At 61.4% G+C, this 57671-nt stretch carries 31 protein-coding genes and 1 pseudogene (1 of these 32 running past the window's edge); 15 read left to right on the top strand and 17 right to left on the bottom strand.

From position 1 onward, the window contains the following. The 3 genes from WLY71_RS05025 to WLY71_RS05035 all read right to left on the bottom strand — a co-directional run. The coding region (locus WLY71_RS05025) for a cation-transporting P-type ATPase (protein ID WP_347802723.1) at positions 1-509 on the bottom strand (509 nt) is incomplete at its 3' end. Between the two features lie 522 nt (positions 510-1031). Beyond that, entirely contained in the window at positions 1032-2369 is a 1338-nt protein-coding gene (locus tag WLY71_RS05030) for a lysine N(6)-hydroxylase/L-ornithine N(5)-oxygenase family protein (protein ID WP_347802724.1), read from the bottom strand. Between the two features lie 146 nt (positions 2370-2515). After that, complete coding sequence (locus WLY71_RS05035; protein ID WP_046048427.1) at positions 2516-2998, bottom strand: sigma-70 family RNA polymerase sigma factor; 483 nt, start codon at positions 2996-2998, stop codon at positions 2516-2518. Positions 2999-3439: 441 nt separating this feature from the next. Between WLY71_RS05035 and WLY71_RS05040 the strand changes: the two genes are divergently transcribed. From WLY71_RS05040 to WLY71_RS05050, 3 genes are read left to right on the top strand one after another with little or no spacing between them, the layout of a single operon-like run. Beyond that, positions 3440-4612, top strand: a complete 1173-nt coding sequence (locus tag WLY71_RS05040; RefSeq protein ID WP_347802725.1) for an efflux RND transporter periplasmic adaptor subunit — start codon at positions 3440-3442, stop codon at positions 4610-4612. After that, a complete protein-coding gene (locus WLY71_RS05045) occupies positions 4613-6586 on the top strand; it encodes a MacB family efflux pump subunit (protein ID WP_347802726.1) in 1974 nt (657 codons plus the stop codon). Between the two features lie 7 nt (positions 6587-6593). After that, positions 6594-7988 carry an efflux transporter outer membrane subunit gene (locus WLY71_RS05050; protein ID WP_347802727.1) on the top strand — a complete coding sequence of 465 codons (1395 nt, stop codon included), beginning with the start codon at positions 6594-6596 and terminating at the stop codon, positions 7986-7988. Between the two features lie 139 nt (positions 7989-8127). Here the strand turns inward: WLY71_RS05050 and pvdP are convergent, their stop codons facing one another. Next, complete coding sequence (gene pvdP, locus WLY71_RS05055) at positions 8128-9747, bottom strand: pyoverdine maturation tyrosinase PvdP (protein WP_347802728.1); 1620 nt, start codon at positions 9745-9747, stop codon at positions 8128-8130. Positions 9748-10027: 280 nt separating this feature from the next. Between pvdP and pvdM the strand changes: the two genes are divergently transcribed. The 5 genes from pvdM to WLY71_RS05080 all read left to right on the top strand — a co-directional run bounded on the left by pvdM (position 10028) and on the right by WLY71_RS05080 (position 18348). Continuing rightward, positions 10028-11377, top strand: a complete 1350-nt coding sequence (gene pvdM, locus WLY71_RS05060; protein ID WP_347802729.1) for a pyoverdine-tailoring dipeptidase-like protein PvdM — start codon at positions 10028-10030, stop codon at positions 11375-11377. Between the two features lie 30 nt (positions 11378-11407). Next, positions 11408-12688 carry a pyoverdine-tailoring periplasmic protein PvdN gene (gene pvdN / locus WLY71_RS05065; RefSeq protein ID WP_347802730.1) on the top strand — a complete coding sequence of 427 codons (1281 nt, stop codon included), beginning with the start codon at positions 11408-11410 and terminating at the stop codon, positions 12686-12688. Positions 12689-12838: 150 nt separating this feature from the next. Then, on the top strand, positions 12839-13717 hold the full coding sequence (gene pvdO / locus WLY71_RS05070) for a dihydropyoverdine dehydrogenase (RefSeq protein WP_347802731.1): 879 nt from the start codon (positions 12839-12841) through the stop codon (positions 13715-13717). Between the two features lie 216 nt (positions 13718-13933). Then, the gene (locus WLY71_RS05075) at positions 13934-15583 is read left to right on the top strand and encodes a cyclic peptide export ABC transporter (protein WP_008152240.1); all 1650 of its coding nucleotides are present in this window, start codon (positions 13934-13936) and stop codon (positions 15581-15583) included. 299 nt (positions 15584-15882) lie between these two features. Further along, entirely contained in the window at positions 15883-18348 is a 2466-nt protein-coding gene (locus tag WLY71_RS05080) for a TonB-dependent siderophore receptor (protein WP_347802732.1), read from the top strand. A 236-nt stretch (positions 18349-18584) separates the two neighbouring features. Here WLY71_RS05080 and WLY71_RS05085 read toward each other — a convergent pair whose 3' ends face one another. From WLY71_RS05085 to WLY71_RS05110, 7 genes and pseudogenes are all read right to left on the bottom strand, one after another. Then, the gene (locus WLY71_RS05085) at positions 18585-18947 is read right to left on the bottom strand and encodes a DUF6124 family protein (protein ID WP_347802733.1); all 363 of its coding nucleotides are present in this window, start codon (positions 18945-18947) and stop codon (positions 18585-18587) included. 385 nt (positions 18948-19332) lie between these two features. Beyond that, on the bottom strand, positions 19333-20289 hold the full coding sequence (locus WLY71_RS05090; protein WP_347802734.1) for an alpha/beta hydrolase: 957 nt from the start codon (positions 20287-20289) through the stop codon (positions 19333-19335). Positions 20290-20468: 179 nt separating this feature from the next. Then, the gene (locus WLY71_RS05095) at positions 20469-32231 is read right to left on the bottom strand and encodes a non-ribosomal peptide synthase/polyketide synthase (RefSeq protein WP_347802735.1); all 11763 of its coding nucleotides are present in this window, start codon (positions 32229-32231) and stop codon (positions 20469-20471) included. Further along, the gene (locus tag WLY71_RS31265) at positions 32231-35572 is read right to left on the bottom strand and encodes an amino acid adenylation domain-containing protein (protein WP_425589912.1); all 3342 of its coding nucleotides are present in this window, start codon (positions 35570-35572) and stop codon (positions 32231-32233) included. Before WLY71_RS31265 ends, WLY71_RS05095 begins: the two co-directional genes overlap by 1 nt. Next, positions 35546-43219, bottom strand: a pseudogene (locus tag WLY71_RS05100) (amino acid adenylation domain-containing protein); the annotation flags it as partial. The pseudogene WLY71_RS05100 and the gene WLY71_RS31265, both read right to left, overlap by 27 nt. 266 nt (positions 43220-43485) lie before the next feature. Continuing rightward, positions 43486-44220, bottom strand: coding sequence for a thioesterase II family protein (locus tag WLY71_RS05105; RefSeq protein WP_347802737.1), 735 nt, complete (start codon positions 44218-44220; stop codon positions 43486-43488). 170 nt (positions 44221-44390) lie between these two features. Next, positions 44391-45563 carry an MFS transporter gene (locus WLY71_RS05110; RefSeq protein WP_347802738.1) on the bottom strand — a complete coding sequence of 391 codons (1173 nt, stop codon included), beginning with the start codon at positions 45561-45563 and terminating at the stop codon, positions 44391-44393. 264 nt (positions 45564-45827) lie between these two features. Between WLY71_RS05110 and WLY71_RS05115 the strand changes: the two genes are divergently transcribed. The 4 genes from WLY71_RS05115 to WLY71_RS05130 all read left to right on the top strand — a co-directional run bounded on the left by WLY71_RS05115 (position 45828) and on the right by WLY71_RS05130 (position 50037). After that, a complete protein-coding gene (locus tag WLY71_RS05115; protein WP_347802739.1) occupies positions 45828-46628 on the top strand; it encodes a glucose 1-dehydrogenase in 801 nt (266 codons plus the stop codon). Then, positions 46621-48447 carry a glycoside hydrolase family 15 protein gene (locus WLY71_RS05120; RefSeq protein ID WP_347802740.1) on the top strand — a complete coding sequence of 609 codons (1827 nt, stop codon included), beginning with the start codon at positions 46621-46623 and terminating at the stop codon, positions 48445-48447. Before WLY71_RS05115 ends, WLY71_RS05120 begins: the two co-directional genes overlap by 8 nt. A 261-nt stretch (positions 48448-48708) precedes the next feature. Further along, complete coding sequence (locus WLY71_RS05125; protein WP_347802741.1) at positions 48709-49098, top strand: hypothetical protein; 390 nt, start codon at positions 48709-48711, stop codon at positions 49096-49098. A 36-nt stretch (positions 49099-49134) separates the two neighbouring features. Next, positions 49135-50037 (top strand): alpha/beta fold hydrolase, encoded by a 903-nt coding sequence (locus WLY71_RS05130; protein WP_347802742.1) that lies wholly within the window; start codon positions 49135-49137, stop codon positions 50035-50037. Here the strand turns inward: WLY71_RS05130 and WLY71_RS05135 are convergent. Beyond that, on the bottom strand, positions 50006-50989 hold the full coding sequence (locus WLY71_RS05135; protein ID WP_347802743.1) for a GlxA family transcriptional regulator: 984 nt from the start codon (positions 50987-50989) through the stop codon (positions 50006-50008). The two genes, WLY71_RS05130 and WLY71_RS05135, sit on opposite strands and share 32 nt — an antisense overlap. 90 nt (positions 50990-51079) lie before the next feature. Between WLY71_RS05135 and inhA the strand changes: the two genes are divergently transcribed. After that, positions 51080-51775: an isonitrile hydratase gene (inhA, locus tag WLY71_RS05140; RefSeq protein WP_347802744.1), complete on the top strand. Its 696-nt coding sequence runs from the start codon at positions 51080-51082 to the stop codon at positions 51773-51775. Between the two features lie 671 nt (positions 51776-52446). Here the strand turns inward: inhA and WLY71_RS05145 are convergent. Continuing rightward, on the bottom strand, positions 52447-53247 hold the full coding sequence (locus WLY71_RS05145) for an aminoglycoside phosphotransferase family protein (protein WP_347802745.1): 801 nt from the start codon (positions 53245-53247) through the stop codon (positions 52447-52449). Positions 53248-53254: 7 nt separating this feature from the next. Then, the gene (locus WLY71_RS05150) at positions 53255-53743 is read right to left on the bottom strand and encodes an SRPBCC family protein (protein WP_282480961.1); all 489 of its coding nucleotides are present in this window, start codon (positions 53741-53743) and stop codon (positions 53255-53257) included. 278 nt (positions 53744-54021) lie between these two features. Between WLY71_RS05150 and WLY71_RS05155 the strand changes: the two genes are divergently transcribed. Beyond that, positions 54022-54420 carry a GFA family protein gene (locus WLY71_RS05155; protein WP_347802746.1) on the top strand — a complete coding sequence of 133 codons (399 nt, stop codon included), beginning with the start codon at positions 54022-54024 and terminating at the stop codon, positions 54418-54420. A 57-nt stretch (positions 54421-54477) separates the two neighbouring features. Further along, the gene (locus WLY71_RS05160) at positions 54478-54879 is read left to right on the top strand and encodes a lysozyme inhibitor LprI family protein (protein WP_347802747.1); all 402 of its coding nucleotides are present in this window, start codon (positions 54478-54480) and stop codon (positions 54877-54879) included. A 151-nt stretch (positions 54880-55030) separates the two neighbouring features. Here WLY71_RS05160 and peaD read toward each other — a convergent pair whose 3' ends face one another. The 3 genes in view from peaD to peaB are tightly spaced (at most 42 nt apart) and all read right to left on the bottom strand, a layout consistent with a single transcriptional unit that may run on beyond the window. Beyond that, on the bottom strand, positions 55031-56149 hold the full coding sequence (peaD, locus tag WLY71_RS05165) for a quinohemoprotein amine dehydrogenase subunit beta (protein ID WP_347802748.1): 1119 nt from the start codon (positions 56147-56149) through the stop codon (positions 55031-55033). Between the two features lie 42 nt (positions 56150-56191). Beyond that, a complete protein-coding gene (gene qhpC, locus WLY71_RS05170) occupies positions 56192-56515 on the bottom strand; it encodes a quinohemoprotein amine dehydrogenase subunit gamma (RefSeq protein WP_347802749.1) in 324 nt (107 codons plus the stop codon). Between the two features lies 1 nt (position 56516). Continuing rightward, on the bottom strand, positions 56517-57671 hold the 3' portion of the coding sequence (gene peaB, locus WLY71_RS05175; protein WP_076028106.1) for a quinohemoprotein amine dehydrogenase maturation protein. The gene runs 276 nt beyond the window's last position; 1155 of the gene's 1431 nt are visible here — the last part of the coding sequence; the start codon falls outside the window, past its right edge; it ends in the stop codon at positions 56517-56519.

Below are 57671 nucleotides of genomic sequence, written 5' to 3' on the forward strand. Positions count from 1 at the left end.
TCCCGACGCAACACCGTGGCGGTGTTGCTGACCATCGCCTTGAGCGCGTCGGCGGCCTGGTTGGATTTGGTTTCCTGCCAGAAGCGCAGCAAAGTCGAGAGCACCACCATGGAGAAAATCACGATGGCGGCTTTCATGTCTTCGGTCAGCCAGGAGATGACCGCGAGCAACGTCAGCAGCAGGTTGAACGGGTTTTTGTAGCAGTGCCACAGGTGGGTCCACCACGGCAGCGGCTGTTCGTGCTCGACTTCGTTGAGGCCGTATTGCGCGCGCCGTGCATCGGCTTCGAGTTCGCTCAGGCCATCGGTATGGCTGCCGAGGTTGTTCAGCAGTTGGCCGGTGTCGCTGTTGGCGGCACTCACCAGGGTTTGCGCCAGGGTGGGCGGCACCTCGCGGCTGACCGTGGTGTCAGTGAAGTTTTCCAGCAGCGCCAGTCGACGGAAGTGTCGGGCGATGTGACGGGTGCGCAGGAATCCGGCGAAGAATTCTTTGAGCAGGGTCAGGTTCATGGCAGTTCCCCCAGGGTCAGCCGGGAAACCTTCAAGCAGGCGTGTCGATGCGCCGCGATGACGACACAAAGTCGAACATCACGCACGGTTCAGCGTCGATGAGCGGGACGTCGGGACACGGACCAGGACTGGCCGCGATCGGGATGCCGCTGCTCGCTTTTCGGCGAGACAACGGCACAAAAGACTGTGCGTTATCTTGCCGGGAAGGTGCCGGTTATCGAAACCGGCCGACTACTGTCACTCGAACAAGTACCCACTGTGGGTCTCCGCTATTGATTGAAAACGCGCGAAGCTTACGCCCCGATTTCTGGAGAGTAAACCAAGCAAAGGCGGGTGGAGGGGGAATCGCGGGGTTCTTCAGGAAGGGTTCAGGATTCGGGATTTGTGGTGCTATTGAGGGCCCTATCGCGAGCAAGCTCGCTCCCACATTTGATCTCTGTCTTACACAAAAACTGTGTTCACCGAAGATCTATTGTGGGAGCGGGCTTGCTCGCGAAGACTGACTATCAGGCGCAAGGAATCTTAGCTGGCAGTTGCCAACAGTAAATCCATCACCGACCGCCCATGCCCACGTGCCTTGCCATGGTCATACATCGAACCGGCAATCTCATCCGCACGAATCGGCAGGATCGACAGCAAGGTGTCGCTCAAGCCGTGGCTGGCCTGGCAGAAGCCCTGCATATAGATACCGGCCTTGCAGCGCTCGTCGGTGATCAGTTTGTAATTACGGTCGACCTCGAAGTCACCCAGGTATTGCTCCAGCGGCGCCAGCAGTTTGCGGTGCATCTGACGCTCGTAACCGGTGGCAAGTACCACGGCGTCGTAATGACGGACGGTGACTTCGCCAGTGGCGTTGTTGCGTACTGCCAACTCGATGCCTCGCTCGGTGGCGGTGGCATTTTCAATGGTGGTCAGGGTGCGGAACGCATGGCGCGCGATACCCGACACTTTCTGACGATAGAAGATGCCGTAGATGCGTTCGATCAGGTCGATGTCCACCACCGAATAGTTGGTGTTGTGGTACTCGTTGACCAGTCGCTCGCGCTCGCTGCTCGCCTGCTGGAACACCAGGTCAGTGAACTCCGGCGAAAACACTTCGTTGACGAACGGGCTATCGTCCGCCGGTTTCAGGGCCGAGCCACGCAGGATCATGTCCACCTGCACCGACGGGAAGCTGTCGTTCAAATCGATGAACGCTTCCGCCGCGCTCTGCCCGCCGCCGATGATTGCGATGCTCATCGGCTGGTTGTTCACGCACGACTGCTTGGCCATCTGCGCCAGGTACTGGGAGTGATGGAACACCCGGCTGTCACCCTTGAGCGCCTTGAAGGCTTCGGGAATGCGCGGTGTACCGCCGGCACTGACCACCACCGAACGGGCGGTGCGAACGTGCTGCTGGCCTTGGGTATCGCGCGAGATCACCCGCAGCGCTTCGACCTGCTGGTTGTGCAACACCGGCTCGATGGTCAGCACTTCTTCGCCGTAGCGGCTCTGCTCGGCAAATTGCCCGGCGACCCAGCGCAAGTAATCGTTGTACTCCATGCGGCACGGATAAAAGGTGCCCAGGTTGATGAAGTCCACCAGACGGCCGTGGTGCTTGAGGTAGTTGACGAACGAGTACGGGCTGGTCGGGTTGCGCAGGGTCACCAGGTCCTTGAGGAAGGAGATCTGCAACTCACTCTGGGTCACCAGGGTGTTGCCGTGCCAGCGGTAGTCGGCCTGCTTGTCAAGAAACAGAACATCCAGCTCGCCCTGACTCGGCCCGCGTTCTTGCAGAGCGATGGCCAGCGCCAGGTTCGAAGGGCCGAAACCGACGCCGATCAGGTCGTGAACGATGGGCGATGCAATTGCCTGTGTCATTTCCAGTGTCCTCTGGATGAACCCCCGAAGCAGCGGGGAGTAAGCCTAAGTGACCTGACCGGCCTTGAGCAGGACAGCAGATCGTCTGTTGAAGGGAACGAGGACAATGAAAAAAAATTTAATGCAGCTTGATTGATCGGGTCGGATCAATGGGCATCCCATTGCAGCATCCGCACCCGGCAATGCTTCATCGCATTGACGATGTGTTTCTCCACCAGGGCCCGGGAAATGCCCAGGTGTTCGGCGATCTCCGGGTGCGACAGGCCATCGATCTTGCGCAGCAGGAAACTCTCGCGGCACAACCGTGGCAATTCCGCCAATGCACGCTGGAGCATCTCCAGGCGTTGGCCGTGATCGAGGCTGTGATGAGGGGACGGGGTGAAGTAGCGCTCTTCGTTGTCGAGCACTTCCAGCGATTCGACCTGACGCAGGGCATTGCGCCGATGGTCGTCGATCACCAGATTGAGCGCGGTGCGGTACAGGAATGCCCGAGGCTGCTCGATCGGCGTGTCGCTGGACCGCTCCAATACCCGCAGATAAGCGTCATGCACCACATCTTCGGCCACCTGACGGTTGCCCAGCTTGGCGTTCAAAAAACACACCAGCTCGCGATAGTAGTTTTCCAACATGACTCCCGGCCGCAGGGGTGCGGTTTCTGTCCTTGAGCCAGACCGGCGACCGCCGAAATAGGCAGTGGCACGATAGTGGCAGTTCGAGGTGCGTAATTTATAGTAATTCTCATATAGATTTAAAGTATTGCTTCACCTTGCCTGACAAATAGTCAAGATCGAGCGGCTGCACACTGCATCATCTGTAGGAGCTGTCGAGTGAAACGAGGCTGCGATCTTTTGATCTTGTTCTTAAAAAATCAAAGTCAAAAGATCGCAGCCTCGTTTCACTCGACAGCTCCTACAGGTGTTACTCCATATGTCGAGGGCTAAATCCCCCGGTACTTTCATCGTTTACAGGACAGCTTCCCGTCTCTGTCGGCCCTCCGACAGCGCTCTGCTGTTGCCCGATTTTGTGCGCAGGCTGAGCGACGGGCCGATATTCATTGGCCGGAACCCTGCATGAAACGTCCCCGACAGACCCGACGCGCCCTGCTTGTAGCACTTTGTCTGATCCCCGTTATCGCCGTCGCCGCCTGGCAGATCATCCCGCCCGGTCGAGACCAGTTCGCCACCGTCCAGGTCACCCGTGCCGACATTGAAAGCAGCGTCACGGCCTTGGGCACCCTGCAACCTCGACGCTATGTCGACGTGGGTGCCCAGGCGTCCGGGCAGATCCACAAGCTCCACGTGGAAGTCGGCGATGTGGTGCAGGAAGGTCAGTTGCTGGTGGAAATCGATCCGTCCACGCAACAGGCCAAACTCGACGCCGGGCGTTTCTCCATCGAAAACCTCAAGGCACAGCTGCAGGAACAACGGGCGCAGCACGACCTCGCCCGGCAGAAATTCCAGCGCCAGCAAAACCTCAAGGCCGGTGGCGCCACCCGCGAAGAAGACGTGCAGACCGCCGAGGCCGAACTGCGCGCCACCCAGGCCCGCATCGACATGTTCCAGGCGCAGATCCGCCAGGCCCAGGCCAGCCTGCGCAGCGATCAGGCGGAACTGGGTTACACCCGAATCTATGCGCCGATGAGCGGAACCGTCGTCGCACTCGACGCCCGTGAAGGCCAGACCCTCAACGCCCAGCAGCAGACGCCATTGATTCTGCGCATCGCCAAGTTGTCGCCGATGACCGTCTGGGCCGAGGTGTCGGAAGCCGACATCGGTCACGTCAAACCCGGGATGACGGCCTGGTTCACCACCCTCAGCGGTGGCAACCGTCGCTGGAACAGCACCGTACGGCAGATTCTGCCGGTGCCGCCCAAGCCGCTGGACCAGACCAGCCAGGGCGGTGGCAGCCCCGCCAGTTCGAGCAAAAGCGGCAGCGCTCGCGTGGTGCTGTACACCGTATTGCTGGACGTCGACAACGCCGACAACGCGCTGATGGCGGAAATGACCACGCAAGTATTCTTCGTCGCCGAGCAGGCGAAAAACGTCCTCACCGCGCCCATCGCGGCCCTGCAAGCCGGCACTGGAGCGGAAAACCAGACGGCACAAGTCGTCGCCAAAAACGGCCGCATCGAGCAGCGCGACGTGCGCACCGGCATTAGCGATCGCCTGCGGGTGCAGATCCTCGACGGCTTGCAGGAAGGTGATCACCTGCTGATCGGTCCGGTCGACGGGAGTGGCGGCTGAATGCTGACGCCCCTGATCGACCTGCACGACATCCGCAAAGCCTACGGTGGCGGCGATTCACCGGAAGTTCACGTACTGCGCGGCATCGACCTGTCGATCCATGCCGGGGAATTCGTGGCGATCGTCGGTGCCTCCGGCTCCGGCAAGTCGACGCTGATGAACATCCTCGGCTGCCTCGACCGCCCCACGTCGGGCGAATATCGCTTCGCCGGGGAAAACGTCGCCGCACTCGACAGTGACGAACTGGCCTGGCTGCGCCGCGAAGCCTTCGGCTTTGTGTTCCAGGGCTATCACCTGATCCCGTCCGGTTCGGCCCAGGAAAACGTCGAGATGCCGGCCATCTACGCCGGCACTCCGGCCGCCGAACGCCACGCCCGCGCAGCCGCCCTGCTCGACCGCCTCGGCCTGGCCTCACGCACCGGCAACCGTCCGCACCAGCTCTCCGGCGGCCAGCAACAACGGGTGTCCATCGCCCGCGCGTTGATGAACGGCGGCCACATCATCCTCGCCGACGAACCCACCGGTGCCCTCGACAGCCACAGCGGCGCCGAGGTCATGACCCTGCTCGACGAACTGGCGAGCCAGGGCCACGTGGTGATCCTCATTACCCACGACCGAGAAGTCGCGGCACGGGCCAAACGCATCATCGAAATTCGCGACGGGCTGATCATCAGCGACAGCGCCCGGGACAATCCCGAAGCGCAGACCTCGGCTAACCCTGGCGCGCTGCAAGCAGTGGATCTGCGCAAGCGCCTGACCGAAGGCGCCGAAGCCACCGGGGCCTGGAAAGGCGAACTGGTCGATGCGGTGCAAGCCGCGTGGCGGGTGATGTGGATCAACCGCTTTCGCACCGCGCTGACGCTGCTCGGAATCATCATCGGCGTCGCGTCGGTGGTAGTCATGCTGGCCGTCGGTGAAGGCAGCAAGCGTCAGGTGATGGCGCAAATGGGCGCGTTCGGCTCCAACATCATTTACCTCAGTGGCTCGTCACCGAACCCGCGAACGCCGCTGGGCATCGTCACCCTGGATGATGTCGCGGCGGTGGGAAGCCTGCCGCAAGTGACACGGATCATGCCGGTCAACGGCCAAGAGGCCGGGGTGCGCTTCGGCAACCTCGACCACTTGAGTTACGTCGGCGGCAACGACACCAATTTCCCGGCGATCTTCAACTGGCCGGTGGTGGAAGGCAGCTACTTCACCCAGGACGATGAACACAATGCGGCGGCGGTCGCGGTGATCGGCCACAAGGTGCGGACCAAGTTGCTCAAGGACGTCGCCAACCCGATCGGCCAGTACATCCTGATCGAGAACGTGCCGTTCCAGGTGGTCGGCGTGCTTGCCGAAAAAGGCGCCAGCTCCGGCGACTCCGACAGCGACGACCGCATCGCTATCCCCTATTCCGCTGCCAGCGTGCGGCTGTTCGGCACCCACAACCCCGAATACGTGGCCATCGCCGCCGCCGATGCGCGCAAGGTCAAAGAGACGGAAAAAGCCATCGAGCAATTGATGCTGCGCCTGCACAACGGCAAGAAGGATTTCGAGCTGACCAACAACGCCGCAATGATTCAGGCCGAGGCACGCACGCAAAATACGCTGTCGCTGATGCTCGGCTCGATTGCAGCGATTTCGTTGCTGGTGGGCGGGATCGGCGTGATGAACATCATGCTCATGACCGTGCGCGAACGCACCCGCGAAATCGGTATCCGCATGGCTACCGGTGCCCGACAACGCGACATCCTGCGCCAGTTCCTCACCGAAGCGGTGATGCTTTCGGTGGTCGGCGGGCTCGCCGGAATCGCCCTGGCACTGATCGTCGGCGGCGTGCTGATCCTCAGCGAAGTCGCCGTCGCGTTCTCCTTGATAGCGGTACTCGGCGCCTTCGGCTGCGCCCTGGTCACCGGTGTTGTCTTCGGCTTCATGCCGGCCCGCAAAGCTGCCCGACTCGACCCGGTCACGGCCCTTACCAGTGAATGATCGATCTATGAAGCCGCAACTCAGCCTGCTGACCCTATGCCTGTTGCTCGGCGCCTGCGGCAGTCCCGCCCAGCGTCCGGACAGCGGCCTCCAGCCGCCCGCCGCCTGGCAATCGCCACACACTCAAAGCGCTACTCGCAGCAACCTGCAATGGTGGACGCAGTTCGGCAGCCCGGAGCTTGATCGCCTGATCGAACAGGCCCGGGTCGGCAGTTACGACCTGGCCGCCGCCATCGCTCGGGTGCGCCAGGCTCAGGCCGATACGGTCGTCGCCGGCGGCACGCTACTGCCTGAGGTCACGGCCGCCCTGAATGCCAATCGCCAGAAGTTGCTGCGCGGCAACGGCTACAGCCAATTGGATGCCGACAGCAGCAACAAGGCCGTGGATTACTTCGACGCCAACCTCAGCGCCAGTTACGAAGTCGACTTCTGGGGCGGCCAACGCGCCTCCCGCGACCGTGCGCAATTCGGCTTGCAGGCCAGCGAATTCGATCAGGCGACAGTGGAGTTGACGCTGCTCAGCGGTGTGGCCAACAGCTACGCGCAAAGCTTGTCGTTGCGTGAGCAAAGTCGCATCGCCGAGCTGAATCTGGCGAACGCGCAAAATGTATTGAAACTGGTGCAGACGCGTTTTGACTCAGGCTCGGCAACCGCGCTGGAACTGGCGCAGCAGAAGAGCCTGGTCGCCGCGCAACAGCGGCAATTGCCGTTGGTGCAGCAACAGGCTCAGGACGCACAGATCAGCCTCGCCGCCCTGCTTGGCCGGCCGGTGCAGGAATTGTCTTTGGGTCAGGAACGCTTTGATCAACTGTCATGGCCGACCATCGCAGCGGGCGTGCCCAGTGAACTGATCAGCCGTCGCCCGGACATCGCCCGCGCCGAAGCGCAATTGGCCGCCGCACAAGCCGACGTCACCGTCGCCCGCGCCGCCATGTTGCCGGCCGTAACCCTGAGCGCAGATATCGGCTCCGGTGCCGACCGCGCCGCCGACATCCTGCGCAACCCTTTCTACAACCTCACCGCCGGACTGCTCGCACCGGTCTTCAACAATGGTCGCCTGAGCGCCGAGCGCGACAAGGCCACGGCCCGTCAGGAAGAACTACTGGAGACGTACCGCGGGGCGATCATCAATGGCTTCGCCGATGTGGAAAAAGCGTTGAACAGCATTCGCGGTCTGGACGAGCAGCGGCAGTGGCAAGGTGAAGAGCTGAACCAGGCGCAGACGGCATTCAACATTGCGCAAAGCCGTTATCAGGCCGGTGCCGAGGATTTGCTGACGGTGCTGGAGACACAGCGCACGCTGTATGCGGCGCAGGATTTGAATGTGCAGCTGCGGTTGTCGCGGTTGCAGGCGAGTATTGCGCTGTACAAGGCGCTCGGCGGCGGGTGGCAAGCGTTGTAATTTGCGGCGCCAGTGAATCCGCCATCGCGAGCAAGCTCGGCTCCCACAGGGTTTTATGTGTGCCGCATATTTTGGGCACGACGCATAACCTGTGGGAGCCGGGCTTGCCCGCGATTGAACGATAACGCGGTCTTATTGATTAACTGGTAATCGGTTTGGCCTTCAAATGCCGCGCATACCAAGGCCTCTGCGGCACTTTGCGGAACAGATCCGCCAGTTTCTTCTCGTCATCACCAAAGGTAATCCGCAACGCCAGCTTCATGGTTTCCGGGTCCATCTCCACCGACTTGCCGGCCTGTAACCCCGGCGTGGTGCTGCAACCATGGGTGCTCGGGCCGAGCCACGGGTCGTCGATCTCGACCCAACGCCCAGGCGCAAACCACGCCACGCCATTGACCTCGAGCCGACTGACCTCCCCCGGATGAAAGCGCTCGTGCGCCCGGAACCAGTCTTCCAGTCGATCATCGATCCAGCCGTGAAAATGCCAGAACACCGGGTTTACATGAGACGAAAACGGATCGCCGAGGAAGTCATTTTCCGGCGCATACCAACGCGCGGAAAAGTCCGCCGGATCCCGGGCAAAGGGCACGGGCTGGCCGTTTGACGGATCACGCGGCACCGAGGCCCAGCGCATGTGCAGCCAGTCGTGCAGCCCCAACTCCACCTCTGAGCCGAACTGACCCAAGGTCAATTTCGACAGATAACGCGGATCCCGGTACTGCGATTCCCAGACCTGGAAATTGCTGTGGTAGGTCTCGGCGGTCTTGATGTCGCTGACCCATTGCGAGTACTCGGCATCGTCGTCGGCCAGCCAGGTAGGTGGCAGCGCGGTGCCGTCATGGTTGTCGAAATAACGGGCGAACCCAACGCGATCACGCGCCAGTTCCGGCTGTGGCAATGGGAAGTGTTGCCAGGACGGCAAGTCCTGCAGGGAGCGCGCCTTGCCTAGCATGTGCCGGTGCATGAAGAAGAAATCCACGCCTGAGCCGTTACGATCCTTGCGCGCGCCACGCGCATCACGCTCCTTGTCGCGCGGGCCAGGCTGCCAACCAATGCCGCGCAGGGCTGCGTGTTTGTCTTCGGACAGCGTGTGCCATTTGTCCCGGGAGGCATGCCAGAGCTGGTGAAACAGCCGATGCTCGGGTGAAACCAGCCAGGCCAGCAGCGTCGGATTGAGACCGGTTCGCTCGCGGGCTTCGGGGAACACGCGTTTAACGGCAATGAAGCGATTGTCCTGGGCGGTCAGCATTAGCGGACGGTCCAGATTCACCACCCGACCACTGAGGGTGCCGCTGCCAGCATTGCCGAAACCGGCCCAGACTTCGTCCAGCAACAGGCTGAATTCGTAATCCGCTGTGCCGCTGGCGCTGAGCAATCGCCAGCTCAATTGCGTCGGTTTGGCGCCGGCCAGATCGCCGAGCACCCGGTAACGCGGCGTTTCGTTCGAGCGCAAACGCTCGGCGGTGTCGAGGAACCCGCTCAAACCGCGACCTTTGTGGCCGATGTCGAGGAACACCTCCAGCCCGTCCCGTGGCAGTCCTTCGATGCCGGCGTCAGGCCCCTCGAAACGGATCTGCCAGACACCGCGCAAGGTGTTCGCCAAGTGCTGGCTAGCGACATCCGCGACATCGAATGACGCTTCGCCGGGGGTGATCGTCGGATCCGCTATCGTCCATTCACGATGCCCATAAAAAGCCGCAGGCACGGCGGCGCCGGTCAGCGCCAGGCCTGCCATGAACCATCGTCGAGAAATCGTCATTGCCCTACCTGTGTCAGCCATGAAGCAGGCTTTATCCAAGCTAGAACGTTTGTTGCCCTCCGAAATTTATGGTGCCTCGAAAAGATCGTCCGAACGCGGCCCGAACCTTCGGCAGCTCCTACAGGTGTACGCAGCCCCAATGCAGGAGCTGCCGAAGGTTCGGGCCGCGTTCGGACGATCTTTTCGGGGGAGATCTAAATTTCCTGGTCGGTCACTCGTTCTTCCCAGATAGCTAAGGCCCCTGTGCCTGCACCCAACGGCGAACCTGACTGAGACGGCAATGACAAAACCACGTTCGAAAAAGGCTCTTTACATCGGCCTGCCGCTGGCCCTGGCGATCAGCGCCGGTGCAGGCTTTGCGGCCTGGGATTACTGGTTCAAGGATAATCCCGGGTACCCGGTCAAGGTGATGAAACAGGCCGATGAGCTGCACGAGCGGATCCTCTCCTTCGACAGCCACGTCACCGTCCCGCTGGACTTCGGCACCGCCGGCAATGAAGCGGACAAGGACGGCACCGGGCAGTTCGACCTGGTCAAAACCGGGCGTGGACGGTTGTCCGGCGCGGCGCTGACCATCTTTGGCTGGCCGGAAATCTGGAACGGTGCCAACGCCCCGCACCGCCCAACCGCCGGTTTCGTCGACGAAGCACGGTTCGAGCAGGAAACCCGCTACAAAATCATCAGCACACTGGTTCGCGACTTCCCCAATCAGGTTGCCATCGCCTACACCCCCGACGACTTCCGACGCCTGCATGGCGAAGGCAAGTTCGCGATCTTCATGAGCATGCTCAACGCCTATCCGCTGGGCAACGACCTGAACGCCCTGGACAAGTGGGCAGCCCGCGGCATGCGCATGTTCGGCTTCAGCTATGTGGGCAACAACGCCTGGGCTGACTCATCCCGGCCGTTGCCGTTTTTCAACGATTCCCGCGACGCCCTCGGCGGCCTCTCGGAGATTGGCCAGCAGGCCGTGCACCGCCTCAACGACCTTGGCGTGATCATCGACGTTTCGCAGATGTCGACCAAGGCGCTGGAGCAAGTTGCCCAGCTGAGCCGTGCGCCGATGGTCGCGTCCCACTCGGCACCGCGAGGGTTGGTGGACATCCCGCGCAACCTCAGCGACCAGGAAATGCAGCTGATCAAGAACAGCGGCGGCGTAGTGCAGATCGTCGGTTTCCCGACCTACATCCGCCCACTCAGCCAGGCCACCCAGGACAAACTCAACGCTCTGCGCGCACGCTTTGACCTGCAACCGCTGCAAGGCCTGGAGATGGCGCTGATGCCGGGGGACCCGGTGATCACCGTCTGGTCCGAGCAACGTTTCGGCGAGTACGCCAGTCAGCTCTATGCCATCGTCGACGAGGAGCCCAAGGCCACGCTCAAGGACTACGGCGACGCAATCGACTACGCGGTGAAGAAAATCGGCATCGACCACGTCGGCATCAGTTCCGACTTCAACGACGGCGGAGGTCTGGACGGCTGGAAAGACGTCAGCGAGGCACGCAACGTAACGGCCGAGCTGATCAGTCGCGGCTATGGCGAAGCCGATATCGCCAAGCTCTGGGGCGGCAACTTCCTGCGGGTCTGGGACCAGGTGCAGAAGTCCTCCAAACCTGTGGCGAAAAACTGACCCCCTCTTTTGCAAAAGCGAACCGAGCTCATGACCAACCGTCGTTCATTCCTCAAGCAGGCCGGTATTCTCGCGGCCGGCCTGCCCCTGGGTGCTGCCGTGAACCTGCCGGCGCTGGCCGCCCATCCGGCGCCGCTGCCCAAGGATAAATGGGCGCAACTACGCCAGATGTTCAATCAGGACCCGGACTACCTGCACTTCGCCAACTTTCTGGTGACTTCGCACCCAAGACCGGTGCGTGAAGCGATCGACATGCACCGCGCCAACCTCGACCGCAACCCCGGCCGGGCCATGGACTGGGACCTGGGGGAAACCGAAAAACGCGAGCAGGAAGTGCGCGTCTGGGCCGGTCGCTACCTCAAGGCCAAGCCCGAGCAGATCGCCCTCACCGGCAGCACCACCGAAGGCCTCTCACTGATCTACGGCGGTATTCATGTGCGCCCCGATCAGGAAATCCTCACCAGCGAACACGAACATTACGCGACGAACTATGCCCTGGCTTACCGCCAGCAAAAGGACGGCGTCAAGGTTCGCAAGCTCAAGCTGTTCGAGGACAGCCACAGCATTTCCGTGGATGAAGTGCTGGGCTCGATTGCCAAAGGCATTCGCCCCGAAACCCGAGTGCTCGGCATGACGTGGGTGCAATCGGGCAGCGGCGTGAAACTGCCCATCGGCGAGATCGGCAAACTGGTGGACGAGCAGAACCGCAACCGCGCAGAAAAGGACCGCATGCTGTATGTGGTCGACGGCGTCCATGGCTTCGGCGTCGAGGACCTCGACTTCCCCGACATGCACTGCGATTTCTTCATCGCCGGCACGCACAAATGGATGTTCGGCCCGCGCGGTACCGGGATCATCTGCGCCCGTTCGACCGAGCTCAAGGACGTGACGCCGACCATCCCGACGTTCTCCGAAGCCACCACTTTTTCAACCACCATGACCCCCGGCGGCTATCACAGCTTTGAGCATCGCTGGGCCCTGAATGAGGCTTTCAAGCTGCACCTGGACTTGGGCAAGGCCGAGGTGCAGGCGCGCATCCACGCGCTCAATACCTATGCGAAAAACCGCTTGCTGGAACACCCGCAGATCGAGCTGGTGACGCCAAAGAGCCCGGACCTGTCGGCCGGTTTTACCTTCTTCCGGATCAAGGATCGGGACTGTGAAAAAGTCGCCGCCCAACTGATGGAAAACCGCGTGGTCTGCGACTCGGTGGACCGCGACGTCGGCCCGGTGATCCGCATCGCCCCCGGCCTGCTCAATACCGAGAACGATATCGACCGTTTCATGGCGCTGCTGAGCAAGACCTCCTGACGCCATGACGCAGAACCCTGTGGGAGCGAGCCTGCTCGCGATAGCGGTGGATCAGTCACCATCAATGTTGAATTTGATGGCCCAATCGCGAGCAGGCTCACTCCCACATTGGGCCTGGCGTGACACCCGTTTTTTATATCGAGATGATTCATGAACCGTGATCTGCTGACCCTGCCGCTCAAGGCACTCACACTGACAGCCCTCATGGCCGGCCTGCTGCCTGTTACCGCGCAAGCCGCGGCACCCGCGCAACCGGGCAAAGTGTTCAAGGACTGCCGGGACTGCCCGGAAATGGTCGTGCTGCCCGCCGGCACCTTCACCATGGGCACCCCCGATGACGAAGTCGGGCGCGAGCCTGATGAAAGTCCGATGCACGAGGTGACCTTCGCCAAGCCGTTCGCCATGAGCCGCTTCCAGGTCACCGCCGGTGAATGGGACAGCTACGTGCGCGAGAGTGGCGTGACCATCGCCAATGGCGACACCCGGCCGGGTCGCGAGTGCGTCGCCAGCAAGCCGCGCTATCCGCAAAGTCCGCGTCAGCCGGCGGTGTGCATGAACTTCGATGACGTGAAGAACTACGTCGCCTGGCTGTCGAAAAAGACCGGGCAGACGTACCACATGGTCAGCGAAGCCCAACGCGAATATGCCGCGCGCGGCGGCAGCAAAGGGCCGTTCCCCTTCCCGTTCGATGAGGGCAAGGAATACAGCATCGCCAAGCACGCCAACACCTATGGCCCGGCGGACGGTTACAGCTACAGCTCGCCAGTGGGCAGCTACCCGCCGAATGCCTTCGGCATGTACGACATGCATGGCAACGTTTACGAATGGGTAGAAGACTGCGAACACCCTGATTACGTCGGTGCCCCCACCGATGGCAGCGCCTGGGTCGAGCCCACTTGCGAAGCCGTGCGGATTCGCGGCAACGACTGGGGTGAAGCACCGGTGTTCTCCCGCTCCGGCAACCGCAACAGCCAGTACCCACAAGAGCGCGGCGACTGGATGGGATTCCGTATCGTGCGTGACCTCTAAGACACACCCCCAATCCTGTGGGAGCGAGCTTGCTCGCGATGACTGCATCACAGTCGATAGATATGTCGACTGTCAGTCCGCTATCGCGAGCAAGCTCGCTCCCACAGGGTCATGTGTTTGAGTCGCGATCGCCGCCAGTCGGCGCCCTTCTAAATTAAGCCTTCCACCAGACGTTCTACTGGGTATCTGCCTTTACGACCCAAGGAACTGTCTTCCATGACCCAGCCTACCCGTGGCGCCATCGGCGAATTGTTCGCCCTGTTGAAACCCTTTCGGCTCATCGTCGCCGCATCCATTTTCCTGGGCATGGTCGGCGGCCTGAGCGTCACGGTATTGCTGGCGACCATCAACAACGCCCTGCATTCGGACACCGGCCTGACCCAGGGCGTGGTCGCCCTGTTCGCCGGTCTGTGCCTGCTGGCACTGGCCAGTTCGATCTGCTCGGACATTGGCACCAACTATGTGGGTCAACACATCATCGCCAAGCTGCGTAAACAGCTGGGTGAAAAGGTCCTGTCGGCACCGATCGAACAAATCGAGCGCTATCGCAGCCACCGTCTGATTCCGGTGCTGACCCACGACGTCGACACCATCAGCGACTTCGCTTTCGCTTTCGCGCCGCTGGCGATTTCCGTCACCGTGACCCTGGGTTGCATGGGCTACCTGGCCATTCTGTCGTGGCCGATGTTCCTGATCATGGTCGCTGCGATCCTGATCGGCACGGCGATTCAGGCCTACGCCCAGAGCAAAGGTGTTCAGGGTTTCATGGCCGCCCGGGAGGCCGAAGATGAGCTGCAAAAGCACTACAACGCGATTGCCGAAGGCGCCAAGGAATTGCGCATTCATCGTCCACGCCGCCAGCGTATGTTCGTCTCGGGCATCAAGGCTACGGCGGAATTCATCTGCAACACCCAGGTGCGTTCGATCAATACGTTCGTCATTGCCAAGACCTTCGGCTCGATGCTGTTCTTCGTGGTCATCGGCCTGGCCCTGGCCCTGCAAACCTTTTGGCCAAGTGCCGACAAAACCGTGATGAGCGGCTTCGTGCTGGTGTTGCTTTATATGAAAGGCCCGCTCGAGCATTTGATCAGCACCCTGCCCATCGTCAGCCGCGCGCAGATCGCCTTCCGCCGCATCGCCGAATTGTCGGAGCAGTTTTCCACCCCGGAACCTCATCTGCTGCTCAGCGATAAAGGCAACGTCAAGCAAGCAGTACACGAACTGAAACTGGCCGATGTACGTTTCAGCTTCCCGGCTGCCGAAGGTGCTGCACCGTTCCAGCTAGGGCCGGTCAACCTGACGATCAAGCAAGGCGACATCACCTTTATTGTCGGCGAGAACGGGTGCGGCAAGACCACGCTGATCAAACTGCTGCTGGGCCTGTACACGCCGCAGCAGGGTGCAATCCACGTCAACGGCGAAGTGATCGACGCCGCCAACCGCGATGACTATCGCCAGTTGTTCACCACCATTTTTGCCGACTATTACCTGTTCGACGACGTGGTCCAGGGCGATACGCACATCCCCGAAGACGCCAACAAATACCTGCAACGGCTGGAGATCGCGCACAAGGTCAGCGTCAAGGACGGCAACTTCACCACCACCGACCTCTCCACCGGCCAGCGCAAACGCCTGGCCTTGGTCAATGCCTGGCTGGAGGAGCGTCCGGTGCTGGTGTTCGATGAATGGGCGGCCGATCAGGACCCGACCTTCCGCCGGATTTTCTACACCGAGCTGCTGCCGGACCTCAAGCGTCTGGGCAAGACCATCATCGTGATCTCCCACGATGACCGTTATTTCGACGTGGCGGACCAACTGGTGCGCATGGAAAGCGGACGGGTCGTCACCGAACTGGCCCCCGCCTGAAACAGAAAACCGAGGTCTGTGTAGCAGCTGGCGAAGCCTGCGTTCGGTTCGGGCCGCGTTCGGACGCAGCAGTCGCCAATTCAGCTCACGAGGTCTTCCTGATGCACCGCGGATTCTGGTTTTACGACTGCTTCGCAGCCGAACGCAGGCTTCGCCAGCTGCTACATAGATCGCGTTGCGGCGGCCTTCATAAATTTATTTAACGGGTTTCTTTCCGGTTTTACGTTCGCGCTGCGTCTAATAATCATTCCTATTAACAAAAACTCTGCACAACACTTTTTCAGGAGCTCAGGTACGTAATGCGACCTCAAACACGCCGCACACCTCTCGCGCTGGCCGTACAGCGCCCGACTTTGCATCGCACCCTGTTCACCAGCGTACTGCTGACCGCCACCTTGCTGGGGAGCTCGATGGCCAATGCTGCACCGGTAAAAGTGAACATTGCAGGTCAATCGCTTTCCAACGCGCTGACCGAACTGGGCATGCAGACCAACCTGCAAATCCTCTACAGCCCGGATCAGGTTGCAGGGATCAAGTCCCGCGCGGTGTCCGGTTCACTGGAACCGTCCGACGCCCTCGCCGCCCTGCTGAAAGGCACCGGCATTTCGTTCCAGATCAGCGGTAATACCGTCACGCTGGTATCCGGCGGCGGCTCGAGCCTGCAACTGGGCGCAACCACCATTTCCGGCCAGGCCCTGGGCCTGACCACTGAAGACACCGGTTCCTACACCACCGGCGCGACCACCACCGCGACCAAGCTGCCGCTGACCCTGCGTGAAACGCCGCAATCGGTGACCGTGGTGACGCGTCAGCAAATGGACGATCGCGGTGTACAAAGTGTCGGCGACGCCTTGCGCAATACCCCCGGCATTTCGTCGCAGAAGTACGACAGCGACCGTACCGAGTTTTCCGCCCGTGGCCAGGCCATTACCAACTTTCAGTACGATGGCGTAAACACCATCTACGACGGTGTTTACGGTGAAAACCCAAATAACAGCGACGACACTGCCAGCCTGGACCATATCGAGGTCATCAAAGGCGCTACCGGCCTGATGACCGGCACCGGCGACCCTTCCGCCACGGTCAACCTGATCCGCAAGAAGCCGACCAAGGAATTCAAGGCCTCGGTCAGCGCCACCGCCGGCTCGTGGGATAAATACCGCGCAGAAGGCGATATTTCCGGCTCGCTGACCGATTCCGGCAACGTGCGTGGTCGCTTCGTGAGCACCTATCAGGACGCCAACTCTTACCTGGATCATTACAGCCAGAAAAAAGACCTGTTTTACGGCATCCTCGAAGCCGACCTCACGGACGACACCCTGCTGACCTTCGGCATCGACAAATCCAGCGCCACCCCGCGCGGTACATCCTGGACGGGTAACCCGACGTACTTCTCCGATGGCGGCCGTACCGACTTCTCTCGCAGTTTCAACCCAGGCGCCGACTGGAGCCGTCGTGATTTCGAGAGCACCACTTACTTCGCCTCGCTGGAACAAGCGCTGGCCAATGACTGGAAACTCAAAGTCAGCCTGGACCAGAAAACTACCGATCACGACACCCAACTGGCCTCGGCCAGCGGCGGCAATCCGGACCGCACCACCGGTGAAGGCATGTTCCTTTACTGGGGTCGCTGGGAAGGTCATCGCGTGCAGAACACCGCTGACGTAAACGTCTCCGGCCCGTTCACCCTCGGCGGTCGCGAACACGAAGTGGTTGCCGGAGTCATGGCATCGCACTCGCGCCAGACCGGCTCGACATACGACACCAGCGCCTTCGAAATGGTCCCGGGCAGCATCTATGACTGGGAAGGCAATCTGCCTAAACAGGAGTTCCCGAAAAACGGCAAATACGAACGCACCCAAAGCCAAAACGGTATTTACCTGGCCACGCGCCTGCGTCCGACCGACGATCTGTCGTTCATCCTCGGCAGCCGTTTGAGCACCTTCAAGTACAACGAGGATTACTCCTACTATCCGGGCGGCACCCTGAGCGACACTCACGCCAGCTACAAGGAACATGGCGTCGTCACACCGTATGCCGGCGTGGTCTATGACCTGAACGATACGTACTCGGCCTACGCCAGTTACACCAATATCTATCAGCCACAAATCTATAAGGACGCCAATGGCTCGACCCTGGAACCGGTGGAAGGCAACGCCTACGAAACCGGTCTGAAAGCGGCTTACTTTGAAGGCAAATTGAACGCCAGCCTGGCCTTCTTCCGCATCGAGCAGGACAACGTCGCCGAATCGATCGGCACTAACCCGGTCACCAACGAAGGCATTTACAAAGCCATCGACGGCGCTACCACCAAAGGCGTGGAACTGGAACTGGCGGGTGAACTGGCCGAAGGCTGGAACCTGTCCGCCGGCTACACCTACGCCCGTACCCGTGACCAGGATGAGCAACGCATCTTCGGATACCCGCTGTCCACTACCCGGCCGGAACACCTCGTGCGTACGTTCACGACCTACCGTCTGCCAGGCATCCTGAACAAGTTCACCGTCGGTGGCGGCGTCAGCTGGCAGAGCGCTTTCTACGGCAAGATCTACAGCCCTACCGTGGGCGACTACACCCAGATCAAGCAAGGCGGCTACACCCTCGTGGACCTGATGACCCGTTACCAGGTCGACGAACACCTGAGCTTCACCGTCAATGCCAAAAACGTATTCGACAAGACGTACCTGACGGGCCTGGGCAACTTCGATACCACGCTCTACGGCGAGCCACGTAACCTGCAACTCACCGCGAAGTATGATTTCTGAGTTGCTGAGCTGAAATGAAAAATGCCCGTGTCATGAGATACGGGCATTTTTTATGGCTGTGAGATTTGTGTCGACTGTGATGCCTATATCGCGAGCAAGCTCGCTCCCACAGTGGATCTTGGGTGGATACAACACCTACGTACGACCTAGATCAATTGTGGGAGCGAGCTTGCTCGCGATATAGGTAGTCGCCCCTCCAGAGATCCCACTGATCAAACACAAAAACCCGGCAGTAACTAGTCAGACGGATCAAGCCTATCCAGCGCCCGGTTCACCGCCAGCTCCCCCAGCATGATGACTTGCGCAATGCCCAGCAGGGAATTTCGACTTGGCCCATCCATATGGTCCGCCAGATCCATGGCCATGACATTGGCCGATGCCAGCGACTCGCACGCATGGGCCAGCAGGGTTTCGGTATCGAGCTGCGGGTTGACGATGAACATGGTGCTGAGTTTGCGTGGGGTGGCGTTGATGAAAGCGGCAGCGTTGAGGTGGTAATCGAGGGCGCGGTCGGCGGCTTCGTGGAGTTTTTTTGAATCGGGGCTTTCGTACGGGGATGCCGGATCGGTGTCCGGCGGATTCGGTATCGGTTTGAACATAGATGCTTCCCTTTGGTAGTTGGGCCGCAACCATCTCGCTACTACACGAAAGGGTGGCAGCTGTGCGCAAGTTAGTAGACCGGAAAGGTAAGCAAAAACCGGCGCGTCCGAGGACGCCATGCGCACAGCTACCATCAAGCGCAGGCGGAAACCTGACTGATGATGCTCATGCGACCGCAATTACCTTAGCCGGGCTACTAAACCCAATCACTGACAATCAGTGACGGGAACCAAGTTACCGAGCAGCCCCAAGGCGCACAAGCCGGCGGATTCTGGCGTAACTGTAGGCAACGACGCAAGGCGTTGTAGCTTTCATGAAGTAACGCTGCGGGGAATTAAACAAGCGCGATCAAACGACGTTTAACGATCTGAGCCAGACTTCAGATCAAAGCCGCGAACGCACCCAATCCGCCACTTCCGCATGAATCCCCTCAACCTCTCCCAACAACCCCGCCATACGCAAAAAGTCATGGGTCATTCCAGGCTGTTCCAGCAACGTCACCTCATTCCCGGCAGCACGCAGCCGCTCGGCATACGCCAACCCTTCGTCATGCAACGGATCATGCCCGGCCAAGTACACCAGTGCTGGCGCCACGCCTGACAGATCCTCCGCCAGCAACGGCGAGCAGCGCCAATCAGCCAGATCCTCTGGCGTACGCCAGTAATGCGCATAGAACCAATCCAGCGTCGGCGTCTCCAGCAAGTACCCTTCTGCAAAGTCCCGATGCGAGGCGCGCTTGGTCGTGGCATCCGTCACCGGGTACACCAGCAATTGCGCCTTCGGTTTCAACGCCAGTTCCTCAGGTTCACGCACCGCCATGATCGACAACACTGTCGCCAGCGTCGCACCCACGCTGTCACCGGCCACGGCCACTCGCGTTGCGTCCAGGCCATGTGCCGCGCCCTCGCGCACCAGCCAGTTCCCCGCATCGCAGGCATCTTGCACCGGCGTCGGGAACCGCCATTCCGGCGCCAGTCGATAATCCACCGTCAACAAGGCAAATCCGCCTTGGGAGGCCAGCCGCCGGCACAGCGCATCATGGGAATCGAGGCTGCCGACCACATAGCCGCCGCCATGAAAATACAACACCACCGGTTGCAGCCCATCGACCGTTTGCCCATCGCGATACACCCTTGCCGACAGGCTGTGGCCATCTCGCGCGGCGATGGTGAAGTCTTCGCAGGCAACGCTGTCCAGCGGCACATCGAGAAACCCCGACGACGCTTCGAAATCGATCCGCGCCTGTTGCGGCGACTGTTCATGCATCGCGCGACTCTTGCCGGTCATCCGGCCGAACTCGGCGAGTTCTAGAAATGCTTCAAGTTCTGGCAACACAGCCATGGGACGAATCCTTCTACACAAAGAGGTCAATACAAAATCCTGATACGAACGACGCTTGTGTAGGAGCTGTCGAGTGAAACGAGGCTGCGATCTTTTGATCTTGATCTTAAAAAACAAGATCGAAAGATCGCAGCCTCGTTTCACTCGACAGCTCCTACAGGGGACCGTGGTGCTCCCGTTTATGCGATTGCCAATCGGCGTTCCAACAGGTCTTCAAGCTCATCCAGCAACTCATCACCGCGCAGCAGTTCGTAGTGCCCGCCCGCCAACAAGCGATCTACACCATGGCTACCGACCTGGGCCTCAAACACCCGACGTTCATCGTCGCGTTCGGCCACCCACCAGCGATGCGCCTTAATCTGAATCGCCGGCAGTTGCCGATGCGCCAGCGCCAGTTGCTTGAGGCGTGAGCCGGTGGCGAAGATCTGCGTGAGTTCCCCCACGCCCAACGCAGCTTGTTCATTGGAACCGTGCATGGCCGCCTCGATCACCGCCGTGGAACCTTCGCGCTCATTCAAGTCAGCGGCTTTCAGCGCAGTCAGCGCTTGAGCCTCATCGGCCGGCAGACCGAGCACAAATTTCAGGAAGTCGCCCAGGTCCTCGCGCCAGTCCCCCGCTTCTGCGGTGCCCGCCACGTAGCTGTCGACCAGCCCGGCAAACGCGACCGTCTCACCCTGGGTTTCCAGTTCGTGAGCAACCAGTTGCGTCAACGCTCCGCCCAACGACCAGCCCAGCAAGTAATACGGCCCCTTGGCCTGCTGACTGCGAATCCGTTGCGCATAGGCTTGAGCCATGGCCAGCAGTGACTCGTCCTGCCATTGCGGGTCAAGCAGCATCCGGCATTGCAGGCCGTACACCGTGCGCCGGCCTTCCAGTCGACGGGCCAGCGGTTCGTAGTCGAACACCGTGCCGAAACCGGCGTGCAGGCAGAACAGCGCCGGCACGTTCGGGATTCGCGCATTGAGCGCCAGCAACGGGTCCGGCGCAGACGCCGGTTCGGCAGCCTGATAGCCACTGAGTTCGGCGATGCACGGCTTCTGCATCAGATCCCGCAGCTTCAATTCAAAGCCCAGTTGCGGCTGACTGCGTACCCGCGAAATGACTTTGAGCACCTGCAACGAGTCGCCGCCCAGTTCGAAGAAGTTATCGTCGATGCCCACTTGCGGCACGCCGAGCACCTCTTGCCAGATCGCGGTCAGCGCCGTTTCCAGTGCGTTGCGCGGCGCACGATAGCCGCCGAGCGCCCATTCCGGCGCAGGCAGTGCGCGACGGTCGAGCTTGCCGTTGGCCGACAGCGGGAAACGCTCCAACACCATGATTCGCGCCGGCACCATGTAATCCGGCAGTTGCGCTTGCAGTTCAGACTTCAAGCGACGATCCAGCCCGACTGCACCGGCTGCCACCACATAACCCACCAATTGCTTGCCGGTCGGCGTGTCGTGCACCACCACGGCGGCATCCTGCACCCCGGCGCAGTCGCGCAGACGGGCTTCGATTTCGCCCAGTTCGATGCGGAAACCACGGATCTTCACTTGCTGGTCAAGACGCCCCAGGTAGTCGATCAACCCGCACTCGCGCTGGCGCACCAGATCGCCAGTGCGATACATGCGGCCACCGGCCTCGAACGGATCGGGGATGAAACGCTCGGCGCTCATGCCGGGACGCTGGTGGTAACCGCGCGCCAGGCATTCGCCGCCCAGGTACAGCTCACCGCTAACACCGACCGGCAACGGATTGAGGTCGGCATCCAGCACGTACAACCCACGCCCGGCCACACCACGACCAATCGGCGCATACGCCGCGTCGCAGGTTTCGCTGACCTCGGCACGCCACAACAAAGGCGTGACCACGGTTTCGGTCGGGCCGTAACCATTGACCAGACGCTGCGGACGCAGAGCCCGTTTGACCTGCTCGAAACTGGCCTCCGGCACCGCATCACCGCCAAAGCAATACACCTCGACCGCGGGTGGATTGCCCAGACGTTCAGCCACCTCGGCCATCTGTTGCAGGTACGCCGGCGGGAAGCAGGCCACGGTGACGGCGCGACGCTGCAGCACTTCCAGGGTTTGCTCCGGCGTCCACAAACTGTCATCGCGGATCACCAGGCTGCCGCCGGCCAACAGCACGCTCAGCCAGCGCTCCTGAGCACCGTCGAAGGCGAACGACATAAAGTGCAATTCGCGGCTGCGCGGCGCCAGTTCGTAGAGCTCGATGATGCCGCGGCAATGCCGGGCAATCGGTCCACGCGCCACCGCCACACCTTTAGGCTGGCCGGTGGAACCGGAGGTGTAAATCAGGTACGACAGATGCCCCGGCAGCGGTTGGGAAACCGGGCATTCGGTGTTGCCAGCAACGGCCAACTGATCGAGCAGCAGACGCGGTGGACTGTCGGCCAGGGTCAGCCGTTCGCCCAGATCACTGTCGCAAAGCAACAGGCTGGCCGCCGAATCGCTCAACATATAAGCCAGCCGCTCAGCCGGGTACGCGAGGTCCAAAGGCAGATACGCCGCCCCTGCTTTAAGCACCGCGAGGAACGCAACGATGGTGCGTTCGGAACGCGGCAACGCCACCGCCACCAGACTTTCCGGCCCGATGCCGCGACCGATCAGTTGCTGCGCCAACCCATTGGCCTGTGCCTCAAGCTGTGCATAACTGACTTCCCGATCCTCGCAGATCAAGGCGATTTTCTCCGGTTGCGTGCGTACATGCTGATTGAACGCGTGCAGCAAATCGGCGTTGCCTTCAGAAACTTGCGGCAGGCTGATCAGTGCTTCAGGCAAGCCAATGTTGCCAAGCAGACGCGTGGCATCCTCCGGCAACGCACGCAACAAACCTTCGAGCTGCGCACGAATCCGCTCAACTTCCACTTCACTGAAGCGATCACGCAGGAACAGGTATTCGACTTCCAGGCCTTCTTCGTTGGCGCTGACCATCAAGTCCATCGGGAAGTTGGTCACCCCGCCACTGCCGACTTCGGCAAAGCGCAGCTCACCTTCCTCGCCCCCTTTCAAGGCGCGGTCCACCGGATGGTTTTCGAATACGATGATGCTGTCGAACAAGCCCTGACCACCCTGCCCGGCCCAGCGTTGAATGTCCGACAACGGCGTGTGCTCGTAGTCGCGCACCATCAGGTTGTAATCCTGCAAGTCGCGCAGCCACTCGCCCAACGGTTGTTGCGGATCAAGCGTCTGAATGACCGGCAAGGTATTGATGAACAGGCCGAGCATGTCCTGCGCGCCGGCCAACCCGGTCGGACGCCCCGCCACCGTGGCGCCGAACGCGACACTGCGTTGGCCGCTGTGGCGTTGCAGCAGCAACAGCCACGCGCCTTGCACCAGTGTGTTGAGGGTCACGCGCTGACGCTTGGCGAAGTTGTGCAGTTTGCGCGTCGCTTCGGCGTCGAGGTTGCTGTACATCACGCCGTGACCGGAACCCGCCGCACCGGAAGCCTTGGCCAGAATGGTTGGTTCTTCGAGTAGCGCCAGGCGCTCACGCCAGAACCCTTGCGCCTGCGCACCGTCCTGACGTTGCAGCCAGGCGATGTAGTCGGCGTAACGACCGGTCAGGGTCGGCAGGCTGTCGTTGTGGTACAGGCGCAACATGTCGCCCAACAGCCGCGAGGCGCTCCAGCCGTCCAACAACAGGTGATGGTAGATCCAGATCATCTGGTAACGGTCATCACCCAGGCGAACCAGAATGAAACGCATCAACGGCGGGCAGCTCAGGTCGAAGCCTTTGGCCTGTTCCGCAGCCGCCAGTTCGCTCAGCGCCTGCTCGGTGTCGCTGCGGTCGCGCCAGTCGAGTTCTTCGATCGGCAACTCGACATCAGCGAACACCGCTTGCAGCGGATCGGCCAAGCCATCGCGCCAGCGGAACGCCGCGCGCAGCACTTCATGCCGCTCGACCAGCGTCTGCCACGCCGCGCGGAAACGCGGCACCTGCAAGCCGTCCACCGCTACGCTCAACTGGTTGACGTAGGGGTTCAGCTCCGGTGAATCGAGGCAATGGAACAGCATGCCTTGCTGCATCGGCGACAGCGGATAGAGATCTTGCAGCCCTTCACGGGCGGCGATGTCGATGTGCGGCACCAACGCAAAAGCAGGGACTTTCGGCGCTTCAACCAACGCCGCTTCGCGGCTGGTCGCTACCGCAGCGAGTGCCCGAATGGTCTGCTGCTCGAACAGTTGCTTCGGACTGAACACCAGCCCGCGCTGCCCGGCACGACTCACCGCTTGCAGCGAGATGATCGAGTCACCGCCGAGCTCGAAGAAGTTCTCGGTGACGCCCACCGACTCCAGCCCCAGCAGTTGCTGCCAGATCTCCACCAGCAACGCTTCGGCCGGCGACGCGGCAGCCACTTGATCGTGGTTCTGCCGAGTGGCTTCAGGCGCTGGCAGGCCTTGGCGATCAAGCTTGCCGTTCGGCGTCAGCGGCAACGCGGCCAGGCACATCAAATGCGCCGGCAGCATGTGCGCCGGCAGACGGCTGCGCAGGTGCAGGGTCAGCGCTTCACGCAAATCGTGCTCGTCGGCGAGCGGGTCGCGGGGCACCACGTAGCCAACCAACTGGCGGCTCACCGGACCTTCGCGATCAATCACAAAGGCTTCACGCACGCCCTCATGTTCCAGCAGGCAGGCTTCGATTTCACCGAGTTCGATACGGAAACCGCGAATCTTCACTTGCTGGTCGATACGACCGAGGTATTCAACGACACCGTCGGCACGGAACCGCGCGAGGTCGCCACTGCGGTACAAACGTGCGCCCGGCACGAACGGATCCGGCACAAAGCGTTCAGCCGTCAGGTCCGGACGTTGATGGTAACCCCGCGCGACGCCCTCGCCGCCCAGGTACAACTCGCCCGCCACGCCAACCGGCAATGGCTGCAAACCGCCATCCAGAATATAGGCGCTGCGGTTACCGACCGGCCGGCCAATGGGCATGAACGCCGAGTCGAATTCGGTGTCCGGGTACGCCAGCCAGATCAGCGGCGTGATCACCGTTTCGGTCGGGCCGTAGCCGTTGATCAGGCGCTTCGGTTGCAGCACCTGCTGGACTTCATCGAACGCATGTTTAGCCATGCCTTCGCCGCACGGGGTGTAAGAGCGGATCGGCAGATCACGCCCCGCTTCGCCCATGAAATCGGCGATCTGCGCCAGGTAGCTCGGGGTGAAGCAGGCGATGGTGATGCCGTGCTTTTCGATCTCGGCGCAGGTGCGCTCCACGCTCCACAACTCGTCGTCGCGGGGCATCACTGCCGAACCGAACACCAGCGGCGTCAGCCAACGCTCGTGGGCGCCGTCGAAGCTGATCGAGGCAAATTGCAGCTCGCGATCGTCCGGGGTCATGCCGTACAACTCGCCGATCGACAGGCAATGCATGGCCAGCGGACCGTGGGCCACGCTGACGCCTTTCGGTCGTCCGGTGGAGCCCGAGGTGTAAATCAGGTACGCGAGGTTTTCGCCGCAGGTGAGGTTGACCGGGTTGGTGTCCGCCATGAATTCCAGCGGCTCGCGGTCGATTTCCAGCACCGATAAGCCTTCCGGCAGTGGCAGTTTTTCTCGCAGCCACGATTGGCTGATCAGCAGCGAAATGCCGCTGTCTTCCATCAAATAATGCAGGCGCTCGGCCGGATACGCCGGGTCCAGCGGCACGTAGGCGCCGCCGGCCTTAAGGATCGCCAGCAAGCCAATGATCATTTCCGGCGAACGCTGCATCGCGAGGCCGACCCGCACTTCCGGGCCGATGCCCAGTGCGCGCAAGCGGTGGGCCAATTGGTTGGCGCGGCGGTTGAGTTGGTCGAAGCTCAGTTCCAGGTCGTTGAAGATCAGCGCCGTGGCGTCCGGGCGGGCGACGGCCTGGGCCTCGATCAATTGATGCACGCAGAGCGGGTTTTCCGTCGCGGTGAATGCCGGGTTCCACTCCACTAACTGTTGCGCACGTTCCGGCGCGGTCAGCAGGTCCAGTTCACTCAATGCAGCGTGTGGCGCGGCGACCATCGCCGCCAGCAGCGCGGCCAAATGCTCGCTCATGCGGGCGATGGCGTCGGCGCTGAAGTGGGCGCACTGGTAGCTCCAGTTCAGGCTGAGCAGGCTTTCGGCAGTGGCCGCCAGTGTCAGCGGGAAGTTGGTGCGTTCATGGTTCTGCGGGATGGAGAAACTCAACCCGGCCGGCGCACCTTGTTGCAGCGCTTTGGCCACCGGGAAGTTTTCGAACACCAGCAGGCTGTCGAACAGCGGCTCACCGGCGCGCCCGGCCCAACGCTGAATGTCACCCAATGCGGTGAATTCATGCTCACGCAGTTCCAGGTTCTGCGCCTGCAAGCGGGTCAGCCACTGGCCGACGCTTTCAACGGCGTCCGGGCTGATGATCACCGGCAAGGTGTTGATGAACAGGCCGAGTTGACTTTCAGCCCCCGGCAAGTCCACCGGCCGCCCCGCCACCGTGGCGCCAAACGCCACGCTGCGTTGACCGCTGTAGCGTTGCAGCAAGAGTGCCCAGGCACCTTGGACCAAGGTGTTGAGGGTGACCTTTTGCTGACGGGCAAACTCGCTGAAGCGTTTGCTGGTGGCGATATCGAAGGTCTGACGGTGGTCGGCAAATTCCGCCGTCGACAGGTTTTTACTGTCGCCATGGGCCAGGCTCTGGGCCAACAGGGTCGGGTTGTCGAGGGTCGACAACTGCTCGCGCCAGAACAGCTCGTCGGCTTGCGCATCCTGAAGATGCAACCAGCCGATGTAGTCGGCAAAACGCCCGGTCGGTGCCTGCACGTCCTGCCCGGCATAACGCTGCAGGACTTCGCTCAACAGCAGTGAGTTACTCCAGCCATCGAGCAACAAGTGATGGTGGGTGTAGATCAGTTGCTGACGCTCATCGTCGAGTCGCACCAGGGTCAAACGCATCAACGGCGCCCGGGTCGAATCGAGCTGCAAGCGTTCGCTGTCGATCAGCTGCACCAACGCTTCGGCCTGATCGTTGCGGCTGCGCCAGTCGAGGCAGGTCATCGGCAATTGCAGGTGACGATGCACCAACTGCACCGGCGCTTCGAAGCCGTCGGGGAAGTGGAAACTGCTGCGCAGGATCGGATGGGTGTCGAGCACCGCTTGCCACGCGCGGCCGAGCCGTTCGGCATCGAGGCCACGGGCTTCGACGCTGAGTTGGTTCACGTAGGCGCCGGACTCCGACTCGTACAGGCTGTGGAACAGCAAACCGGCCTGCATCGGCGACAGCGGATACAGGTCCTCGATCTGCGCCGGTGACCACGGCAGACCGTCGAGTTGCGCCTGAGTCAGACGCGCCAACGGGAAGTCCGCCGGGGTCACGCCGCCCGCGCCATCGCTCAGGCAATGAGCGATCAGCGCCAGCAACTCACTGCGGAAATCCGCGGCCAGCGCTTCGATTTCACGCTGGTCAAAGCACTCGCGGCTGAAGGTCCAGTCGAGTTTCAGTTCACCGCCATAGACCTGACCGTCCACCGACAGCCAGTTCGGCAACGGTGCGTCAGCTGATTGCGCGGCGCCGCTGGATTCCCGAGCTGGGGTGAACAGTGCGTCTTCGGCAAAACTCTGGTCGAACTGCCCGAGGTAGTTGAACGTCACGCGTGCTTGCGGCAACGCGGCCAACGCCGCTTGGGTCGCGGCATCGCCCATGTAACGCAATAGGCCGTAGCCCATGCCTTTGCCGGGGATTTCGCGCAATTGCTGCTTGATCGCCTTGATCGAACCCGCAAGGTCGACGGTCGGCGTCAGGCGCACCGGGAACAGACTGGAGAACCAGCCGACGGTGCGGGTCAGGTCGATGTCGTCGAACAGCTCTTCGCGGCCATGGCCTTCGAGCTGAATCAGCGCCGATGCATCGCCGGTCCAGCGGCTGAGGGTGCGGGCCAGCGCGGTCAGCAGCAGGTCGTTGACTTGAGTGCGGTAGATCGCTGGCGCCTGTTGCAGCAACTGGCGGGTCTGCTCGCGGTTCAGGCCGATGCTGACGCCTTGGCGCAGATGCCCGGCCTGGCTGGCTTGAGCGTTGGCGGCTGGCAGCGAATCATTGGCAGCGCTCAGTTGCGCCTGCCACCAGTTCAATTCGCTAGCGGCAGTTTCGGAACGTGCATAGGCATCGAGTTTGTCGGCCCAAGCCTGGAAAGCGCTGGTCTTCGGTGGCAGCTCTTGCCCTTGGTAAGCGGCCTGCAAATCTTCCAGCAACACCCGCCAGGAAACACCGTCCACCGCCAAGTGGTGGATCACCAACAGCAACCGCTGCGAGCCATCCGCCTGGGCGATCAACGCCACGCGCAGCAGCGGACCGTCTTGCAGGCTGAGGCTGCGCTGGGCTTCGTCGCACACCGATTCCAGCGAGGCATCGCTGGCCACGCGGGCGGTCCAGAGCATGTCGATCACATCACAGCTGTCGGCCCCGACATAACGCGCCGACCATTGGCCATCGACCTGACTGAAGCGCAAACGCAGCGCGTCGTGCTGCTTGAGCAGACGTTGCAGCGCCGCTTGCAGACGCGGCAACTCGAGGGTTTCGCGCGGTACCAGCAGCACCGCTTGGTTCCAGTGCGCGCGTTGCGGAATCGGCTCGTCGAAGAACCAGCGCTGGATCGGCGTGAGTGTTTGCACGCCGTCCACCGGCCCTTGTTGCGCCAGCGGCGCCGCTTGTTCTTTGACCACGGCAGCCAGTGCTTGCAAGGTTTGCTGCTGGAACAGGTCGCGCGGTTGCAGGCTCAGGCCTGCACGACGGGCACGGCTGACCACTTGAATCGAAATGATCGAGTCGCCGCCCAGTTCAAAGAAATTGTCCTGACGCCCGACCTGCTCCACGCCCAACACGTCTTGCCAGATCTGCGCCAGCACTTGTTCGTGTTCGCTGCGTGGCGCTTCGAACGCGCGTTGGCTGACCTGTGCGGTGGGCGCAGGCAGGCGTTTACGGTCGAGTTTGCCGTTGGGGCTCAGGGGCATTTGCTCGATCAGCACGGTCTGCGTCGGCACCATGTAGTCCGGCAGGCTCGCCAGCAGGTGGCTTTTCAGGGTTTCACGCCACGCGCCTTGCTGCTCGGCATCGGCGCTGACCAAGGCTCGATCTTGCGGCACGATGTACGCAACCAGTTGCTTGCCGCTCGGGCCATCGAGGGCCAGCACCACCGCTTCCTGCACGTCGGCATGTTCTTGTAGACGCGCTTCGATTTCGCCCAGTTCGATGCGCAAACCTCGAATCTTCACTTGGTGGTCGATACGCCCGCAGTAGTCGATGGCGCCATCAGCGCGATAGCGCGCCAGGTCGCCGGTGCGGTACAGGCGCTCGCCGCTGCCGAACGGGTCGACCACGAAACGCTCGGAGGTCAGCGCGCCACGGCGGTGATAACCGCGAGCCAGACCGACACCGCCCAGGTACAACTCACCCACCGCGCCCAGCGGCAACGGTTGCAGTTCGCTGTCGAGGATGCAGGTGCGCAGGTTGGCGATTGGCCGGCCGATCGGCACGCTGTCGCGGCCCTCTTCCACGCAGGTCCAGTGGGTCACGTCGATGGCCGCTTCGGTCGGGCCATACAGGTTGTACAAATTCGCTTGCGGCAGACTGCGCAAGGTCTGGCGTTGCAGTTCCATCGGCAGCGCTTCACCGCTGCAAATGATCCGTTGCAGCGAGGTGCAGGCCAGCGCCTCGTCGGCACCGATAAACGCCGAGAGCATCGACGGCACAAAGTGCAGCGTGGTGATCGCCTGTTCGACGATCAACGCGGCCAGACGTTGCGGATCGCGGTGCTCGCCGGGGGCGGCGATGACCAGCGTGGCGCCCTTCATCAGCGGCCAGAAAAACTCCCACACCGACACGTCGAAACTGAACGGCGTCTTTTGCAGCACGCAGTCGCTCGGCAGCAGGTTGTAGGCCTCCTGCATCCACTCCAGACGGTTGTGCAGCGCCACATGACGGTTGCCCGCGCCCTTGGGTTCGCCGGTGGAACCGGAGGTGTAAATCACGTAAGCAAGGTTTTCTGCGACAGCGAGGTTTGATAGATCGGTGCCCGGCAGATCGCTCAGCCAATCGGCTTCGCTGTGCAAGCACAAGGTGCGCACGTTGTCCGGGGTCGGGAGTTGCGCCAGCAGATGTTCCTGAGTCAGCAACAGCAAAATACCGCTGTCTTCGATCATGTAGCTCAGGCGATCAATCGGGTATTCAGGGTCCAGCGGCACATAAGCGCCACCGGCCTTGAGAATGGCCAACAGGCCGACGACCATTTCAAACGAGCGGTCGCAGGCAATGCCCACCAGCACTTCCGGGCCGACACCCTGGGCACGCAAGTGATGGGCCAGACGGTTGGCGCGCAGGTTCAGCTCGGCGTAACTCAGGCTCTGACCCTGGAACACCAGCGCTGTCGCCTCACCGTTTTCAATCGCGCGCGCTTCAAAATGCCGCTGCACGCAGACTTCGCCCGGATAGGTTTGAGCTGTGTCGTTGAGGTCGTCGAGGATGCGCAGACGCTCTTCGGCCTCCAGCAATGGCAACTCGGCTAGCGGGCACTGCGGGTTCGCCAGCACACCGGCCAACAAATTCCGCCAATGACGCGCTAAATGCTCGATGCGTTCAGCATCGAACAAATCGGTGGCGTACGTCAGGCTTGCGAACAGCTTGTCGCCCTCTTCCTGCGTGTCCAGTTGCAAATCGAATTGCGTGGTGTGCGCCGTGGCGTTCAGCGCTTCGACGCGCAACCCTGCGAGCAAACCGCTGACCGCCGCCGGTTTGGCTTGCTGGTGGTTGAACATCACCTGGAACAATGGACTGTGGCTGAGGCTGCGCTCACTTTGCAGCGCCTGCACCAGACGCTCGAACGGCAAGTCCTGATAATCCTGGGCATCCAGCGAAGCAGCGCGGGTCTGGTCGAGCAATTGGCTGAATGGCAGACGTCCGTCCAGTTCAGCACGCATCACTTGGGTGTTGACGAAGAAACCGATCAGGCCACGGGTTTCCGCGCGATTACGGTTGGCAATCGGCACGCCGACCCGCAGGTCGGACTGGCCGCTGTAGCGATAGAGCAAGGCCTGGAAGCTCGCCAGCAACAGCATGAACGGCGTGACGCCGCGCTGTTTGGCCAGGGTCATCAGACCGCTGGCCAGGGTCGCATCAAGGGCGAAATCCAGACGTGCACCGCGCTGGCTCGGCTGCGCCGGGCGCGGACGGTCGGTGGGCATTTCGAGCAGCGGTTGTTCGCTGCCGAGGGTCTCACGCCACCAGTTGAGTTGATGCTCCAGCTCCCCCGCTTCCATCCAGCGGCGTTGCCACAGGGCGTAGTCGGAATACTGAATCGGCAGCGCCTCCAGCGCTGCATTCTGCCCTTGGCAATGCGCGGCGTAGAGTCGGGAAAACTCCTCGACCAACACACCCATCGACCAACCATCGGTGACAATGTGGTGCAAGGTCAGCAACAGCACATGGTCTTCGGCATCGAGCTGCAACAGGCTGACCCGCAGCAGCGGACCGTGCTGCAGATCGAACGGCCGGGCGATGTCCTGCTCGACCGTTTTCATGGCCAGATCGAGACGCTGCTCCTGAGGTTCATCGCGCAGGTCGATCTGTTCGATCGGCAGCGAAGTGAACCCGGCCAGTGTCTGCATCACCTGACCGTCATCCTCGACGAAACGGCTACGCAAACTCTGATGCCGCTCCAGCAGCACATCAAAACTCTGCTGCAACGCCGCGACATTCAGCGGCCCGTGCAAACGCAGGGTGGCTGGAATGTTGTACGCCGAGCCTTGTGGATCAAGCTGCCAGAGAAACCATTGGCGCTGCTGCGCATACGACAGTTCAAACGTCGCTTGCGGCTCGGCAGCGGGTGGAATCGGCAGTTGACCGAAGCTCACGCCCTGCTCTTGCATGCGTTGCAGAAACTCGCGGCGCTTGTCGGCAGGCAGGCCGGCGAAGCGGGTGGCGATACGCTGGGCAGTGGTGTGTTCCATCAGTTGATCTCCATCTCGTCGAGAAGCGACTCAAGCGCATCAAGACGTGCATCGTTGTCAGCCGGGGCGTGTTGCCCGGCCATGGCGGCATAAGCCTGAAGGTCGGTGGATTCGAACAGCGCGCGCAGCGGCAGCTCGATGCCCAGTTCCAGCTCCACGCGGGCACTGGCCTGGGCGGCGAGTAGCGAATGCCCGCCCAATTCAAAGAAGTTGTCGCGCCGGCCGATCTGCGCCACGCCCAGCACGCTGGCCCAGATGTCTGCCAATTGCCGTTCGAGGTCGCCCTCGGGGGCTTCGAACGGGCGTTGCCATTCCTGCGCGTCAGGCACTGGCAAAGCCTTGCGGTCGAGCTTGCCGTTGCCGGTCAGCGGCAAGGCATCCAGCAGCAACCAGTGACTCGGCACCATGTAATCCGGCAGATCAACCTTGAGCGCGGCGCGCAGGTTGTCGCGCCAGGCAATCGGGTCGTGCGGGGGTTGCTCGGCCACGACGTAGGCGCACAGCTGCGGCCCGCCATCGCCGGTATGCACGCTCAACACCGCTTGGCGCACGCCCGGTTGCGCCAGCAGCGCGGCTTCGATTTCACCCAGTTCGATGCGGAAACCACGGATCTTCACTTGCTGGTCGATCCGGCCGAGGTAATCGATGCTGCCGTCGGCACGCTGACGCGCCAGGTCGCCGCTGCGATAGAGGCGTTGCGACGCATCGAACGGGCTCGGCACGAAGCGCTCGGCAGTCAGGCCGAAACGCCCGTGATAACCACGGGCCAAACCAGCGCCGGCGATGTACAACTCGCCCACCACGCCCACCGGCACCGGTTGCAACTGGCTGTCGAGCAGGTACCAGCGCAGGTCGCGGATCGGCAGGCCAATCGGGCTTTGGGCCTTGCCGTCGAGGTCGGCCAGGCGGATCGCACGGTAGGTCACGTGCACCGTGGTTTCGGTGATGCCGTACATGTTGACCAGGGTTGGCTGTTGGTCGCCGAAGCGCTCGAACCATGGACGCAGGCTCGCGACTTCCAACGTTTCACCGCCGAAAATCACCTGACGCAGCGACATGCTTCGTTCGCTGGCGCAAGCAATCGGCAACAACTGGCGGAACGCGGTCGGGGTCTGGTTCAACACCGTCACGCCTTCATCACAGAGCAAGCGGTGGAACTCTTGCGGCTCGCGGCTGATGTAATACGGCACGATCACCAAGCGCCCGCCGGTGCACAGCGAACCGAACAGTTCCCACACAGAGAAATCGAAGGCGTAGGAATGGAACAGCGTCCAGACATCATCCGGGCCGAAGTTGAACTCGGCAGCGGTCGCCGTGAGCAAACGCCCGACGTTGCCATGACTGAGCAATGCGCCCTTCGGCCGACCGGTGGAACCGGAGGTGTAGATGACGTAGGCAAGGTTGTCCGGGGTCGCCAGCGCCGGCAGGTTGTCGGCGCTGAAGGCATCCAGTTGCAACGACTCCAGGCTCAGCACTTGCACGCCGTCGCGGGATGGCAAACCGTCGATCAAGTGTTGTTGAGTCAGCAGCAACGTGATGCCGCTGTCTTCGATCATGTAGCTCAGGCGCTCGGCCGGGTATTGCGGATCGAGCGGCACATAGGCGCCACCGGCCTTGAGAATCGCCAGCAACCCAACCACCAACGGCATCGCTCGCTCGGTGGCGATGCCGACGCGCACCTCCGGGCCGACGCCCTGCTCGCGCAGTTTGCGCGCCAGTCGATTGGCCTGAGCGTTGAGCGCGGCGTAGGTCAGTTGCTCGCCTTCATAGGCCAGCGCGATTGCGTTCGGTCGTTCGGCAGCCTGGGCTTCAAACAAGTGGTGCAAGGTTGGCGACGGCGGTTGCGCCTGGAACGTCGGGTTCCAGTGCTGGATCAACGCATCGCATTGCGGCGCTTGCAGCATCGGCAGTTCGGCGACGCGCTGCTGCGGATCGGCGACCACCGCTCGCAGCAGGTTCAGCCACTGCTCGGCGAGGCGGTTCATCGACGCCTCGTCGTACAGATCCGTGGCGTAGGTCAGGCTGGAATCCAGCGCTTCGCCCTGCTCTTGAGTGTCGAGCACCAAATCGAATTGCGTGGTGTGTTGCTGCCAGTGCAGACGCTCAACCTGCAAGTCGGCGACGCTACGCTCAACGCTCGCACCCAACTGCTGCTGATGGTTGTAGAGCACCTGGAACAATGGGCTGTGATTGAGGCTGCGATCCGGCTGCAAGGCGTCGACCAACTGCTCGAACGGCAAGTCCTGATTCGCTTGAGCTCCCAATGCAACCCGCTTGACCTGTTGCAGCAAGGTGCTGAAGGACTGCTGCCCATCGATCTCCGCACGCAGCACTTGAGTGTTGATGAAGAAGCCGATCAGGCCTTCGGTTTCCAGGCGCGAACGCCCGGCACTCGGTACGCCGACGCTGATGCGGGGCTGCCCGCTCTGGCGATGCAGCAAGGTCTGGAAACTCGCCAGCAACAGCATGAACAACGTCACCTGTTGTTCCTGGGCACGTTGACGCAAACCGGCGAGCAATTCGCGGTCAACGTTCAGCGCCAGACTGGCGCCGCGCTCGGTACGACGGGCCGGCCGGGTCAGTTCGCTCGGCAATTCAAGCGGTGTATGGCTGCCAGCCAGTTGCTCGCTCCACCACGTCAGTTGGCGTGCGCCCTCCCCGGCCTCCAGCCAGTCACGCTGCCAACGGGCGTAGTCGCTGTAGTTCACCGGCAGGCTGTTGAGGTTGGCGGCGTTACCTTCGACGACGGCCTGATACAGCGCGCTGAACTCATCGACCATGACCTGCATCGACCAGCCATCGGCGGCGATGTGGTGCACGGTGAGCACCAGCACGTGTTCGTCGGTGTTCACTTGCAGCAGCAACACGCGCCACAGCGGACCGTTGCGCAGGTCGAACGGCCGGGAGATTTCTTCGGCTACGGCATTGTCGATCGACGACTGATCGAGCGTGCGCTCATCCAGTTGCAGCGCCAGATTGTCGTGCAGCACCGAACGCGCCTGCTGGCCGTCCTGCTCAAAGGTTGTGCGCAGGGTCTGGTGACGGGCCTGCAATTGAGTGAAGGCTTCGCGCAGGGCTTCGCGGTTCAGCGAGCCCTTGAGGCGCAGCGCGGCGGGAATGTTGTAGGCCGAGCTTTGTGGGTCCAGTTGCCAGAGAATCCATTGACGCTGCTGGGCGTACGACAGAATTTGTGGCTGATCGTCTGTTGCACGTAGCAGGACCGGTTGGCCGCTGACATTCGCCAGTGCTGCACGCTCGGAAAATTCCGCCAGATTGGCGGCGGAGAACAGGCTGCTCACAGACAGTTCGAGCTGCAATTGCTGACGCACGCGAGAGATCACCTGAAGCACCAGCAACGAGTGCCCGCCCAGCTCGAAGAAGTTGTCGTCACGGCCCACGCGTTCGACCTGCAACACTTCCTGCCAGATCTGCGCGAGTTGCGTTTCCAGCCCTTCGGCCGGGGCTACGAAGTCACGTTGTGCATCGCCAGCTTCAGCGCGCGGCAAGGCTCTGCGATCGAGTTTGCCGTTGTTGTTGAGCGGCAGTTTGGCCAGCAGGATCAGGTGATTCGGCACCATGTATTCCGGCAGCGACTGACGCAAGACGGCTTTGAGGCCATCCAGATATTCCGTTTCTGAAACCACCGCGCCGTTGGCCACGATATACGCCACCAGTTGCGTGCCGTCCTGAGCGATGACCGCCGCTTCGCGCACGTCCTCACGGGCTTGCAGGCAGGCTTCGATCTCGCCCATTTCAATGCGGAAACCGCGAATCTTCACTTGATGGTCGATGCGGCCGACGTATTCCAGATTCCCGTCAGCGTTGTAGCGCGCCAAGTCGCCGCTGCGGTACAGCCGCGCGCCCGGTTCACGGGCGAAAGGGTCTGGCAGGAAACGTTCAGCGGTCAGCGCCGGGCGGTCGAAGTAGCTTTGAGCCAGGCTGGCCGGGGCACCGATGCACAATTCGCCAACGCCACCGTTGGGCAGCAGTTGACCGGCAGCGTCCAGCACGTACAGCGCCCGACCCGCGATGGCTCGACCGATCGGGATGCCGAACGCGTCGCTGGCATCGATCAGACGGCATTCATGAACGCTGGACACCACCGTCGCCTCGGTCGGGCCGTAGGTGTTGAGCAAACGCACATGACTCAAACCTGCTTGATGCCACAAGCGCAGACCTTCCACCGACATCGCTTCGCCGCCGACGTGAACCTGACGCAAATCACCGAGATTGCGCACCACACCGCTCGCACATTCCCGGGCCAGCAAATACCAGTAAGCGGCTGGCAAGTCCGCTACTGTCACGCCTTGCTGGACGATTTCGACGGCCAGTCGCCCGGCATCCCACAACTCATCGCCGCGCATGATCAACGCCGCGCCGACGCACAACGCCGGGAAGCATTGCTCGACGAAACCATCGAAACTGAAGGTCGCAAACTGCAATACGCGGTCCGACGCCGACAGTACCGAATAGTCGGCGGCGGTCTGGCAGAACTCGCGCAGCGCGGCATGGGCGATGGCCACGCCTTTGGGTTGGCCGGTGGAACCGGAGGTGTAGATGACGTAGGCCAGGTCTTCGGCGACCGCATGGTTTGGCGGATTGCTGTCGGAGTAGCCGGCGTTGTCGTCGAGGCTGAGACGTAGCACGCCGGGCACATTTTCCAGCAAACCGGACTCGCACAGCAGCACGTCGAGATGGCTGTCGTCGATCATGTACGCCAGGCGTTCAGCCGGGTATTTCGGGTCCAGCGGCACATAGGCCGCGCCGGTTTTGAGCACCGCCAGCAGGCTGACGATCAGTTGCGGGCCACGGTTCAGCGCAAGACCGACGCGCTTGCCGGGGCCGGCACCGTTGTCGATCAGGCGATGGGCCAGGCGGTTGGCCTGAGCGTTCAACTGGCCATAGCTCAGGGACTGACCGTCGACCTGCAATGCCAATGTTTGAGGGGTGGCGGCAGCCTGAGCCGCGATTTGTTCGTGGACCAAAAGCGTTGTGGATAACTGAACCATGGCCGGTTGGCTGACCGCGAGCACAACGGCTTTGCCAGCGACATCAAGCAGTTCCAGCGCACCGAGTGCCGCGTCCGGCAGCGCAACCAATTGCGTCAGCAGATGCTGCAAATTGGCCGACAACTCAGCGACCTGCGCCGCACTGAACCGTGCCGCGTCGTAGCTGAAGTCCAGGCTCAGGCCTTCGCCCAGTTCGATGCCCAAGGTCAGCGGATAGTGCGTGCGCTCGTGGTTGTGCAGGTTGCCAAACGACAACCCGGCCGGTGCGCCCTGCTTCAGCGCCTCGGCCACCGGGAAGTTTTCGAACACCAGCAGGCTGTCGAACAGCGCCGAACCCTGTTGCCCCGCCCAACCCTGAATGTCGTAAAGCGGCACATGCTCGAACTCGCGCATGGCCAGGTTCAGCCCTTGCAACTCGCCCAGCCATTGGCTGACGGTTTGATCCGGCTTCATCGCGCACACCAGCGGCAGCGTGTTGATGAACAGGCCGAGCTGCTCTTCGATCCCCGGCAGCGGCGCCGAACGCCCGGCGACCGTGGCGCCGAAAACGACGCAATCCTGGCCGGTGTAGCGGTGCAGCAACAGGCTCCACGCCGCTTGCAACACGGTGTTGAGGGTGACTTTCTGCTGACGGGCGAACTCGGCCAGACACTGGGTCGCGTGGCTGTCGAGAGCGACGCGGTATTCTTCGCGGCCTTCGGCACCCACCGGCGGCCGCAAGGCTTCGGCCAGCAACGTCGGCGCTTCGAGCGGTGCCAATGCCGCTTTCCAGAACTGCTCGCCCCCGGTGGCCGACTGCTGCTGCAACCAGCTCAGATAATCGCGGTATTGCCCGGTCGGTGCCGGCAGCGATTGCCCGGCGGCGTAGTGCTGGATCACTTCGGCCAGCAACTGTGCGTTGCTCCAGCCGTCCATCAAAATGTGGTGGCTGGTGTAGATCAGGTGCCAGCCATTGGCACCTGTGCGGACAAGCTTCAAGCGGAACAGCGGCGCGGTGCCCAGTTCAAAACCTTCGGCGCGCTCGGCGTCGGCCAGCGCATCGGTGTCGGTCGCTTCAAGCACTTCAAGTGGCAACGCGACGTGGCGGACAATCGCCTGGTGCGCGGTGTCGAGGCCTTGCCAGTGGAAGCTGCTGCGCAGGATGTCGTGACGTTCCAGCGCGGTTTGCCAGGCCTGAGCGAATCGCTGCGGATCGAGGCCCTGAATGTCGAGGCGCAACTGACTGATGTAGGCGCCGACTTCGGGTTCGTAGAGGGTGTGGAACAGCATGCCCTGCTGCATCGGCGACAGTGGATAAAGGTCTTCGAGGGTCGAAACAGCAACCGGCAGTGCATCGAGTTGCGCCTGACTGATGCGCGCCAAAGGGAAGTCTGACGGTGTGGCTTGCGGCGCTTCAACGGCGCAGCAGTGATTGATCAACGCATTGAGTTCCAGCGCGTAATCGTCCGCCAGACGCTGGATGGTCGCGGTGTCGAACATCTCGCGGCTGAAACCCCAGCTCAGCGACAACTCGCCGCCGTAGACCTGGCCTTCGACCGTCAGCCAGTTGCCCAGCGGTGCCGATGGATCTTGCGCGATGCCGTTGCCTTCGGTGGACGGCACAAACATCGCCGCGTCGTCGAACTGACGGTCGAACTGCCCCAGGTAGTTGAAGGTGATGCGCGGTTGCGGCAACGCCGCCAGTTCGGCGCGAATCGCCGGTGTGCCGAGGTAACGCAGTGCGCCATAACCAAGGCCTTTGTCCGGCACGGCGCGCAGTCGTTCTTTGATGGATTTGATCGACGCGCCGAGATCGCTGGATGGCATCAGATTTACCGGGAACAGGCTGCTGAACCAGCCGACTGTGCGGGTCAGGTCGATGTCGTCGAACAGGTCTTCGCGGCCATGGCCTTCAAGCTGAATCAGCGTGCTGCCCTGCCCGCTCCAGCGGCAAACCGCCCGCGCCAGGGCGGTCAGCAACAGGTCGTTGACCTGGGTGCGATAGGCCGCCGGGGCCTGTTGCAGCAGTTTGCGGGTTTGTTCGGTGTCGAGTTTGAGTTCGAGTTTGTGTTCGAAGCGGTTTTCCAGCGCGCCGTTCGGGCGATCGCATGGCAGATCGGATGCTGCGTCGCGCAGTTGGGTTTGCCAGTGACCGAGGCTGTTTTCAAAGGCTGGAAGATGAGCTTGCAGACGGGCGACCCAGCGTTGATAGGTGCTGGTTTTCACCAACGACGCGCTTCCGCCGTTGTAAAACTGCTGAAGGTCTTCCAGCAGCACGCGCCAGGACACACCATCCACCGCCAGGTGATGAATGACCAGCAGCAAACGCTCGGTACCGTCGGCCATCGAGACCAGCAGCGCGCGCATCAGCGGGCCACTTTGCAAATCGAGACTGCGCTGGGCTTCGTCGCACAGGGCGTTGAGTTCCGCAACCGATTGCGCCTGACGCTGCCACAACACTGATTCAGTGGTCGGCGCGGCGTAGGCTTGCTGCCAACCTTCGGCAGTCTGTTCGTATCGCAGACGCAAGCTGTCGTGATGAGTCAGCAATTTCACCAACGCCCGATCCAGCGCTTCAACGCTCAACGCCTCGCGCGGTACCAGCAGCAGCGACTGGTTCCAGTGCTGACGCTCAGGGATCGCTTGTTCGAAGAACCACTGTTGCACCGGCGCCAACGCCACCGCGCCAACCGCCGGACCTTGATCGATCAACGATTGCTCGCCGCTACGGGCCGCCTGGGCCAAGCTGCGGATGGTCTGGTGCTGGAACAGATCCTTGGGGCTCAACACGATGCCGGCCTGACGCGCACGGCTGACCACTTGCATGGAAACGATGGAGTCGCCGCCCAGTTCGAAGAAGTTGTCTTCCAGACCCACATTTTCGATGGCCAACACGTCCTGCCAAATCGCCGCGAGGGATTGTTCCATCGCCGTGCGCGGCGCGACGTGTTCGCGTTGTTGCTGCGAGCCGTCAATCGCCGGCAAGGCCTTGCGGTCGAGTTTGCCGTTGGGGGTCAGTGGCAGCTGCTTGAGGAACAGCAGAAACGCCGGGACCATATAGTCCGGCAGGTGTTGGCGCAGCGCGGCTTTCAAGGTTTCACGCTGGGTCGCTTGAGCGTCGATGTCGTCCAGTAACGCTGGATCGGCCGGCACGATATAGGCGACCAGTTGCTGACCGTTGACGCCGTCCTGAGCCAGCACCGCCAATTCACGCACGGCCTCTTGCTGCAACAGCCGCGCTTCGATTTCACCGAGTTCGATACGGAAACCACGCACCTTGACCTGATGGTCGATACGACCGACGTATTGCAACGCGCCGTCGGCCTGATAACGGGTCAGGTCGCCAGTGCGGTACAGGCGTTCGCCATTGCTGGCGAACGGGTTCGGCACGTATTTTTCGGCGGTCATGCCCGGACGTGCCAGGTAACCGCGGGTGATGCCCGCGCCGGCCAGGAACAGCTCGGCAGACACGCCTTGAGGTACCGGTTGCAGGTCAGCGTCCAGCAAGTAGCTGGCGGTGTGCTTGACTGGCCGGCCTATGTTCGCGCGGCCAGCAGCCTCGCGGCGGGTCCAGGTCGAATAGGTGGTGTCTTCCGACGGACCGTACAAATCGTAGACATGCTCGACGGTCGACTGCTGATACAGCGCCTCCACCAGGCTCTGCTTCAACGGCTCGCCGGCGAGGTTGATGATGCGCACGCTCGGCGGGATCTGCCCGTCGCGCTGCAACGCATTGATCGCCGACGGCACGGTGTTGATCAGGCGCACCTGATCACGGGCCGGCAGATTCGGCAATTCCAGGGCATTGCGGGCGATGATCACCGAGCCACCGTTGGCCAGCGTGACAAACAGCTCCCACACCGACAGGTCGAAGCACACCGATGTCGAGGCCAACACGCCTTGAATGTCTTCACGGCTATAAACCGATTTAGACCAGTCGATCAGCGCCAGCACGTTGCGATGGGCAATGGCCACGCCTTTGGGTTTGCCGGTGGAGCCGGAGGTGTAGATCACGTAGGCGAGGTTGTCTGGTGTGACGCGGGTGACCGGCGCGCTACTTGGGTAAGCGGCCCACGCCCTATCGTCCATCAGCAACACTTGCGTTTCAGCTGTCACGGTCAATGTCGCAGCGACAGATTGCTCGGTCAGCAGCACTAGCGCGCGGCTGTCTTCAAGCATGTAGGCAACGCGTTCGGCCGGGTAATCGGGGTCCAACGGCACATAAGCGCCGCCGGCCTTGAGTACCGCCAGCAACGCCACCAACAGGTTGTCGGAACGTTGCATCGCCACGCCGACCCGGACTTCCGGGCCGACGCCCAGCTCGATCAGCTTGTTAGCCAGGCGATTGGCCTGATTATCGAGCTCGGAGTAAGTCATCTGCTTCGTGGCAAAGGTCACCGCCAATGCATTCGGGTTCGCGGCGACTTCCTCGCTGATCAGCTCATGAATGCACAGGTCCTGCGGGAAGCTTTCGTCAGCACGGTTCCAGTCATGCACGATCCGCTGATATTCGGCGTTCTCCAGCAGCGGCAAATCACTGATGCGCTGCTGCGAATCACTGACCATGCCCTGCAACAAATGCGTCCAGTGCTGCGCCATGCGCGCGATGGTCGCGGCGTCGAACAGGTCGTTGGCGTAAGTCAGCGCGGCGTGCAGCTTGCCGCGCTTCTCATTGGTGTTGAGGTCGTAAGTATCCAGGGTCAGATCGAACTGGGTGGTGCGCCCTTCCCACTCGATCACGCCCAGCGCCAGACCGGACGCGGTGCTGACCGTAGAAATGTCCGCGACTTGCGGCTGGTGGTTGTACATCACCTGGAACAGCGGCGTGTGGCTGAGGCTGCGCTCCAGTTTCAGCGCCTCGACCAGGCGCTCGAACGGCAGGTCCTGATGGGCCTGGGCACCGAGGGCGGTTTCCTTGATGGCGCGCAGCAACTCATCAACCCGCGTCTGGCCGTCGAGCTTCGTGCGCAGGACCTGGGTGTTGACGAAGAAACCGATCAGGCCTTCGATTTCGGCGCGGTGGCGGTTGGCGATCGGCACGCCGACGCGGATGTCGGTCTGCCCGGTGTAGCGATGCAGCAGCGCGTTGAAGGCGCCGAGCAGCAGCATGAACAGGGTGATGTTGTGTTTCTGCGCCGTGGCCCTCAGTTGCTCGGCCAATTGACCGTCGACCGCGAACTCGTAACGGGTGCCGCGATAGCTCGGCATCGCCGGGCGCGGATGATCGGTGGGCAGTTCCAGCACCGGGTGCTCGTCGCCCAGTTGCGCCTGCCAGTAGTCGAGTTGACGCGCCTGTTCGCCCGCCTCCAGCCAGCGGCGTTGCCACAACGCATAGTCGCTGTACTGGATCGGCAATGGCGCGAGTTGCGGTTGTGCGCCTGCCTCAAAAGCGTCGTAGCAGCGGATGAACTCGTCGATCAGCACGTTCATCGACCAGCCGTCGGAAACGATGTGGTGCAGGGTCAGCAGCAGGACGTGTTCCTGCTCGGCGAGTTTGAGCAAGGTGACGCGCAACAGCGGGCCGACCGAAAGATCGAAGGGCAGCACGGATTGCTGCTCGGCCGCTTGGGCGACTGCTTGCTCGCGCTCAATGGCCGGCAACGCGCTGAAATCCACCTGATCGATCACCAACGGCGCACGGGCCGGCACTTGCAGCAAGGTGTCGTCGACCTGGCTTTGGAACACTGTACGCAGGGTTTCGTGGCGCGCAACGAGGCTGGCAAAGGCTTGCTCCAGCGCGGACAGGTTCAAACGCCCGGTCAGACGCACCGCGCCCGGCAGGTTGTACGCACCGCTTTGCGGGTCCAGCTGCCAGAGAAACCACATGCGCTGCTGGGCGTACGACAACGCCTGGCGATCCTCGGCGCAGGCGTCGGCAGGAATGGGAAACCGGGCGAAATCAACGCCTTCCTTGTGCAAGGCCGCAAGGAACCTCTGGCGCTTTTCCAGGGGCAACCCGATAAACCGGCGAGCAAGTTTCAAGGAGTCTTCAGCATTCATTTCTAAGCATCCGGATCAGTGGCGGGAAGCACAAAGGCACGTCGTCCCTATAAAACGAATCCAGACCGGAAAAATTAGCGAATGAGAACAAGTATCAGAAAGGAGGGGTATGGCGAGGATAGTGAGGTGACCCATGCCCCCTGTGGGAGCGAGCTTGCTCGCGATAGGGCCATGACAGGCGACATAGATGCTGACTATCCGGCCGCCATCGTCGGAACGCCGCCCGGAGCAAGCTCGCTCCCACAGGGGGTGAGTGATGTTCGGGTTTAGCTGACAGCCATCAACCCATGCCGCCGATGGTGAACGTCCAGCTGATCCTTGATCACCCGCAACACCTTGGCTTCGTGCTCGTGGATAAAGAAGTGACCGCCAGCGAGCATGTCCACCGAGAAACTGCCGTGGGTTTCCTTGCTCCAGCCGATCAACTGCTCGGTGGTGGCGCGATCAGCCTTGCCGCCAAGCACGTGAACCGGGCACTTGAGCAAGGGACGCTGCTGCGGTTCGAAACGTCCGCACATTAGAAAGTCCGCACGCAGCACCGGCAGCGTCAGGCTCATCAGCTCTTCGTTGGCCAGCACCTCTTCACTGGTGCCGTTGAGGGTGCGCAATTGCTCGATCAATTCGGCATCGGTTTTGGGTTCGGCGAAACCCCGGTCGTAGTCGGCACGCAGGGTCGGTGCGGCGGTGCCCGAAGCGAACAGCGCCACCGGTTCCGGGCAGCCCAGCGAGCGAAACGCATGGGCCATCTCACAGGCGAGCAACGCGCCAAGGCTATGACCAAACAGCGCATACGGCGTCTTGAGCGTGGCTTTTTGTTCCTGCGCGAGTTGCAGCGCCAGGCGTCGCATGTCGGTGTGCAAGGGTTCGCCAAACCGGGCGCCACGCCCCGGCAGTTCCACAGGTTGCAGCTTGAGCCACTCCGGCAGCTTGCGCCGCCAGCGGCTGTAGACCATGGCACTCGCGCCCGAATAGGGCAGGCAGAGCAATGTCAGCTGGGTCACCGGGGTTACCTCGAAAAGTTGTCTGTTAAGAGAACGGATGATCCGCGGGGAGAATTAGTCGTACAGATAACCCTGTGGGAGCGAGCCTGCTCGCGATAGCGGTATATCAGGCAACGAGCATGTGACTGACAGAACGCTTTCGCGAGCAGGCTCGCTCCCACATTTAGTCATCATTTCAAGTGGCGGAAGCTTTGGACTGCGGAACCGAGCACCACGGCGCCAGCCGCAATCGCCACCCAGAACCCGCTCCGCGCCCCAAACGCATCCACCAGCCACCCGGAACTGGCCGCACCGATCGCCACGCCAATGCTCAACCCGGTCACCAGCCAGGTCAGACCTTCAGTGAGTTTGGCCGGCGGCACGATGCGCTCCACCAACGCCATCGCCACAATCAGCGTCGGCGCAAAGAACAACCCAGCGACAAACACCGCCAGCGACAACCCGAGAATGTTCGTCGCCAGCAGCAACGGCAGCGTGGTCACCGCCGTCGCCACCCCGCCGTACAGGAACAGTTGCGGCAACGGCAGTTTCGAGCGCAACGCCCCGAACGCCAAACCGGCCAGGCACGAGCCGATGGCATACACCGACAACACAATGCTCGCCGCCGCCGGCTGGCCCTGCTGCTGGGCGAACGCCACGCTGACCACATCCACCACACCGACGATGGTGCCCATGGCGACCATCAACAGCATCAGCAACTGAATCTCGCTGGAACGAATGATCGAGGCCTGATGATGGTCTTCATGAGGATGAATCGCCGGCTCGGTGTCACGTTGCAGCACAAACGCCGTCACCCCGATCGCCAGCATCAGCAACGCCGCCAATGGCCCGGCTTCGGGGAACGCCACCACGCACAACCCCACCGACAGTGGTGGTCCGACGATAAAGCAGACCTCGTCCAGCACCGACTCCAGCGCATAAGCAGTGTGCAGTTCAGGCTGGCCGCGATACACCTCGGTCCAGCGTGCTCGCACCATCGCCGACATGCTCGGCATGCAACCGGCCAGCGCGGCGAACACAAACAACGTCCACTGCGGCGCCTGCAAGCGAGTGCAAAGCAACACCAGCAACAACGCCCCGCCACCGATCAGTGCCGAGACTGGCAAGATCCGACGCTGCCCGAAGCGGTCCACCAACCGCGAGACCAGCGGCGCGCAAAACGCCGTGGCCAGGGCAAACGTGGCGGCCACTGCACCGGCCAATCCATACCCGCCCTGCAGCTGCGAGAGCATGGTGATCAGGCCGATGCCGGTCATGGAAATCGGCATGCGCGCGATCATGCCGGCCAGCACAAAAGCGCTACTGCCAGGGGCTTTGAACAGCTCGCGGTAAGGGTTAGCCATAGGTGCAGGTCTCAACAAGGGCCTGCAAGTTGCCACAAAGGCTGATCAAGGGGAAAGCAGCTAATTGTTGGTTGAATGTGAAGCCTTCATCGCGAGCAAGCTCGCTCCCACATGGGTTCTCGGCCATACACAAAATGTGTGCACACCAAAAATCTATTGTGGGAGCGAGCTTGCTCGCGATGCGGCCAGCGCAGTCACCAAATGAACTCTCTACCGCGCAAACCAGTCAGCTAGTTAAGCCCTCGACTCAAGGCTTTAACCTTCATGCACATTTCCCTGGACCAACAAGTCGCCCTGATCACTGGTGCCAGTTCCGGCATCGGCGCCGGAGCTGCCAAGGCACTGGCCGCCGCCGGTGCCGCCGTGGTGATCAACTACAATTCCCAGGCCGCTCCCGCTGAGGAACTGGCCCGCCAGATCAATGCTGAAGGCGGTCGGGCCATCGCCATCGGTGCCGATGTTTCCAAAGAAGCAGACGTCGAACGGCTATTTGCACAAACCCTCGAAGCCTTCGGTTTTCTGGACATTCTGGTCGCCAACTCAGGCCTGCAGAAAGACGCACCGGCCGTGGACATGAGCCTTGACGACTGGAACCAGGTGATCGGCGTCAACCTCACCGGCCAGTTCCTCTGCGCCCGCGCCGCCCTGCGAATTTTCAACCAACAAGGCATTCGCAACGGAGTCTCGCGGGCTGCTGGCAAGATCATCCACATGAGTTCGGTGCACCAGCGCATTCCCTGGGCCGGTCGCGTCAATTACGCCGCGTCCAAGGGCGGCGTCGACATGCTCATGCAAACCCTCGCCCAGGAAGTCAGCCACCAGCGCATCCGCATCAACGGCATCGCGCCGGGCGCCATTCGCACGGCGATCAATCGCGCCGCCACTGAAGGCGATCACGAGCAGGAGCTGCTCAAACTCATTCCTTACGGCCGGGTCGGTGATGTCGAGGACGTCGCCAACGCGGTGGTCTTCCTCGCCTCCGATACCTCCGACTACATCGTCGGCACCACGCTGTTCATCGACGGCGGCATGAGCCTTTATCCGGAGTTTCGCGGCAATGGCTGATCATCATCCCGAACGACAAAGCGCTATCGATGCCCATGGCATCATCGGCGACATGCGCAGCGCGGCGCTGGTCAACGACAAGGGCAGTGTGGATTTTTTCTGCTGGCCCGAATTCGACAGCCCGTCGATCTTCTGCTCGCTGCTGGACACCCCTGAAGCCGGGATTTTCCAACTGTCCCCGGATTTACCCGACGCTCGCCGCGAGCAGATTTACCTGCCCGACACCAATGTGTTGCAAACCCGTTGGCTCAGCGACTGCGCGGTGGTCGAAGTCACCGACCTGCTGCCCATCGGCGACAGCGAAGATGCCACGCCGGTGCTGATGCGCCGGGTGCGTGTGGTCAGCGGCCAGGCGACGTTTCATATGCGCTGCGCCGTGCGCCATGACTACGCTCGCGCCAAGACCCGCGCACGCATGGATGAAGAAGACGTGACCTTCGAGGCCGTCGATCAGCCGTCTATGCGTCTGTCTTCGGATCAGGTTTTGCGTATAGACGGCAATGCAGCGGTCGCCGAATTCACCCTCGAACAGGACCAGAGCGCCGAGTTCATGCTGGGTGGTATCGACGATCCGCGATTCAAGGAAGGCGCCGCCGCGATCTGCCTGGAACGGACCCTGAAGTTCTGGCGTGACTGGATCGGCCAATCCAACTACCGCGGCCGCTGGCGGGAGATGGTCAATCGCTCGGCCTTGGCGTTGAAGCTGCTGACCTCCCGCCAGCATGGCGCAATCCTCGCCGCCGCCACCTTCGGCCTGCCGGAAACACCTGGCGGCGAGCGTAACTGGGACTACCGCTACACGTGGATCCGCGACGCCTCGTTCACCGTCTATGCGTTCATGCGCCTGGGCTTCGTTCAGGAAGCCAATGACTACATGCGCTGGCTGCGCGGGCGGGTCAGCGATTGCCACGGCAAACCGATGAAACTCAATATCCTCTATGCCATCGATGGCCGTCAGGAACTGCCGGAAACCGAACTCTCGCACCTCTCCGGTCATGGCGGCGCAACACCGGTACGGATCGGCAATCAGGCTTACGACCAGGTCCAGCTCGACATCTTTGGCGAATTGATGGACGCGGTGTACCTGGTCAACAAATACGGCGACGCCATCTCCCATGAAGGCTGGAAACACACCGTAGAAGTGGTCGACCAGGTCTGCGAAACCTGGGAGCAAAAGGACGTCGGCATCTGGGAAATGCGCGGCGAACAGCATCACTTCCTGCACTCGCGGCTGATGTGCTGGGTGGCACTGGACCGAGCCATTCGCCTCGCCTCAAAACGCTCACTGCCCGCCCCGTTCGCCCGCTGGGACCAGACCCGACAGGCGATCTACGCTGATATCTGGGGGAACTTCTGGAACGAAGAACGCGGGCATTTCGTCCAGCACATCGGCGGCACCGCGCTGGATGGTTCGATGCTGCTGATGCCGCTGGTGCGCTTCGTCAGCGCCAAAGACCCGCGCTGGCTCGCGACCCTCGATGCCATCGAAAAGAATCTGGTGCGCGATGGAATGGTTTACCGCTATCGCAATGACGACACCCGGATCGACGGCCTCGACGGCACCGAAGGCGCCTTCGCCGCGTGCTCATTCTGGTACGTCGAATGCCTGGCCCGCGCCGGCCGGGTGGAAAAGGCGCATCTGGAATTTGAACAGTTGCTGAGGTACGCCAACCCGCTGGGGTTGTACGCCGAAGAGTTCGACAGCCATGCGCGGCATCTGGGCAATACGCCGCAAGCGCTGACGCATTTGGCACTGATCAGTGCGGCCAGTTTTCTGGATCGGAAACTGAGCGGGGAGAAGAGCTTCTGGCAGCCTTGAGACCGTATTGCCCCTTTCGCGAGCTTGCTCGCGAAGGGGCCATCAGCCACAACACAAGACCGACTGAATACCGGCGAAAGAAACGGTGGCCGGTATAGGCAAAGCTCCTACAACCGCTAAACAGACCTGTTCAATCGCACGAAGCACCTCATTTCTATAGCCTGAAAACGTTTGTTGCCAGCCGTTACATCCCCACCTACCATCCCCCCCTCAACGGGTACAGCGGAGCTGTCCAACAAAACCCGAATTCAAGGAACCAGAATGACCCAGCGCATCCACCGCAGCATCGACGCCCCACTCCGGTCAGGTCTGAACCGCGACGAATTATGGGAAGGCCAGGACAAGGGCCTGATCAAATGCTGGGAGATCGGCCGCCAACGCGCCCCCCGTTTCCCTGAACTCGTCCAACGCTGCCTTGCTGGCGAACTGCCGGTGCTGGGCTGGAAAGGTGGCGTCAGCCGCAGCCTGAAGAAACTCGAAAAATACGGATCCCTCAAGTACCTCGCTCAGTGGCAAGGGTTACGCGGGGAAGATCTGGATGTTGATGTGGGTGAAGAACGGGCGTTGACCTGTTCGCGGACCAACATGGTGGTGACGTTTACGCCGGATCGGTCGAAGTACTTCAATCAAGTGGCGGAAATCGAAGCCTAGGAAACAGGCGAAAAACAACCCTTTCTGGAGTGTCGAATGAACAATGAAGCGCTGATCCACTTCACCCAAACGCCAGGGTTGTCGCTCGCCTACGAAGAACACGGCCCTACCACCGGCGAAGCCGTCATCCTCCTCCACGGCTTCCCCTACTCCCCGCGCGCCTACGACGAAATCGCCCCGACCCTCGCCGCCAAGGGCTACCGCGTCATCGTCCCGTACCTGCGCGGTTACGGCCCGACCCGTTTCAACCACCCCGACACCCTGCGCTCCGGACAACAAGCCGCCCTCGCTCAGGATCTGCTGGATCTGATGGATGCGTTGGCCATTAAACAAGCCGCCCTGTGCGGCTACGACTGGGGCGGTCGGGCGGCGTGTATTGTGGCGGCGCTATGGCCCGAGCGGGTTCGTTGCCTGGTGACCGGCGACGGTTACAACCTTCAGGACATTCCCCATTCCACTGAACCGTTGGACCCGGAAACCGAGCACCGCCTCTGGTATCAGTACTACTTCCACACGCCACGCGGCGTCGAAGGCCTGACGAAAAGTCGCCGGGATTTGTGCGAATTACTCTGGAAGCTGTGGTCACCCACTTGGGCAAAAGGCCCTGAGTTGTATCCGTTAAGCGCCCCGGCCTTCGATAATCCGGATTTCGTCGAGGTGGTGATTCACTCCTACCGCCACCGGTTCATGTACGCGCCCGGCGAGCCGGCGCTGGAGTGGATCGAAGCAGCGCTGACCCGACAGCCGCCGATCAGCGTACCGACGATTTCTCTGTGCGGTGCCGACGATGGCGTCGGACCGGCACCGGAGATAGACGAAGACATCGCCCATTTCACCGGGTGTTATGAGCGGCGAGTGTTGGCGGGCGTCGGGCATAACATTCCCGAAGAAGCACCCGAGGCAACGCTCAGAGCATTACTGGATCTGCTGGAGGGCTGACGCTGAAACGCTCGCGATAGGCCTGCGGGGTCACGCCCATGGCCCGCAGAAAACTGCGTCGAAGCGTCTCTTCGCTGCCGAATCCGCATTGCACCGCCACCCGTTTGATCGGCACGCCGGTATCGCTGAGCAAACGTCGGGCGGTCTCGACCCGAATCAGTTCGATGGCCCGGGCCGGAGTTTGGCCGGTGTCGGCGCGGTAATGGCGGACGAAGCTGCGTTCGCTCATGCCGGCCTGCAAGGCCAGGGTCGGGATGCCCAAATCCTTGGTGAGGTTTTCACTGATCCAGGCATGAAGTTCGTCGAAACGGTTGCCTTCCTTTTGCAAAGAGAGGGTGACGCTGAACTGCGACTGGCCGCCGGGGCGTTTCAGGAACACCACCAGTTGCCGCGCGACTTCCAGGGCCATCGTGCGGCCAAGATCTTCTTCGACCATGGCCAGCGCCAGATCGATACCGGCGGTGACCCCGGCCGAGGTCCAGACCGGGCCGTCATTGATGAAGATCGGGTTGGGTTCAACCTGCAGCCGCGGATGCTGCTGCGCCAACTGCTCGCAACGGGTCCAGTGAGTGACCACCCGCCGGCCATCGAGCCAGCCGCTGGCCGCCAGCAAAAATGCCCCGGTGCACACCGACGATACCCGTCGACACCCCGTCGCATGTTTACGCACCCACGCCACCAGCGGTTGATCTTCGGCCGCGTCGTAAACGCCCCAGCCACCGGCAATGATCAACGTGTCACTACCCTCTACGGGCAATGACTCGGCCAACAGCGCCAGCCCCGCCGACGACATCACCGCCCCACCGCCGCTGGCAATCACCGACGGCGCATAAGGTGGCGGAAAACCTTGCTGGCGGGAAATATCGTTGGCCGAAGCGAACACCTGCAATGGCCCGGTGACGTCGAGCAGTTGCACATTGGCAAAGGCGAGCACGTGAATGGTTTTCGGCATGATTGGCGTAATTCGTGGGGTTATTGGCGTATACGCCAAATGCTACGAGCCTAAAGTGAAGTCGTCCACCCACTTCATGAGAAAAAAGCCATGACGTTGCAGATCGGTTTTCTGTTGTTTCCACAGGTTCAGCAACTGGACCTCACAGGCCCTTACGACGTACTGGCCTCGCTGTCGGACGTGAAGGTGCATTTGATCTGGAAGGACCTGATGCCGGTCACCGCAAGCACGGGCCTGGTGCTGAAACCGACCACCACGTTCGACGATTGCCCGCCGCTGGATGTGATCTGCATTCCCGGCGGCAGCGGCGTCGGGCCGTTGATGGAGGACGAAGAGACGCTGGCCTTCATCAAGGCGCAGGCCGCCAACGCGCGTTACGTCACGTCGGTGTGTACCGGCGCGCTGGTGCTCGGTGCGGCGGGTCTGCTGAAGGGTAAACGCGCCACCACTCACTGGGCCTATCACGAATTGCTGGCGCCTTTAGGGGCGATCCCGGTGAAGGATCGGGTGGTGCGCGACGGCAATCTGTTGACCGGTGGCGGGATTACGGCGGGCATCGATTTTGCCCTGACCCTGGCCGCGGAGCTGTTCGATAAGGACACGGCAGAGCTGGTGCAGTTGCAGCTCGAATACGCCCCGGCGCCGCCGTTTGCGTCGGGCAACCCTGAGACGGCTCCGGTCAGTGTGCTGGAGGAGGCCCGCAAACGTGCTGCCGGGTCATTGAAGCTGCGCTCGGAAATCACTGAACGTGTAGCGGCGAAACTCGATCAGTTGTCAGCTAACTGATCCATCCTGACCGGCAGCCAGTGCCTGGCTGCCGTTCCCCCGGCCAGAATGATGCGACGAGGATTTTCCATCGCCCATAAAAAAACCCGCCTAAGCGGGTTTCTCAAGACCATTTCGACATCCTGTCGGCAGCCATCCTGGCCAATGGTCGATCATCCTTGATCCTGAGCGCTTCCTGCGACTCAGTTGATGGATCCAGAATAAACACATCGGTGAAGCGTAAACAGAGGACATACCCACGTGCGGGTGTAAGCCATTGACCATTTCAGCCTTGAAGCCCTCTCCTGTAGCAGCTGCCGGAGGCTGCGTTCGGCTGCGCAGCAGTCGTAAACCAGACAAACACGGTGTGCCTGAAAGACCGCAGTGTCTGTTTCTGCGACTGCTGCGCAGCCGAACGCAGCCTCCGGCAGCTGCTACACGAAACTCCTCTGCCAAGTCCTTTTCGACAGGCGAAAAAAAACCCGCCGAAGCGGGTTTTTCCCAAGACCATTACGACTCCCTGTCGGCAGCGATTCCTTGCTTATGGTCGATCATCCGTGATCCCGAGCACTTCCTGTGCTTCGGTTGATGAAGCTAGATTACGCTTCGGATCCAATGTGCAACAGACGACATAGCTACCATCGCGTGTAGGACATTCGCTATAGCCGCCCTTCCGAAAACCCTTAGACGGCTCAGGTATCGAGCATTGAAGCCGCGAGTTTCGCGGCCTGTAGCTGACCTTCGGCCGCCAGGGTGTCGTCATCCTCGAGAAACCAGGCTGCCGACAGTCCGGCAAACGCCAATACCCATTGCAGTAACCGTCGACGCTCGAGTCCGGCGGCGTCAGCCACCACCGCGACCTGCCGGTGGAAACGCTGCGGATCAGTCGCCGTCGGCAAGTCGGGATTACAGATCAGGTTGGCGTAATCGAATCCGCGCTCACCGATCACCCGCTTGGGATCGATGGCCAGCCAACCCCGTGGGCCGAAGTCCAGGGCATTGTCGTGATGCATGTCGCCGTGCAGCACCACAACGTCCTGCGGTTCGGCCAACAAGGCTTCGGCAGTGGCGAGACTGAGGGAATAAGGGCCGCCAAACTGTTCAGCCGCCAGACGCAGCGACTTGAACCATGGCGCCAATGGAACCAGGGGCGGTGGTGGCGACGGCCGCGGCGCGTGCAGCCGCGCCAATGTCGCACACAGTATCTGGCTGGCTTCGTCGTCCTGACCGTTGAGCGCCATGTGCATCAGCGATCGCTGGCCCATGGCACGCTCGATCAACAACCCGTCGCCGTCATGGGCATAGACGCGGGCAGCGCCCTCGCCGCCCCACCAGGTCATCAACAAATTACCGAACTTTTCTTCGGCATCGACAGCAATCTTCAACATCGCCGGCACATCACCCATGCGCACCGGCAATAAACGACTGCCGGGCGTGATGATCGGTTCACCGTCCGGCACCAGCGCCCAGCGTTTCAGCCAAGGTTCGAACATACAGCCATCACTCTTCCTGACGCTCGCGCGCCTTGGCACTGACTTTGAGAAACTCTTCGATGTTGTTCATCTGTTCATCCCAACCGCGGCTGTCCATGCGGAACGCCTTGAGTCGGCGCGTCTGAGGGATGTGATCGAAACCGGACTCGGTGACCTTGAGTAACGTGCCTTCATCCATGTCTTCGAGCTCGAACTTCACCAGCGTGGTGGGTTCCTGGGAGTAATCGAGTTCAGGCTCCACGGCATACGGGTGCCAGCGAAACGAAAACACCCGTTCCGGCTCGACCCGCTCCACCAGAACGTTCCACAGCAAGTGCTCATAACCCGGGTACGTAATCTGCCCCTGGGTCCATTCACCGGCGACAAAACGCTTGCCCTCCAGCGCTACGCCAAACCACTGTCCGAAGGCTTCGGCATTGGCCAGCACACGCCAGACCTGCGAGCGCGGCGTTTTGAGCAGGATCTTCCTTTCGATGCGATCTGATGCTGGATTCATAAGTCACCTCCTGTACTGAACAGTAGGCCTGTAAGACCACAAGACCAACCCTAAAGTTGTATCAATCGGGTATCTCAATCAACCCAGTACGAAATACTCAGCTGCATTTCGAAGTGTAACTGCTGGTTTGAAGACAAAACGAGTAGACCGAAACTGCTAACGTTAAAAACGAAATTGACTCAGACAAGGACGATTCATGCAGCTTTCACTTACGGAACGTTATCGCGGAGCCCTGCTGGGCCTGGCCAGCGGCACCCTCACACAATCAGGAGCACGCGATGAATAGCCTGCATGGCAGCTGCTTGTGCAAAGCCGTCGAGTACCAAGTCGATAGCCTCGACATGCCCATCAGTCATTGCCACTGCCAAACCTGTCGCAAGGCACACGCGGCGGCATTCGCCTCGACAGCCGGGGTCATGCGCGAACATTTTCGCTGGATCAAAGGCCAGGACCGACTGAGCAGCTACGAATCGTCACCAGGCAAGCTGCGGCATTTCTGTTCGGTCTGCGGTTCTCACTTGATGGCTGAGCGCCTGGCCCAACCCCACGTTATCGTTCGTGTGGCGACACTGGACGATGACCCGAAAATGACGCCTCAGGCGCATATCTGGACGACACATGACGTGCCGTGGCTTGCCTATGAATCGATTAAAAAATGCCCTGAATGGCAAACATAAAGGGTCGAATACGGCACTAAACTGCACCCCAACTTTCCTGTCACAGCGAGAATCCCCATGCACCCACGCTTTCTTCTGGCACTGACGCCTCTGCTGTTCACTGCCGCCGCTTATGCGGTGGACTGCGATAACGCCACCGATCAGGCCACGATGAATCAGTGCGCGGCGCAGCAGCACAAGACGGCGGACAAGGAGTTGAATGCGCTTTACCAGCAGATCAACGAGCGTTTGAAGAGCAACCCCGAAAGCAAAAAGCTGCTGATCGGGGCGCAGCGTTCGTGGATTGCGTTTCGGGATGCCGAGTGCAAGTTCTCGAGCGCCGGGGTGGAAGGCGGGAGTGTGTATCCGCTGATCTACAGCAACTGCATCACTGAGTTGACCAAGGCGCGGGTGGAGACTTTCAAGAATTACTTGAAGTGTCAGGAGGGGGATATGAGTTGTCCGGTGCCTGGGGCTTGATTCTCTAGCGTCTATCAGGGCCTCTTCGCGGGCAAGTCGAATCGTCGCACCGCCGCTCCCACAATGACCGAGTTGAAACGCAAATTTGCATTCAACGCTGGACAATGTGGGAGCGGGCTTGCCCGCGAAGGCGCCAGTTCAGGCACCGAGGTTATCGAACAAATATCTGCGCAGTCGTGATCGCCATATCCCCACCCGGCAACTTGATGCTGCCAATCTGCTTCATGCTCTCGGGATCAAAGATAGCCACGTCATTAAACGTCCCCGCCAGATAAATCTTGCTGCCGTCCTTGTTGAAGGAAATGCAGTAGTAGGAATGATCGAGCGTCGCTGCCTGGAGCATTTTCTTTTCCTTGATGTCGTACTTCGCCAAACGGTTGAGCACACCGAACATCAGGTTCGGATCCTTCGGCGAGCGCATGCCGCTGAAGTAGATTTCCGTCAGAGGGCCGAAGTCGGTGGTTTCGGTCTTGCCGGTTTTCAGGTCGATGCTGAACAGTCCGTAGAGGTACTCGGCGGTCGCTGGATCCTGCTTCTTGTCCTTGAATTTCGCCGCGGTGTAGAGCAGCGAAAAGTCATGGCGATAAGTCTGCTGGTTCCACACGTAAAGCACGTCCGGTGCGCTGTAGTTCGGGCGCTTCCAGTGGCGGCTGGGGATCAGCACGTCGAACTTGCCCGTCTTCACATCGACCTTGTAGACGTCCGCCCCCGCTACATACAGCGTGCCATCGTCACCGCTCTGCATGATCGTCAACTGCCGTGGCGCCGGGAAACTGCGCACGGGTTTGGCGTCCATGCCGGCGTCGGTGGCATACACATCGAGCCGCGGTTGCTGCACTTCGTAGCGGTCGTTGAGCATCAACGTCGGGTTGGCAATGGTGAACAATTCCTTGCCGTCGTGGCTGAGGGTGAAGGCGAACATTGACTTCGCTTTCTCCCCCGGTTTCTGGGTCATGCTGGCGTGGAACACCTGCTTGCAGCTGTCGAGTTCAACGCCGTAGACATCCGCGTAGTGATTGTTCAGCACGTAAGCGGTCTTGCGGTCCGGCGACAACTGAACGGTGCCGGGACCGAAGGCATCCGGCATTTTGCAGGTCTTGAACAAGGTGTCGGTGGCCAGGTCGATGACGTGCAGGTTGTTCGGGTAATTGGTAGTCACCATGTACTCGTGACCGGTTTCGAGAGCGGTGTTTTCATCGGCCAGAACAGTGAGCGAACACGCGCTCAGGACGGCGAATGCGGCCAGGCCGCAGGCTTTGATGCTAGGCATGCTGGAATCCTTCTTCTTTGTCCGACTGCTTTCTATGGACGATCATTTGTCTTTAGGAAAGACAGTGCCAAGGTTGCGCCAGTTGTCGTTGGACGCCTGGGCATCCTTGTTCCAGTCCGGGTAGGTGCTCATCATGTCGGGCACCTGGGCCGGCCACCAGCAAGGATCGGAGCAGCCGTAAAGGTCGGCTTCCATCGGCTGGCACAGCGACGACACCCCGCCAAAGGCGTCGATTTCCCAACCCGGGTCGGTGGTCGAGGCGCAGCCGGCGACGGAACTCATCGCCACCACTTCTTCGATGCGGTTTTCGGCCGCGGCCTCATCGAGTTTCAGCGCTTTATTATTGATTGCCTTGAGATGTCTCATATCAGTGAGCCTTGCGCGGAGTGATGTAGCTGCTGATAAACGCAGGGTTGTGGGCCATGATCCGGGTGTAGACCTCGATGCCGAAGTCGACCCAGTCACGCATCAGTTCGCAGTAGTGATAGGTCGGGTGGGTCGGGTCGCCGTAACGGGCATAGCTCTCGTGGTAGCAGCCGCCGGAACAGAGGTTGCGGATCTGGCAGTCCTCGCAACCGGTGTTGGTACGGTCCAGGCGCTGGGACAGGAAGTCGTTCAACTCCACCTGCTTCACACCGCTGTGGACGTTGCCGAAGGTCGGCAACGATGAACCGGTAAAGCGGTGGCACAGGTTCAATTCGCCCTTGTGATCCACCGCCAGCATCTTCAGGCCCGCGCCGCAGGGCAGGGCTTTTTTGTGGCCTTCGTGGATGTCGGTGATCAACTGGTGCAAGTTGGAGAAACCGATATTGCGGTGCTCCAGCGCCGCTTCCAGATAACGCCGGCCGAGCTTCTTCATGTTGGCGAAGACTTCGATCAGTTCGTCGCTGGACAGGTTGAAGGTGCTGATGTCGCCGGAGGTCACCGGGGCAAACCCGACTTCGGCAAAACCCAGTTCGTTGAACAGGTGATCCCAGATGGTTTCGACGTCGGTGACGCCGGTCGTCAGGGTCACGCGGGCACCGACCGGACGACTGTTGTAGCGCGACAGCAGCATTTCAGCCTTGCGCCGCACCACGTCATACGTGCCCTGCCCGCCCACGGTGATGCGGTTGCGGTCGTGCACGGTTTTCGGTCCGTCGATACTGACCGACAGGCCGAAACGGTGGGCGTTGAGGTAGTCCACGGTCTCTTCGGTGAGCAGCGTCGCGTTGGTGGTCATGACGAACTCGACGAACTTGCCCGCCTCGCGGAAACGCTTCTCGCAATAGTCGACCATGTACTCGATCAGCTTGCGATTGCTCAGCGGCTCGCCACCGAAAAACACTACGGTGAAACGCTCTTCGTCCGGGGATTCGCGCAGCAGCATTTCCACCGAAGCGACCGCGGTTTCGACGTCCATTTTCTTGCCGGCCGACGGCTTGTCCAGGTCTTCCTTGTAGCAGTAGGTGCAGCTCAGATTGCAGCCGGTGTTGACGTTGAGCACCACGGTATTGATCGCCGTGCGCTCGACCCGTTTGGT

Origin of the sequence: Pseudomonas rossensis (genome assembly GCF_039888995.1) — a bacterium.
GTDB classification, from domain to species: Bacteria; Pseudomonadota; Gammaproteobacteria; order Pseudomonadales; family Pseudomonadaceae; genus Aquipseudomonas; species Aquipseudomonas rossensis.

What these genes read in the sequence shown, in the direction of transcription:
- pvdM (WP_347802729.1), top strand. Translation starts at nt 10,028, where the DNA reads ATGACAAAACCACGTTCGAAAAAGGCTCTTTACATCGGCCTGCCGCTG.
- WLY71_RS05155 (WP_347802746.1), top strand. Translation starts at nt 54,022, where the DNA reads ATGAATAGCCTGCATGGCAGCTGCTTGTGCAAAGCCGTCGAGTACCAA.
- WLY71_RS05150 (WP_282480961.1), bottom strand. Translation starts at nt 53,743, where the DNA reads ATGAATCCAGCATCAGATCGCATCGAAAGGAAGATCCTGCTCAAAACG.
- pvdO (WP_347802731.1), top strand. Translation starts at nt 12,839, where the DNA reads ATGAACCGTGATCTGCTGACCCTGCCGCTCAAGGCACTCACACTGACA.
- WLY71_RS05030 (WP_347802724.1), bottom strand. Translation starts at nt 2,369, where the DNA reads ATGACACAGGCAATTGCATCGCCCATCGTTCACGACCTGATCGGCGTC.
- WLY71_RS05120 (WP_347802740.1), top strand. Translation starts at nt 46,621, where the DNA reads ATGGCTGATCATCATCCCGAACGACAAAGCGCTATCGATGCCCATGGC.
- WLY71_RS05125 (WP_347802741.1), top strand. Translation starts at nt 48,709, where the DNA reads ATGACCCAGCGCATCCACCGCAGCATCGACGCCCCACTCCGGTCAGGT.
- WLY71_RS05080 (WP_347802732.1), top strand. Translation starts at nt 15,883, where the DNA reads ATGCGACCTCAAACACGCCGCACACCTCTCGCGCTGGCCGTACAGCGC.
- WLY71_RS05050 (WP_347802727.1), top strand. Translation starts at nt 6,594, where the DNA reads ATGAAGCCGCAACTCAGCCTGCTGACCCTATGCCTGTTGCTCGGCGCC.
- qhpC (WP_347802749.1), bottom strand. Translation starts at nt 56,515, where the DNA reads ATGAGACATCTCAAGGCAATCAATAATAAAGCGCTGAAACTCGATGAG.
- WLY71_RS05145 (WP_347802745.1), bottom strand. Translation starts at nt 53,247, where the DNA reads ATGTTCGAACCTTGGCTGAAACGCTGGGCGCTGGTGCCGGACGGTGAA.
- WLY71_RS05135 (WP_347802743.1), bottom strand. Translation starts at nt 50,989, where the DNA reads ATGCCGAAAACCATTCACGTGCTCGCCTTTGCCAATGTGCAACTGCTC.
- WLY71_RS05095 (WP_347802735.1), bottom strand. Translation starts at nt 32,231, where the DNA reads ATGGAACACACCACTGCCCAGCGTATCGCCACCCGCTTCGCCGGCCTG.
- peaD (WP_347802748.1), bottom strand. Translation starts at nt 56,149, where the DNA reads ATGCCTAGCATCAAAGCCTGCGGCCTGGCCGCATTCGCCGTCCTGAGC.
- WLY71_RS05090 (WP_347802734.1), bottom strand. Translation starts at nt 20,289, where the DNA reads ATGGCTGTGTTGCCAGAACTTGAAGCATTTCTAGAACTCGCCGAGTTC.
- inhA (WP_347802744.1), top strand. Translation starts at nt 51,080, where the DNA reads ATGACGTTGCAGATCGGTTTTCTGTTGTTTCCACAGGTTCAGCAACTG.
- WLY71_RS05045 (WP_347802726.1), top strand. Translation starts at nt 4,613, where the DNA reads ATGCTGACGCCCCTGATCGACCTGCACGACATCCGCAAAGCCTACGGT.
- WLY71_RS05110 (WP_347802738.1), bottom strand. Translation starts at nt 45,563, where the DNA reads ATGGCTAACCCTTACCGCGAGCTGTTCAAAGCCCCTGGCAGTAGCGCT.
- WLY71_RS05075 (WP_008152240.1), top strand. Translation starts at nt 13,934, where the DNA reads ATGACCCAGCCTACCCGTGGCGCCATCGGCGAATTGTTCGCCCTGTTG.
- WLY71_RS05035 (WP_046048427.1), bottom strand. Translation starts at nt 2,998, where the DNA reads ATGTTGGAAAACTACTATCGCGAGCTGGTGTGTTTTTTGAACGCCAAG.
- WLY71_RS05040 (WP_347802725.1), top strand. Translation starts at nt 3,440, where the DNA reads ATGAAACGTCCCCGACAGACCCGACGCGCCCTGCTTGTAGCACTTTGT.
- WLY71_RS05160 (WP_347802747.1), top strand. Translation starts at nt 54,478, where the DNA reads ATGCACCCACGCTTTCTTCTGGCACTGACGCCTCTGCTGTTCACTGCC.
- WLY71_RS05130 (WP_347802742.1), top strand. Translation starts at nt 49,135, where the DNA reads ATGAACAATGAAGCGCTGATCCACTTCACCCAAACGCCAGGGTTGTCG.
- pvdN (WP_347802730.1), top strand. Translation starts at nt 11,408, where the DNA reads ATGACCAACCGTCGTTCATTCCTCAAGCAGGCCGGTATTCTCGCGGCC.
- WLY71_RS05085 (WP_347802733.1), bottom strand. Translation starts at nt 18,947, where the DNA reads ATGTTCAAACCGATACCGAATCCGCCGGACACCGATCCGGCATCCCCG.
- WLY71_RS05115 (WP_347802739.1), top strand. Translation starts at nt 45,828, where the DNA reads ATGCACATTTCCCTGGACCAACAAGTCGCCCTGATCACTGGTGCCAGT.
- pvdP (WP_347802728.1), bottom strand. Translation starts at nt 9,747, where the DNA reads ATGACGATTTCTCGACGATGGTTCATGGCAGGCCTGGCGCTGACCGGC.